Annotated in this window: 55 protein-coding genes, 1 tRNA gene and 1 other RNA gene (1 of these 57 running past the window's edge); 30 read left to right on the top strand and 27 right to left on the bottom strand. The window is 65.4% G+C overall.

Annotation, left to right across the window (positions count from 1 at the left end):
* The 4 genes from sucB to MWU77_RS08475 all read left to right on the top strand — a co-directional run.
* The coding region (sucB, locus tag MWU77_RS08460; protein WP_247273457.1) for a 2-oxoglutarate dehydrogenase, E2 component, dihydrolipoamide succinyltransferase at positions 1-1,212 on the top strand (1,212 nt) is incomplete at its 5' end.
* 109 nt (positions 1,213-1,321) lie between these two features.
* Positions 1,322-2,101, top strand: coding sequence for a lipoyl(octanoyl) transferase LipB (gene lipB / locus MWU77_RS08465; RefSeq protein WP_247273458.1), 780 nt, complete (start codon positions 1,322-1,324; stop codon positions 2,099-2,101).
* A gap of 54 nt (positions 2,102-2,155) precedes the next feature.
* Entirely contained in the window at positions 2,156-3,166 is a 1,011-nt protein-coding gene (gene lipA / locus MWU77_RS08470) for a lipoyl synthase (protein ID WP_169686329.1), read from the top strand.
* A 60-nt stretch (positions 3,167-3,226) separates the two neighbouring features.
* Complete coding sequence (locus tag MWU77_RS08475) at positions 3,227-3,967, top strand: DUF4191 domain-containing protein (RefSeq protein ID WP_169686327.1); 741 nt, start codon at positions 3,227-3,229, stop codon at positions 3,965-3,967.
* 89 nt (positions 3,968-4,056) lie between these two features.
* On the opposite strand, the gene MWU77_RS08480 is transcribed toward MWU77_RS08475, so the two are convergent.
* Positions 4,057-4,533 carry an RDD family protein gene (locus tag MWU77_RS08480; protein ID WP_169686325.1) on the bottom strand — a complete coding sequence of 159 codons (477 nt, stop codon included), beginning with the start codon at positions 4,531-4,533 and terminating at the stop codon, positions 4,057-4,059.
* 213 nt (positions 4,534-4,746) lie between these two features.
* On the opposite strand from MWU77_RS08480, the gene glnA reads away from it, so the two are divergent.
* The 3 genes from glnA to MWU77_RS08495 all read left to right on the top strand — a co-directional run bounded on the left by glnA (position 4,747) and on the right by MWU77_RS08495 (position 8,214).
* Positions 4,747-6,183 carry a type I glutamate--ammonia ligase gene (glnA, locus tag MWU77_RS08485; protein WP_169686323.1) on the top strand — a complete coding sequence of 479 codons (1,437 nt, stop codon included), beginning with the start codon at positions 4,747-4,749 and terminating at the stop codon, positions 6,181-6,183.
* 120 nt (positions 6,184-6,303) lie between these two features.
* Positions 6,304-7,617, top strand: a complete 1,314-nt coding sequence (locus MWU77_RS08490) for a ClC family H(+)/Cl(-) exchange transporter (protein WP_247273459.1) — start codon at positions 6,304-6,306, stop codon at positions 7,615-7,617.
* A 267-nt stretch (positions 7,618-7,884) separates the two neighbouring features.
* On the top strand, positions 7,885-8,214 hold the full coding sequence (locus tag MWU77_RS08495; RefSeq protein ID WP_169686319.1) for a PASTA domain-containing protein: 330 nt from the start codon (positions 7,885-7,887) through the stop codon (positions 8,212-8,214).
* 88 nt (positions 8,215-8,302) lie between these two features.
* Here MWU77_RS08495 and MWU77_RS08500 read toward each other — a convergent pair whose 3' ends face one another.
* The 3 genes from MWU77_RS08500 to MWU77_RS08510 all read right to left on the bottom strand — a co-directional run bounded on the left by MWU77_RS08500 (position 8,303) and on the right by MWU77_RS08510 (position 11,284).
* Positions 8,303-9,412, bottom strand: a complete 1,110-nt coding sequence (locus MWU77_RS08500) for an LLM class flavin-dependent oxidoreductase (RefSeq protein WP_169686317.1) — start codon at positions 9,410-9,412, stop codon at positions 8,303-8,305.
* Positions 9,412-10,266, bottom strand: coding sequence for a hydroxyethylthiazole kinase (gene thiM, locus MWU77_RS08505; RefSeq protein ID WP_247273460.1), 855 nt, complete (start codon positions 10,264-10,266; stop codon positions 9,412-9,414). The genes MWU77_RS08500 and thiM overlap by 1 nt, the downstream gene beginning before the upstream one ends.
* Before the next feature lie 88 nt (positions 10,267-10,354).
* Entirely contained in the window at positions 10,355-11,284 is a 930-nt protein-coding gene (locus MWU77_RS08510) for a sulfurtransferase (protein WP_247273461.1), read from the bottom strand.
* A gap of 97 nt (positions 11,285-11,381) precedes the next feature.
* On the opposite strand from MWU77_RS08510, the gene MWU77_RS08515 reads away from it, so the two are divergent.
* Positions 11,382-12,071, top strand: a complete 690-nt coding sequence (locus tag MWU77_RS08515; RefSeq protein WP_247273462.1) for a GntR family transcriptional regulator — start codon at positions 11,382-11,384, stop codon at positions 12,069-12,071.
* Positions 12,072-12,089: 18 nt separating this feature from the next.
* Here MWU77_RS08515 and MWU77_RS08520 read toward each other — a convergent pair whose 3' ends face one another.
* The 3 genes from MWU77_RS08520 to MWU77_RS08530 all read right to left on the bottom strand — a co-directional run bounded on the left by MWU77_RS08520 (position 12,090) and on the right by MWU77_RS08530 (position 18,097).
* Complete coding sequence (locus MWU77_RS08520; protein ID WP_169686310.1) at positions 12,090-15,119, bottom strand: bifunctional [glutamine synthetase] adenylyltransferase/[glutamine synthetase]-adenylyl-L-tyrosine phosphorylase; 3,030 nt, start codon at positions 15,117-15,119, stop codon at positions 12,090-12,092.
* A gap of 5 nt (positions 15,120-15,124) precedes the next feature.
* Positions 15,125-16,462: a glutamine synthetase family protein gene (locus MWU77_RS08525; RefSeq protein ID WP_169686308.1), complete on the bottom strand. Its 1,338-nt coding sequence runs from the start codon at positions 16,460-16,462 to the stop codon at positions 15,125-15,127.
* Between the two features lie 84 nt (positions 16,463-16,546).
* Complete coding sequence (locus MWU77_RS08530; protein WP_247273463.1) at positions 16,547-18,097, bottom strand: alpha/beta hydrolase; 1,551 nt, start codon at positions 18,095-18,097, stop codon at positions 16,547-16,549.
* A gap of 173 nt (positions 18,098-18,270) precedes the next feature.
* Here MWU77_RS08530 and panB point away from each other — a divergent pair, with 173 nt between their 5' ends.
* The 3 genes from panB to pip all read left to right on the top strand — a co-directional run bounded on the left by panB (position 18,271) and on the right by pip (position 20,725).
* Positions 18,271-19,122, top strand: coding sequence for a 3-methyl-2-oxobutanoate hydroxymethyltransferase (gene panB, locus MWU77_RS08535; protein WP_247273464.1), 852 nt, complete (start codon positions 18,271-18,273; stop codon positions 19,120-19,122).
* 217 nt (positions 19,123-19,339) lie between these two features.
* Positions 19,340-19,759: a hypothetical protein gene (locus tag MWU77_RS08540; RefSeq protein WP_247273465.1), complete on the top strand. Its 420-nt coding sequence runs from the start codon at positions 19,340-19,342 to the stop codon at positions 19,757-19,759.
* A gap of 3 nt (positions 19,760-19,762) precedes the next feature.
* Positions 19,763-20,725: a prolyl aminopeptidase gene (gene pip / locus MWU77_RS08545; protein ID WP_169686300.1), complete on the top strand. Its 963-nt coding sequence runs from the start codon at positions 19,763-19,765 to the stop codon at positions 20,723-20,725.
* A 7-nt stretch (positions 20,726-20,732) separates the two neighbouring features.
* On the opposite strand, the gene MWU77_RS08550 is transcribed toward pip, so the two are convergent.
* The 4 genes from MWU77_RS08550 to rnpB all read right to left on the bottom strand — a co-directional run bounded on the left by MWU77_RS08550 (position 20,733) and on the right by rnpB (position 23,631).
* Positions 20,733-21,290 carry a CHAP domain-containing protein gene (locus tag MWU77_RS08550; protein ID WP_374229851.1) on the bottom strand — a complete coding sequence of 186 codons (558 nt, stop codon included), beginning with the start codon at positions 21,288-21,290 and terminating at the stop codon, positions 20,733-20,735.
* 44 nt (positions 21,291-21,334) lie between these two features.
* A complete protein-coding gene (locus tag MWU77_RS08555) occupies positions 21,335-22,753 on the bottom strand; it encodes an RNB domain-containing ribonuclease (protein ID WP_169686296.1) in 1,419 nt (472 codons plus the stop codon).
* A 46-nt stretch (positions 22,754-22,799) separates the two neighbouring features.
* Positions 22,800-22,979: a hypothetical protein gene (locus tag MWU77_RS08560; RefSeq protein WP_054807486.1), complete on the bottom strand. Its 180-nt coding sequence runs from the start codon at positions 22,977-22,979 to the stop codon at positions 22,800-22,802.
* A gap of 231 nt (positions 22,980-23,210) precedes the next feature.
* An RNA gene (gene rnpB, locus MWU77_RS08565) (RNase P RNA component class A) lies at positions 23,211-23,631 on the bottom strand.
* A 57-nt stretch (positions 23,632-23,688) separates the two neighbouring features.
* Here rnpB and MWU77_RS08570 point away from each other — a divergent pair.
* Positions 23,689-24,210 (top strand): DUF1697 domain-containing protein, encoded by a 522-nt coding sequence (locus tag MWU77_RS08570; protein WP_247273467.1) that lies wholly within the window; start codon positions 23,689-23,691, stop codon positions 24,208-24,210.
* Positions 24,211-24,217: 7 nt separating this feature from the next.
* Here MWU77_RS08570 and MWU77_RS08575 read toward each other — a convergent pair whose 3' ends face one another.
* The 4 genes from MWU77_RS08575 to MWU77_RS08590 all read right to left on the bottom strand — a co-directional run bounded on the left by MWU77_RS08575 (position 24,218) and on the right by MWU77_RS08590 (position 28,037).
* Positions 24,218-24,733 (bottom strand): hypothetical protein, encoded by a 516-nt coding sequence (locus tag MWU77_RS08575; RefSeq protein WP_247273468.1) that lies wholly within the window; start codon positions 24,731-24,733, stop codon positions 24,218-24,220.
* A gap of 257 nt (positions 24,734-24,990) precedes the next feature.
* Positions 24,991-26,109: a bifunctional RNase H/acid phosphatase gene (locus MWU77_RS08580; RefSeq protein WP_206039494.1), complete on the bottom strand. Its 1,119-nt coding sequence runs from the start codon at positions 26,107-26,109 to the stop codon at positions 24,991-24,993.
* Positions 26,067-26,804, bottom strand: coding sequence for a zinc ribbon domain-containing protein (locus MWU77_RS08585; protein WP_169686288.1), 738 nt, complete (start codon positions 26,802-26,804; stop codon positions 26,067-26,069). Before MWU77_RS08585 ends, MWU77_RS08580 begins: the two co-directional genes overlap by 43 nt.
* 93 nt (positions 26,805-26,897) lie before the next feature.
* Positions 26,898-28,037, bottom strand: coding sequence for a Nif3-like dinuclear metal center hexameric protein (locus MWU77_RS08590; RefSeq protein WP_169686286.1), 1,140 nt, complete (start codon positions 28,035-28,037; stop codon positions 26,898-26,900).
* A 93-nt stretch (positions 28,038-28,130) separates the two neighbouring features.
* Between MWU77_RS08590 and MWU77_RS08595 the strand changes: the two genes are divergently transcribed.
* The 3 genes from MWU77_RS08595 (at position 28,131) to MWU77_RS08605 (ending at position 30,310) form a co-directional block, all read left to right on the top strand.
* Positions 28,131-28,829: an HAD hydrolase-like protein gene (locus MWU77_RS08595; protein WP_169686283.1), complete on the top strand. Its 699-nt coding sequence runs from the start codon at positions 28,131-28,133 to the stop codon at positions 28,827-28,829.
* 168 nt (positions 28,830-28,997) lie between these two features.
* Positions 28,998-29,882: an SURF1 family protein gene (locus MWU77_RS08600; protein ID WP_247273469.1), complete on the top strand. Its 885-nt coding sequence runs from the start codon at positions 28,998-29,000 to the stop codon at positions 29,880-29,882.
* A gap of 53 nt (positions 29,883-29,935) precedes the next feature.
* Positions 29,936-30,310, top strand: a complete 375-nt coding sequence (locus MWU77_RS08605; RefSeq protein WP_169686850.1) for a DUF5655 domain-containing protein — start codon at positions 29,936-29,938, stop codon at positions 30,308-30,310.
* Positions 30,311-30,346: 36 nt separating this feature from the next.
* On the opposite strand, the gene MWU77_RS08610 is transcribed toward MWU77_RS08605, so the two are convergent.
* On the bottom strand, positions 30,347-31,081 hold the full coding sequence (locus tag MWU77_RS08610; protein WP_206039492.1) for a TetR/AcrR family transcriptional regulator: 735 nt from the start codon (positions 31,079-31,081) through the stop codon (positions 30,347-30,349).
* A gap of 106 nt (positions 31,082-31,187) precedes the next feature.
* Here MWU77_RS08610 and MWU77_RS08615 point away from each other — a divergent pair, with 106 nt between their 5' ends.
* On the top strand, positions 31,188-32,153 hold the full coding sequence (locus tag MWU77_RS08615; RefSeq protein ID WP_169686277.1) for an ATP-binding cassette domain-containing protein: 966 nt from the start codon (positions 31,188-31,190) through the stop codon (positions 32,151-32,153).
* Entirely contained in the window at positions 32,150-33,010 is an 861-nt protein-coding gene (locus tag MWU77_RS08620; RefSeq protein WP_169686274.1) for an ABC transporter permease, read from the top strand. Before MWU77_RS08615 ends, MWU77_RS08620 begins: the two co-directional genes overlap by 4 nt.
* Before the next feature lie 56 nt (positions 33,011-33,066).
* Here the strand turns inward: MWU77_RS08620 and MWU77_RS08625 are convergent.
* From MWU77_RS08625 to MWU77_RS08635, 3 genes are all read right to left on the bottom strand, one after another.
* Positions 33,067-33,141 (bottom strand) — tRNA-Val (locus MWU77_RS08625).
* A 33-nt stretch (positions 33,142-33,174) separates the two neighbouring features.
* A complete protein-coding gene (locus tag MWU77_RS08630) occupies positions 33,175-33,639 on the bottom strand; it encodes a peroxiredoxin (RefSeq protein ID WP_169686849.1) in 465 nt (154 codons plus the stop codon).
* 35 nt (positions 33,640-33,674) lie between these two features.
* A complete protein-coding gene (locus MWU77_RS08635; RefSeq protein ID WP_169686273.1) occupies positions 33,675-34,097 on the bottom strand; it encodes a DUF3052 domain-containing protein in 423 nt (140 codons plus the stop codon).
* A gap of 335 nt (positions 34,098-34,432) precedes the next feature.
* On the opposite strand from MWU77_RS08635, the gene aceE reads away from it, so the two are divergent.
* The 6 genes from aceE (at position 34,433) to MWU77_RS08665 (ending at position 42,939) form a co-directional block, all read left to right on the top strand.
* Positions 34,433-37,300, top strand: a complete 2,868-nt coding sequence (gene aceE / locus MWU77_RS08640; RefSeq protein WP_169686271.1) for a pyruvate dehydrogenase (acetyl-transferring), homodimeric type — start codon at positions 34,433-34,435, stop codon at positions 37,298-37,300.
* Positions 37,301-37,400: 100 nt separating this feature from the next.
* A complete protein-coding gene (locus tag MWU77_RS08645) occupies positions 37,401-38,684 on the top strand; it encodes a PucR family transcriptional regulator (protein WP_374229852.1) in 1,284 nt (427 codons plus the stop codon).
* A 128-nt stretch (positions 38,685-38,812) separates the two neighbouring features.
* The gene (locus MWU77_RS08650) at positions 38,813-39,730 is read left to right on the top strand and encodes an ACP S-malonyltransferase (RefSeq protein WP_169686269.1); all 918 of its coding nucleotides are present in this window, start codon (positions 38,813-38,815) and stop codon (positions 39,728-39,730) included.
* A 152-nt stretch (positions 39,731-39,882) separates the two neighbouring features.
* Complete coding sequence (acpM, locus tag MWU77_RS08655; protein WP_169686267.1) at positions 39,883-40,161, top strand: meromycolate extension acyl carrier protein AcpM; 279 nt, start codon at positions 39,883-39,885, stop codon at positions 40,159-40,161.
* Positions 40,158-41,411: a KasA/KasB family beta-ketoacyl-ACP synthase gene (locus MWU77_RS08660; RefSeq protein WP_169686265.1), complete on the top strand. Its 1,254-nt coding sequence runs from the start codon at positions 40,158-40,160 to the stop codon at positions 41,409-41,411. Before acpM ends, MWU77_RS08660 begins: the two co-directional genes overlap by 4 nt.
* Before the next feature lie 94 nt (positions 41,412-41,505).
* Positions 41,506-42,939: an acyl-CoA carboxylase subunit beta gene (locus tag MWU77_RS08665; RefSeq protein ID WP_247273470.1), complete on the top strand. Its 1,434-nt coding sequence runs from the start codon at positions 41,506-41,508 to the stop codon at positions 42,937-42,939.
* A 76-nt stretch (positions 42,940-43,015) separates the two neighbouring features.
* Here the strand turns inward: MWU77_RS08665 and MWU77_RS08670 are convergent, their stop codons facing one another.
* The 4 genes from MWU77_RS08670 to MWU77_RS08685 all read right to left on the bottom strand — a co-directional run bounded on the left by MWU77_RS08670 (position 43,016) and on the right by MWU77_RS08685 (position 46,242).
* Complete coding sequence (locus MWU77_RS08670) at positions 43,016-43,522, bottom strand: DUF3145 domain-containing protein (protein WP_169686261.1); 507 nt, start codon at positions 43,520-43,522, stop codon at positions 43,016-43,018.
* Positions 43,523-43,623: 101 nt separating this feature from the next.
* On the bottom strand, positions 43,624-44,454 hold the full coding sequence (locus MWU77_RS08675) for a serine hydrolase domain-containing protein (RefSeq protein WP_169686259.1): 831 nt from the start codon (positions 44,452-44,454) through the stop codon (positions 43,624-43,626).
* A gap of 54 nt (positions 44,455-44,508) precedes the next feature.
* Complete coding sequence (locus MWU77_RS08680; protein WP_247273471.1) at positions 44,509-45,636, bottom strand: NDMA-dependent alcohol dehydrogenase; 1,128 nt, start codon at positions 45,634-45,636, stop codon at positions 44,509-44,511.
* Positions 45,637-45,726: 90 nt separating this feature from the next.
* Entirely contained in the window at positions 45,727-46,242 is a 516-nt protein-coding gene (locus tag MWU77_RS08685) for a DinB family protein (protein WP_247273472.1), read from the bottom strand.
* A 130-nt stretch (positions 46,243-46,372) separates the two neighbouring features.
* On the opposite strand from MWU77_RS08685, the gene MWU77_RS08690 reads away from it, so the two are divergent.
* Together MWU77_RS08690 and MWU77_RS08695 are read left to right on the top strand one after the other, a co-directional pair.
* Positions 46,373-46,792, top strand: coding sequence for a Zn-ribbon domain-containing OB-fold protein (locus tag MWU77_RS08690; RefSeq protein ID WP_169686253.1), 420 nt, complete (start codon positions 46,373-46,375; stop codon positions 46,790-46,792).
* Between the two features lie 34 nt (positions 46,793-46,826).
* Positions 46,827-47,975, top strand: a complete 1,149-nt coding sequence (locus tag MWU77_RS08695) for a thiolase family protein (RefSeq protein ID WP_169686250.1) — start codon at positions 46,827-46,829, stop codon at positions 47,973-47,975.
* A gap of 127 nt (positions 47,976-48,102) precedes the next feature.
* Here MWU77_RS08695 and MWU77_RS08700 read toward each other — a convergent pair whose 3' ends face one another.
* From MWU77_RS08700 to MWU77_RS08710, 3 genes are all read right to left on the bottom strand, one after another.
* Positions 48,103-49,038, bottom strand: a complete 936-nt coding sequence (locus MWU77_RS08700) for a cyclase family protein (RefSeq protein WP_247273473.1) — start codon at positions 49,036-49,038, stop codon at positions 48,103-48,105.
* Between the two features lie 82 nt (positions 49,039-49,120).
* Complete coding sequence (locus tag MWU77_RS08705) at positions 49,121-49,936, bottom strand: alpha/beta hydrolase (RefSeq protein ID WP_247273474.1); 816 nt, start codon at positions 49,934-49,936, stop codon at positions 49,121-49,123.
* Positions 49,937-49,959: 23 nt separating this feature from the next.
* Positions 49,960-50,856, bottom strand: coding sequence for an IclR family transcriptional regulator (locus tag MWU77_RS08710; RefSeq protein ID WP_169686244.1), 897 nt, complete (start codon positions 50,854-50,856; stop codon positions 49,960-49,962).
* Between the two features lie 155 nt (positions 50,857-51,011).
* Between MWU77_RS08710 and MWU77_RS08715 the strand changes: the two genes are divergently transcribed.
* From MWU77_RS08715 to MWU77_RS08735, 5 genes are all read left to right on the top strand, one after another.
* A complete protein-coding gene (locus MWU77_RS08715; protein WP_247273475.1) occupies positions 51,012-52,928 on the top strand; it encodes an NAD(P)/FAD-dependent oxidoreductase in 1,917 nt (638 codons plus the stop codon).
* Between the two features lie 40 nt (positions 52,929-52,968).
* Positions 52,969-53,796 (top strand): SDR family NAD(P)-dependent oxidoreductase, encoded by an 828-nt coding sequence (locus MWU77_RS08720; RefSeq protein ID WP_169686239.1) that lies wholly within the window; start codon positions 52,969-52,971, stop codon positions 53,794-53,796.
* Positions 53,780-54,598, top strand: a complete 819-nt coding sequence (locus tag MWU77_RS08725; RefSeq protein WP_247273476.1) for an SDR family NAD(P)-dependent oxidoreductase — start codon at positions 53,780-53,782, stop codon at positions 54,596-54,598. The genes MWU77_RS08720 and MWU77_RS08725 overlap by 17 nt, the downstream gene beginning before the upstream one ends.
* A gap of 52 nt (positions 54,599-54,650) precedes the next feature.
* Positions 54,651-55,421: an SDR family NAD(P)-dependent oxidoreductase gene (locus tag MWU77_RS08730; protein WP_247273477.1), complete on the top strand. Its 771-nt coding sequence runs from the start codon at positions 54,651-54,653 to the stop codon at positions 55,419-55,421.
* Positions 55,422-55,488: 67 nt separating this feature from the next.
* Positions 55,489-57,069: an ABC transporter substrate-binding protein gene (locus MWU77_RS08735; RefSeq protein ID WP_247273478.1), complete on the top strand. Its 1,581-nt coding sequence runs from the start codon at positions 55,489-55,491 to the stop codon at positions 57,067-57,069.
* A gap of 10 nt (positions 57,070-57,079) precedes the next feature.
* On the opposite strand, the gene MWU77_RS08740 is transcribed toward MWU77_RS08735, so the two are convergent.
* Positions 57,080-57,509, bottom strand: the end of a protein-coding gene (locus tag MWU77_RS08740; protein ID WP_247273479.1) for an endonuclease/exonuclease/phosphatase family protein. It continues 554 nt past the right edge of the window; 430 of the gene's 984 nt are visible here — the last part of the coding sequence; the start codon falls outside the window, past its right edge — the gene reads right to left on this strand; the stop codon is at positions 57,080-57,082.

A 57,509-nucleotide genomic window follows, 5' to 3' on the forward strand; every position in this document is an offset into this window, starting at 1 on the left:
GAGATCCCGTCCCCCGTCGCCGGAATCCTCACCGAGATCTCCGCGCAGGAAGACGACACCGTCGAGGTCGGCGGCCAACTCGCTGTCATCGGCTCCGAGGCCCCCGCGCAGCAGACCGCAGCAGCACCGGCCGCACCGGCCCCCGCTGCCGAGAAGCCCGCAGAGGCCGCTCCCGCCGCGGCCGCAGCACCGGCACCGGCTGCGACGCCTGCACCGAAGGCTGCTCCTGCCGCCGCGACACCGAAGGCCGAGCAGACCGCTGCGCCGTCGGGTGACGCCACGCCGTACGTCACCCCTCTCGTGCGCAAGCTCGCCTCACAGCACAATGTCGACCTGGCGAAGGTGAAGGGCACCGGCGTCGGCGGGCGTATCCGTAAGCAGGATGTGCTCGCAGCCGCCGAGACCGAGAAGGCACCCGCTCCTGCGGCAAAGCCCGCGGCAGCAGCGTCGTCCGGAGTTGCTCCGGGTGTGCGTCCCGAGCTCGCGAAGCTGCGTGGTACCACGCAGAAGGCCAATCGCATCCGCCAGATCACTGCCACGAAGACCCGCGAGTCACTGCAGTCCACCGCGCAGCTCACGCAGACCTTCGAGGTCGACGTCACCCGGATCGCGCAGCTGCGCACCCAGGCGAAGAAGGCGTTCGCTGAGCGCGAGGGTGTCAATCTGACGTACCTGCCGTTCTTCGCCAAGGCCGTTGTCGAGGCGTTGCGGCTGCACCCGAATGTCAACGCGTCGTACGACGAGGCGAACAAGCAGATCACCTACCACGCGGCCGAGCACCTCGGTATCGCAGTGGACACCGAGCATGGCCTGCTCTCCCCGGTGATCCACAACGCCGGCGACATGTCGATGGGTGCTCTCGCCCGCGCGATCGCGGATATCGCCGATCGTTCGCGCAACGGTGGGCTCAAGCCCGACGAACTCTCCGGTGGCACGTTCACGATCACGAACATCGGTAGCCAGGGCGCCTTGTTCGACACGCCCATCCTGGTTCCGCCGCAGGCGGCCATGCTCGGTACGGGTGCGATCGTCAAGCGTCCGGTTGTCGTCGAGGACGAGACCGGCAACGAGTCGATCGGTGTGCGGTCGATGTGCTACCTGCCGCTCACGTACGACCACCGGCTGGTCGACGGCGCCGATGCGGGACGTTTCCTCAAGACGATCAAGCACCGTCTCGAGGAGGGCGCATTCGAGGCCGATCTCGGACTGTGAACCGGTAGTGCAGCGATAGCTGCAGGACCGGCGTGACCGGGCGCGGGGGTGTCGTCTTTCGGCGGCACCCCCGCGTCTTTCGCTGTGTCGAGGCGTAGTGTCGGCACCTATGAGCAAGGCCACATCTTCGGCACGACTCGACTCCACCCCGGTCGTTGTTGCTCGGCTGGGATCGGTCGGCTATCTCGAAGCATGGGAGCGTCAGCGCGAGCTCGCAGCCGACCGTGCAGACGGCCTCGGTTCGGACACATTGCTGCTCCTCGAGCACCCGCCCGTGTACACCGCGGGGAGGCGGACCGAGGATTCCGACCGGCCCTCCGACGGCACTCCGGTCATCGACGTCGACCGTGGCGGGAAGATCACCTGGCACGGACCCGGTCAGTTGGTGGGTTACCCGATCGTCCGGCTCGCCGAGCCGATCGACGTTGTCGGCTACGTCCGGCGGATCGAGCAGGCACTGATCACGGTGTGCACCGACCTGGGGCTGGCGTGTGGACGCGTCGAGGGGCGTTCCGGTGTGTGGTTGCCCGCCGAACTGCGCGACGGGCGGTGGCTCGCCGAACGAAAGGTCGCGGCTATCGGCATTCGTGTGCAACGCGGTGTCACGATGCACGGGTTCGCCCTCAATTGCGACTCGGCGCTCGACGCCTTCGACTCGATCGTCCCGTGCGGCATCCGCGACGCAGGAGTCACCTCTCTCACCGGCGAACTGGGCCGCGATGTGACCGTCCGCGAGGTCGTTCCGGCAGTGACCGACGCTGTCGTCGCTGCGCTCGACGGCCGACTTCCGGTCACCGAGTGCACTATCCAGCGGGTCACTTTCGAGCAGGCCGTATCGACTACGGCACCGAACCGGACGACACCGGAGTTCACTACTCACCGGTTCTGACATGCCCACACCCGGAAGAAGTTTCACCAGGTGCTCGGGCGTACCATCGATGGCGTGACTGTCGCCCCAGAAGGACGCAAGCTGCTGCGGATCGAGACCCGGAACGCGCAGACGCCCATCGAACGTAAGCCCAATTGGATCAAGACCCGAGCCAAGATGGGTCCGGAGTACACCGAGCTGAAAGGCCTCGTGCGGCGTGAAGGCCTGCACACGGTCTGCGAGGAGGCCGGGTGTCCCAACATCTACGAATGCTGGGAAGACCGCGAAGCCACCTTCCTCATCGGTGGTGAGCAGTGCACCCGTCGCTGCGACTTCTGCCAGATCGATACGGGCAAGCCTGCCGCCCTCGACCGTGACGAGCCGCGTCGCGTCGCCGAATCGGTGCAGTCGATGGGATTGCGCTACTCGACGATCACCGGCGTCGCGCGCGACGATCTCCCGGACGGCGGCGCGTGGCTGTACGCGGAGACCGTCCGGAAGATTCACGAGCTCAACCCCGGAACCGGCGTCGAGAATCTGATTCCGGACTTCAACGGCAAGCCCGAACTGCTGCAGGAAGTCTTCGAGTCGCGGCCCGAGGTTCTCGCACACAATGTCGAGACCGTCCCGCGCATCTTCAAGCGGATCCGTCCCGCATTCCGCTACCAACGGTCCCTCGACGTGATCACTGCGGCGCGCGAGTTCGGACTCGTCACCAAGTCCAACCTGATTCTCGGTATGGGTGAGACGCCGGACGAGGTCACCGAAGCCCTGCACGACCTGCACAGCGCAGGCTGCGACATCATCACGATCACGCAGTACCTGCGCCCGTCGCCGCGGCATCATCCTGTCGAGCGCTGGGTCAAGCCCGAGGAGTTCGTTGCTCACTCGGAGACCGCCGAGAGGATCGGCTTCGCCGGCGTGATGGCGGGGCCGCTCGTGCGGTCGTCGTATCGCGCGGGCCGGCTGTATGCCCAGGCGATGGCCCACCACGGCCGCGAACTTCCTGCCGGTCAGGCGCATCTGGCTCAGGAGGGCTCGGCAAGCCAGGAAGCCAGCTCGGTTCTAGCCCGCTTCGGCAGCTAGAAACCGGGACTGTACCCGCGGTGGCAAGCGGTCCATCGCGGGGAAAGTATCCTGGTAGGCATGGCGAAGGGCAGCAAGACCGACAAGGAAGCGAAGGCAGCGGCGAAAGCCGCTCGCAAGCAGGCATCGAAGGAGCGTCGCACACAGCTGTGGCAGGCCTTCCAGATCCAGCGCAAGGAAGACAAGGCGCTTCTGCCGTGGATGATCGGCGCTCTCGTTGCATCGATCGTCGTATTCTTCGTGATCGGGCTGATCTTCGGCATCGAGTGGTTCCTGCTGCCGATCGGCATCCTCGTCGGTGTGCTCGCAGCGTTCATCATCTTCGGCCGTCGCGTTCAGAAGTCCGTTTACAAGAAGGCCGACGGGCAAGCCGGCGCAGCAGCGTGGGCACTCGACAATCTCCAGGGTGCATGGCGTGTCTCACAGGCCGTGGCAGGTACCACCCAGCTCGACGCACTGCATCGAGTGATCGGCCGTCCGGGGGTCATCCTCGTCGGTGAAGGCAACCCGGGCCGGATCAAGCCCCTGATGGCGCAGGAGAAGAAGCGTGTTGCGCGCCTCATCGGCGACACTCCGATCTACGAGTTCACCGTCGGCAACGAAGAAGGCCAGGTTCCGCTTGCACAGCTGCAGAAGCAGTTGAACAAGCTTCCGCGCAACATCGATACCAAACGGATGGATGCAATCGAAGGCCGTTTGTCGGCGCTGAGCACCAAGAAGAGTGGTCCGGCGATGCCGAAGGGTCCGCTGCCTGCGGGCGCGAAGATGCGGAGCGTCCAGCGCACTATGCGCCGCCGCTGAACCACAGTGTCCGAACGGCTGAGGGCCGTCGTCCCGATCGGGACGACGGCCCTCAGCCGTTGCAGGAACCCAGCCGTTGCAGGAAGAGGTCAGCGCGAACGCACGAGCGCGGTGCCGGTCGCGCGGTCCTGCAAGCCTCTGCCGTCGATGTCGTTGACCAGAGCGGGAGCAATGAAGACGAGCAGGACCTGTCGCGCAAGGGCCCGAATCAACCCGACGCGGACGGGCGCATCCACGCGCACCACCTGGAGCCCGGCGATGAACTGCCCCGGCGTGAACGAGAACAACGTCACTGTGACGATGCCGACGCCACACCAGATGAGAAGCGTGTACGCCGACAGCGATGGGCTCTCGAGCGGGTTGTCGCCCACCAGCACCATCGCGATCGCCATCGACGAGAACCAGTCGATGGCCAGCGCGAGGACGCGTCTCGCAGAGGAGACGAGCGAACCCGGACCGTGTTCAGGTAGTCCGAGCCACTCCCCGGGATACTTCTGTTCCCCAGCCTGTCCCGGAGGAAGGGCCGCCGAGGGGCCCGATAGCCAACTACCCGTCATCCGCGCCATGGGTCCAGGATAGTCTGGTACGTGCGGACCAGGGCAGACCCATGCACCCGTCGGTGACCTCTACCACGTTCCAGGGTCCTCACACCAGGGCAACCTGATGTGTAACACCGGCGAAACATAGGTTTGACGACCGGGCAACACCGGGTCAATACGGTCTGATCCGACGCAGGCGCCCAGCACCAAATGGCGCGCACCGACTGAAGGAGCACAAGCGTGGCGTTCACCACGGCCGAAGAGGTCATCAAGTTCATCGCGGACGAAAACGTCGAGTATGTCGATGTCCGCTTCACTGACCTGCCCGGCATCGAACAGCACTTCTCCATTCCGGCGAAGGCATTCAACCAGGATGTTTTCGAAGACGGATTGGCATTCGACGGATCGTCCGTCCGCGGATTTCAGTCGATCCACGAGTCCGACATGTTGCTCCTTCCCGACGTGACCACTGCGCGCCTGGACCCCTTCCGCGCAGCCAAGACGCTGAACATCAGCTTCTTCGTCCACGACCCGTTCACCCGCGAGTCCTACAGCCGCGACCCGCGTAACGTCGCCCGGAAGGCCGAGGAGTACCTGCTCAGCACCGGCATCGCCGACACCGCATTCTTCGGAGCCGAGGCGGAGTTCTACATCTTCGACTCGGTCCGCTACGACTCCGCGATGAACGGCTCGTTCTACGAGGTGGACTCCATCTCGGGTGGCTGGAACACCGGCGCCGAGTACAACGCCGACGGTTCCGCCAACCGCGGCTACAAGGTCCGCGCGAAGGGTGGTTACTTCCCCGTCGCTCCTTACGACCACTACGTCGATCTCCGTGACGCCATCTCCACCAACCTGACCAATGCGGGCTTCGAGCTCGAGCGCGGCCACCACGAGGTCGGCACCGGAGGCCAGGCGGAGATCAACTACAAGTTCAACACGCTGCTGTCGGCTGCCGACGACCTGCAACTGTTCAAGTACATCGTCAAGAACACCGCGTGGCAGCACGGCAAGACCGCGACCTTCATGCCGAAGCCGCTCTTCGGCGACAACGGCTCGGGCATGCACGTGCACCAGTCTCTGTGGAAGGACGGCAAGCCCCTGTTCCACGACGAGGCCGGCTATGCGGGCCTGTCGGATCTCGCGCGCTGGTACATCGGCGGCATCCTGCACCATGCACCGTCGCTGCTCGCGTTCACGAACCCGACGATCAACTCCTACCACCGCCTCGTGCCGGGCTACGAAGCCCCCATCAACCTCGTGTACAGCCAACGCAACCGTTCGGCGGCAGTGCGTATCCCGATCACGGGCAACAACCCGAAGGCCAAGCGTCTCGAGTTCCGGGCCCCCGACTCCTCGGGTAACCCGTACCTGAACTTCGCAGCGCAGATGATGGCCGGCCTGGACGGCATCAAGAACAAGATCGAGCCGCTCGCGCCGGTCGACAAGGATCTCTACGAGCTTCCGCCGGAGGAGGCCAAGAACATCCCGCAGGCTCCGACGTCGCTCCCCGCGGTCATCGACCGTCTCGAGGCGGACCACGAGTACCTCACCGAGGGCGGCGTATTCACCACCGACCTGATCGAGACCTGGATCTCGCTCAAGCGCGAGCAGGAGATCGCTCCGGTCAACCTGCGTCCGCACCCCTACGAGTTCCAGCTGTACTTCGACTGCTGAGTCTCGTCACTGCTCCGAAACCGGTCCGCGCGCCCTCGATTGGGTGAGCGGACCGGTTTCGTTTCGTGGCCTGCCGATTCCGGCTCCACCAACTCGATCGAGCGAGTTGAATGGCACTCGATGGAGAACCCGGAGGCGCGTTCCGCGGCGTGCCGCGAACTGCTCGTGATCTGCGCAGTGGCGACGATCGCCGGCGCGGTGATCGGGTTCGTCGGAGGAGCCTTCCGGTGGTGCCTGCGAGTCGCGGACCGATGGCGGGGCGACGTCCTCGACTGGTCCGCCTCGCTGCCCGGGCCCGATTGGCTGGTTCCCATGGCCGTCACCGCTCTGTGTGCAGCGACCGCCGCGCTCATCGTCAGGCGTGTCCCTCTCGCCTCTGGAAGCGGCATCCAGCACGTGGAGGCAGTGGAACGCGGCGAGGCTACGCCGCCACCGCTTCGGGTGGTGCCCGCCAGATTCGTCGGAGGTGTGCTCTCGATCGGTTCCGGACTCGTTCTCGGCCGAGAAGGCCCGATCGTGCACATGGGTGCGGCGGTCGGTTCCGAGACGGCGCGACGGGCGCGCATGGATGACGATCACATCCGCGCGATGCACAACGCGGTGGCGGGCGCCGGACTGGCAGTCGCTTTCAACGCCCCGGTCGGGGGTGCCTTGTTCGTCTTCGAAGAGGTGACCCGAGTGTTCCGGTTCCGGACGGTCGTCCCCGTCCTGCTGTCGGTCGGCGCCGGAGTCGCGTGCTCGCGTCTGATACTCGGGGATCGACCGGATTTCGATGTCGAGACGCTCGGCACACCGTCGATCACCCTGCTGCCGGTGTTCTTGGTCTTCGGTCTTCTGACCGGGATACTCGGAGCGGCTTACAACCGCGTGGTGGTCGGATCACTCGATCTCGTCGATGCGGTGCAGGCTCTGCCGCCCGCATGGAAGGCCGCACTGATCGGCGCCGGGATAGGGTTGCTCGCCTCACTCGCACCGCTCGCTGCAGGCGGCGGCGATGCGATCTCACAGCACGTGCTGGCCGGCGGCGCCCTCACACTTCCGCTCGTTTGCTGGTACGTCGTGATGCGTTTCTTCGCCGGTCCGCTGTCGTATGCGGCAGGAACCCCGGGCGGACTGTTCGCACCACTGCTCGCACTCGGCGCGCTGTGGGGCTTCCTGTACGCGCGCATCGTGGAAGCGGTTGTCCCCATGATCGATTCATCGATCGCGATTCCGATGGCGATCGTGGGGATGTCGGCACTGTTCAGCGCCTCCGTGCGGGCACCGCTCACCGGAATCGCTCTCGTCGTCGAGATGACCGCTACCACGAGTGTCACCGTCCCCATGCTTATCGCGTCGGCGGCAGCGGTGATCGTTGCGCATCTCGCCGGTGTCGCCCCGATCTACGACAGCTTGCGCGAGCGGATGCTCTCAACCCCTACAACGCCCGGGTAAGAACGCTGCGCGAGAGTCGCACCCGGGCCCGGACTTGCACACGCGCGTACAGTTGGTGATGTACGACACAGTTGGCCGACGTTGCGACACAACTGTCGACGATGCGCTGATCACCCGCCTGCCGCGGACGATGAGTCGGGGCACGAACGTGCCGGGAGGAATGCCGCGCATCCGGTCGACGGGCGCTGAGCCGCCCGCCGTCCGCCGATCACCGGGCATGCCCGGGCAGAGCACTCCATACCGACCTGTCTCCGAAAGGAGGCCGTCATGCGTACGACCATCTCGGCCGCGGCGTGTGCAGCCGCCGGCGCCCTGCTTCTGAGTCCCCTCGCGGCGGGAATTGCAACGGCACAGTCAGCCCCGAACACTGTCGGAATGTCCCAGGACCAAGCGGCTGCCGCGTTGGACGAGGCAGGCGTGCCGTGGCACATCGTCAGCCGGTCCGGCAGCACACTCCAGGAATGCACAGTGACCGAGCAACGCGACCTGGGCTATGACACCGAGACCGAGAGCGAATGGGATTCCGATAAACAAGAGTGGAAGGACGTGACGGTCGACGTCTGGCGCGGTGTCGGACTGATCATCGTGTGCAACTGAGACGAGAACGACCCGAAGTATGCGCTGGAATCCGAGCGCGTCCGGGGGCCGCTGACGAACAACCGACAAGGCTTCGCCCGCAGGGCTCTCAGAGTTCGCGAAACCTCGGAATCAACTGCTCGGCAACCTGCTTCGCCTCGTCGATGAGCGGCCAGCCCGCAAGGATGAGACTGGTCAGTCCGGTCTTGTCACGTAGAGCACCGACGTGTCCGGTGATCTCGTCCGGCGTGCCCACGTAGTAGACCGCCGATGACCCTGTCGCAAAGATGTCGAGTGGGGACCACGCGGTGATACCTGCGTACAGGCCGTCGCCGAGATACAGGTCCTCGGGTTCGGGCAGCTTACCTGCGTTGAGAGTGTCCACCCAGCCCTGACGCTGCGCGTCGCGGGCGGTGAACGTCCTCAGATCCTGTTGTCCGTGTGTACGTCGACGAACCGCGTTGTTCAGCACGTCACTGATCCGGTCGATCCCGGCATCCACGAACAACGATCGGAACCTGTCGAGCGCTTCGGCCCGCGTCGGCCGCACGATGACGCCTGACAGCGCCCCGAAGTCTGTGTATTCACGTCCTTCCGCAGCCGCGGAGTCGCGAGCCGCTGTGAACTTCGCATCGACGAACGCCGTCTCACGCAACATGATCAGGTAGGCGTCGAGAACCTTACCGGCGTTCTCGAGCCCGGCCTGCGAATCACCGGTCCCCCACAGCGGTACCGTATGCCCACCGGCGGGCGGGTCGATGCGCAACGGCGTGTTGGGAAAGTTGGATTCTGTCCCTTCCGCGTAGAAACGGCGGAAGTCGGCCCAGTACTGCTCGCCGAGTTCGTAGCGCCGATCGTGCTCCACGAGCATGTCGTACTTCGTCAGAATGTTCTCGCGACCGTTCACGGAGTTGATCATCAAACGGCCACCGCTGAATGCGTCGAAGGTGAGCGCCTTCTCGGCGAGCAACCGAGCGGGTGTCATGTTGGCGTACACGGCGACGAGAAATTTCATTCGGCTGGTGTGCGCGGCCGCCCAGGTTGCCGAGATGAACGGGTCGTTCGGCCACGTCGCGACGAGCGCCCCGTCGAAGCCGCCGTCGTCGATGGTCCTGGCGAGCTCGATCTGGCGCTGCCCGTCGACGGGAAACAATCCGCCGGGACTCCACGGATAATCGCCGTCGGCCTGGGTGAGGTACCAGAATGTCTTGATGCCCATCAGTTCTCGTCCTTCTTCGGCAGTTCGAATGGCTCGATACGGGCGCATCGGCGCAATGTGTCGGCGTCGACGGTGTAGAGCGCGTCGAGGTAGGCCACCGCGAACGAACCAGGACCACTCGAATTCTGCTCGGCGATCTCGGCTGCGACGGCAACGTGCGCGTGCGCCGCGGCCAGACCGATCAGCGAAGTAGGAGCGATCGCGAGGTAGGCGGCGACGAGTCCACCGAGCGAGCATCCGGTGGACGTCACGCGCGGCAGCATGGCACTTCCGCCTGCGACACGCAGTCCGGTGGCAGCACCGTCACTGCCGCGACCCACCAGGTAGTCGACAGGTCCCGACGCGGACACCGCGTCGGAGTAGTCGAGCAGGGCGAGCGCGGCCGGGATCGCTGTCGCAGTTTCGTCTGCGCTGTCGACACCACGAGTGTCGCCGCCGAGGCCTGCGAGCGCGATGATCTCGGAGGCGTTGCCACGGATCGCGGTGGGTCGGTAGGTGAGCAGATCCGCGGCGAGTCCGGTACGCCATGGCAACCCTCCGACACCGACCGGGTCGAGCACCCACGGGGTCCCCGCGTCGTGCGCCGCCTCGGCAGCGGCGGTGAACGCAACGGCGGTTCCGTCATCGGGTGTGCCGAGGTTGACCAGTACTCCGCCCGCGATCCGCGCGAAGCCACCTGCCTCGTGGACGTTGTCGATGTGCGCGTTGCTGGCACCCGCCGCGAGCAGAACATTGGTCAGGAAGTTCGCGGACACGATGTTGGTCAACGACTGCACCAGCGGGGTTCGTGCACGTAACGCATCGAGGGCATCAGCGAGGTCGTCGAGTGTCGGCGCGTTCGTCGTGGAGCTCATGAGGTTCCTGTCACAGAGGTGTCGGGGAGGGCCGGATGTTCGAGTGGGCACGCACGCTGGGCGGGACATCGCGAGTCGAGATATCGCATCAGGTGTTTCCTTCCTCATCCGAGATCATCGGCAGCGCCGGATCGGCAGTCCACTCGGCGAGAGAGCCGTCGTACACCGCGACGTCGTCGCGACCTGCCTGCACCAGAGCGAGCGCCACCAGGCACGCAGACACACCACCGCCGCAGTAGACGATCAGGGGGCTATCCGACTCGGCCGACACAGTCTCCGACAGGACTGCCAGTTCCGCGCGAGGGCGCAGCACTCCCCCGCCGAGGAGGCTCTTGGCAGGAAGGTTCCGACTGCCGGGAATCCGTCCGCGTCGCGCATAACGGGTCGTTGCGGTGCCCGCGAAGTGCTCGGGATCGAGTGCGCAGAGCAACGTTCCCGCCGCCCGGCCCGCACTGACTTCGAGAACGTCGTCTCGGTCCCGCCACAGGCCGTGGTCGGTGATGTTCACCGGGTTCACCGCCGCAGGCGGCGCCGACAGATCCGAGGAGAGCGGAAGTCCGAGATCGGTCCAGCGTGCGAGCCCGCCGTCGAGGACTCGCGCGGGAACACCGATGTTGCGCAGCATCCACCACACCCGTGACGCCCAGGTCATCTCACCGGCGTCGTACACCACGATGTCGGTGCCGGCACCGACACCGATGCGGGCGAGTGCGGCAGCCAGATGCTCGGGTTCCGGTCGCGTGAAGTGCAGCGGAGCCCCCGATGCACTGAACTCGCCGAGTAGATCGATGTGCACGGAGTTCGGGATGTGCGCATCCGCCCAGGTGGCGTACCCGGATTCGGGGCGGTAGTCGCCGTCGAACCGCGGTTTCGGAAACGACACGGTGGCATCGAGCACCACGACAGCCGCGAGGTCGCGCGCAAGGTCCTCGGCGGCGACCACTGCATTGTCGCCCCAGGAATCATTGTCGCCCCGGGAATCGCGGCCCCGTATCACCCCCGGCTTCTCCTCGATCATGTCAGCGACGCTAAACGACGAATAACGTATACGCAAGTATTCGCTCGTTGACGATGGCATAATCTCCGAAGACACCGAACCCGAGGACAGGAGTGCGATGCCCGACCGGGACACCACAACCGACCTGATCGGCTCATTGCTCGGCGAGCTTCCCACCGGACGCGACGATCAGACGTCGAAGCAGTACCTACGGCTGCGCGCCGACATCCTCGCGGGCAAATTTCCGAGCGGCGCCGCACTGCACGAAACCCAGCTCAGTGAGACCTACGGCGCCTCGCGCACCCCGATTCGGGAAGCCCTGAACTGGCTCGCCCACGACGGGTTGCTCGAGCGCGCCACCCGCGGGTTCCGGGTTCGGTCGGGTACCCCCGAGGACGTCATAGAGATCTACGCCGCCCGCGTAGCCCTCGAATCCGAAGCTGCGGGAGCAGCAGCAACCCGGCACACCGAGCTCGACCTCGCGCGGCTCGAACAGCTCCACGCATTCTGTTGCTCAGCCTCCGACGACACCGACGTCCGAGCCGGTAACTTCCGATTCCACGAAGCTCTGTGGCAGGCCGCGCACAATGCCACCATCACTGCGCTTCTCATCCGGCTGACCACTCAACTGCGGATCTACGATTCGGGCCCACCCTCGACCTACGGCGAACCCGACGTACTCAACCACGAGCACGACCTCATCCTGACCGCGCTGCGAGCGCGCGACGAGGCGGCCGCCCGCGAGCACATGCGCGCACACCTCGAACGCAGCCGAGAGCTTCGCATCAGGATGTTCGCCGGCGGGTGAAGACGAAGAACGAAAGAGTCAGTGCCCGTTCGTTTCCCCGCCGAACACCCGCTCGACGACGCCACGCGCACGACGCGTGACCCGTAGGTAGTTGTCGAGGAACTCTGACGCGTCATCGCTGTGTTCGCCCGCAGCGCTCGCCACGGCCGCAAGCTGGCGCCCCGGGCCAGGAAGCTGATCGCTCGGCTTTCCCCGCACCAGGACGAGAGCATTGCGGGCGCGGGTCGCGGTGATCCACGCGTCCCGGAGCAGATCGACGTCAGCTGCGCTGATGAGTTCGGCCGCACCGATCGCATCGAGCGTCTCGAGTGTCGACGTGTTGCGCAACGAACCGATCTCGTGCGCATGCTGGAGCTGCAACAACTGCACGGTCCATTCGACGTCGGACAGTCCGCCGCGACCCAGTTTCGTATGGGTCGCAGGGTCGGCGCCGCGCGGAAGCCGCTCGGAATCCATCCGAGCCTTGATCCGGCGGATCTCCCGCACCGCCTCCTGAGTGACCCCGCCTTCGGGGTAGCGGACGCGGTCGATCATGTGGAGGAATCGCAGCCCGAGATCGGGATCGCCCGCGACCGTGTGGGCACGCAGCAACGCTTGAACCTCCCACGCTTCTGCCCACTGCGCGTAATAGGCCTCGTACGACTTGAGCGTGCGCACCAGCGCGCCGCTACGCCCCTCCGGACGCAGGTCCAGATCGACTTCGAGTGGCGGGTCGGTGCTCGGCGCCCCCAGAAGTTTGCGAACCTGCTCGGCGATGGAGACCGCCCATTTCACTGCGACGGTCTCGTCGGCATCGGGCAGCGGTTCACAGACGAACAGCACGTCGGCATCGGATCCATAGCCGAGTTCCGCACCGCCGAGCCGGCCCATACCGATCACCGCGATGCGTGCCGGCGCCGGTCCCTTCGTGCGCACGGATCCTCGGATCACCGCGGCCAGTGCCGCCTCCAGGACTGCCGACCAGACGGACGAGAGCGCTTCGCACACCTCGGGAACCGAGAGCATCCCGAGGAGATCGGCGCTCGCGATCCGCGCGAGCTCCGCCCGACGCAAGGAACGTGCCGCCGCGATCGCCCGCGCCGGATCGTCGTATCGCGACGACGACGTCACGATCGCTCGCTTCACCTCGGCGGGTTTGGCCTCGAGAAGGCGCGGCCCCGTGGAGGCGTCGGCGTAGAGGCGGATGACGTCCGGTGACTTGATGAGCAGCTCGGGTACATACGCCGACGTACCCAGCACCTTCATCAGACGTTCCGCGACCGACGGCTCGTCTCTCAGCACCCGCAGGAACCACACTGTGTCGTACAACGCGTCGGACAGGCGCCGGTAGGCGAGCAGACCGCCATCCGGATCGACTGTCTCACCGAGAGATTCGAGCAGTTGAGGAAGCAGGAGGGCTTGGATCCTCGCCTTGCGTGAAGCCCCGCCGGACAGCGCGGTGAGGTGTTCGAGGGCGTGCTCCGGTGCCGTGTAGCCCAGGGCCGCGAGCTGCCGCACAGCCGCATCCGGCGACAACCGCACCGCGTCCTTGTCGAGCCGGGTCACCGACTCGAGCAGCGGGCGATAGAACAATCGTGCATGGAGCCTGCGGATCCGTGCGGAGTTGCGTTTGATCTCGGATTGGAGGACGCCGAGCGAATCGTTCCGTCCGTCCGGCCGCATGTGCGCCGCCCGCGCGAGCCAGCGCAGGTTCTCACGGTCATCGGGAGGGGGCAGCGTGTGAGTGCGCTTGAGTCGCTGCAGCTGAAGGCGGTGCTCGAGCAATCGGAGGAACTCGTAGGACGCGCGCAGATTCGCGGCGTCATCACGCCCGACGTATCCGCCGTCGGCGAGGGCGGACAATGCCTCCACGGTGTTGGGCACGCGCAACGATTCGTCGGTGCGTCCGTGGACCATCTGCAGCAGTTGGACGGCGAATTCGACGTCGCGCAGGCTGCCCTTCCCGAGTTTGAGTTCGCGCTCCCGCAGATCCGCGGGGACGAGCGCCTCGACCCGCCTGCGCATGGCCTGCACCTCCGGCACGAAGTCGTCGCGCTCCGATGCCGTCCATACCAATGGGCTCAAGGCTTCGACGTAACGGCGGCCCAGGTCGAGGTCGCCGGTCATCGGCCGTGCTTTGAGGAGCGCCTGGAACTCCCATGTCTTGGCCCACCTGTTGTAGTAGGCCACATGGGATTCGAGGGTGCGCACCAATTCGCCGCGTTTACCCTCCGGCCGCAGCGCAGCATCGACTTCGAAGAACGCCGACGTTCCGATACGCATCATCTCGCCTGCGATACGGCTGGCTCGCGCGTCGGCAGGCTCGGCGACGAAGATCACGTCGACGTCGCTGACGTAATTGAGTTCGCGCGCACCGCATTTGCCCATCGCGATGACCGCGATGTCATTGGGGCACGGTCCGTCCGGGACGACAGTGGCGAACGCCACCGCGAGTGCGGCCGTCAATGCGGCGTCGGCGAGGTCGGCGAGCCTCTCCCCCACCTCGAGATACGGCACGACAGGTTCGTTCTCGACCGTCGCAGCGAGATCCGCTGCGGCGATGAGCATCAGCTGATCGCGATACGTCGTCCGCAGTGCAGCAACCGCGTCCGGGCCTGTGATTCCCGCTCGGTGGACGAGCCGGTTGGCGCGCCCCCCGGTCTCGGGGACCGACTCGACACAGTCGAGCATGCGGACCGTGAAGGTGTGCCGGTCCGGCAGCTCGAGCGGACCGGCAAGCATCCGCCACCGATCAGGATGCGCGACCACGTGGTCGCCGAAGGCCGCCGAGGACCCGAAAAGGGCGAGCAGTCGACCCCGCAGGCTCTTGTCCGTGCGCAACGTCGCGTCGAGTTCGGCCCATCCCTGAGGTCCGAGCACGTCGGCGAGACGGCTCATCGTCCGCAACGCGAGGTCGGCGTTGGGCGCCCGGGACAACGCCCACATCAATTCGATGCTCTCGACGTCCGTCCATCCCAGTTGCGCCAGCTCGTCGGCAGCGGTGGGTTCGACGAGACCGAGTCGACCGGGACCGGGTACGGCAGAGCGCGCAGGGGGCGGCTTCACCATGGCGCCTACAACCCCAGGTACTGCTCGAGTTCGAACGGGGTCACCTGACTCCGGTAGTTCTCCCATTCCCGCCACTTGTTGCGCAGGAAGTAGTCGAACACGTGCTCACCGAGGGTCTCGGCCACCAGCTCCGAATTCTCCATCTCGCGCAACGCGATGTCGAGATCGGTCGGCAGTTCCTTGTATCCCATGGCGCGGCGTTCGGCACCGGTCAAGGCCCACACGTCGTCCTCGGCCTCGGGAGCGAGCGTGTAGCCCTTCTCGATACCACGCAGACCTGCCGCGACGAGCACGGCGAACGCAAGGTACGGATTGCAGGCCGAGTCGGGAGTGCGGATCTCGACTCGGCGCGATGACGCCTTGTTCGGGGTGTACATCGGAACACGGACGAGCGCCGACCGGTTGGATGGCCCCCAGCATGCCGCGGTGGGCGCTTCACCGCCGTGCACGATGCGCTTGTAGGAGTTGACCCACTGATTGGTCACCGCGCTGATCTCGGGAGCATGCTCGAGAATACCCGCGATGAACGCCTTGCCCGTCGCCGAGAGCTGCAACGGGTCGTCGGGATCGTGGAACGCATTGGTCTCGCCCTCGAACAGCGACATGTGGGTGTGCATGGCCGATCCCGCGTGCTGTTGGAAAGGCTTGGGCATGAACGTTGCTCGCACGCCTTCCGCCATGGCGATCTCCTTGACCACATAGCGGAAAGTCATCACGTTGTCGGCCATCGACAGCGCGTCGGCGTACCGCAGGTCGATCTCCTGTTGCCCGGGCGCGGTCTCGTGATGACTGAACTCGACGGAGATTCCCATCGACTCGAGGGCGTCGATGGCATGGCGGCGGAAATGCGGCGCGGAACGGTGCACCGACTGGTCGAAGTAGCCGCCGTCGTCGGCCGGAACGGGCGGGGCGCCCGGTTCGCCGTTCTCGACGAGGAAGAACTCGATCTCGGGATGCACGTAGCAGCTGAAACCCAGATCTCCGGCCTTGTTGAGCTGACGACGCAGCACGTGGCGCGGGTCGGCCCAGCTCGGCGTGCCACCCGGCATGGTGATGTCGCAGAACATGCGAGCCGAGTACTGGTGTCCCCGGTCGTCGGTCCAGGGCAGCACCTGGAAGGTCGTGGCATCGGGGCGCGCGACCATGTCCGCCTCGGAAATGCGGGAGAAACCCTCGATGGCCGAACCGTCGAAGCCGATGCCCTCTTCGAAGGCACCCTCGAGTTCGGCCGGGGCGATCGCCACGGATTTGAGGGTCCCGACGACGTCGGTGAACCACAGGCGCACGAACCGAATGTCGCGCTCTTCGAGGGTGCGGAGCACGAACTCCTTCTGGCGATCCATATCGGCGAGCGTAGGCATGATCCGTTAATTCCGTGTTACATCCGCCGTTCCCATCTGTGGCGTGTCGATCACACCGGCGTCGAGTCAACAATGAGGATCGGTCTCGGGCACCTCGAGATCGATGAAGTACCTGGTCACAGCGTCGTCGACACAGGGATTTCCGTCCAGCACAACAGTGTGCTGGTTTCCGTCGAAGGTCACCAGCGCACCCCCGAGCTGACGCGCCAGGTCCGCCCCCGCCTGGTACGGCGTGGCGGGATCACCGGTCGTCGACACCACGAGGACCGGCGGGAGCCCCGGCACAACCGGGGTGTGCGGTTCCCCAGTGGCGGGGACAGGCCAGAACGCGCACACGTCGAGGGGCGCCTCACCGGTTCCGCGGCCATCGTCGAGGAACGGTGCCGCCAGCCGGAATCGCGTATCGAGTTCACCGGCGACCGCGCGTTCGGTGATCGGCTGGTCATCGACGCATCGGACGGCGTTGAACGCGTCGTTGATGTTGCTGTAGGTGCCGTCCTCCTCCCGCCCCTCGTACAGGTCGGCAAGGCGAAGCAGGGTGTCCCCGTTGCCGTCGGCGAGGGAGGCCAGGCCACCGCGCAGCGACCCCCACAGCGCGGACGAATACAGGCCCTGCTGCACTCCGGTGATCGCGTCGCGGTAGCTCAGGCCGCGCGGATCGGTGGTCTGGGCGGGCGTCTCGATCAAGGGGGTGACGAGCCCGCGGAACCGGGTCGATGCCTGCGCGGGATCGTTGCCCAGCGGACAGTCGCTGCGGGTCGCGCAGTCGGCCGCGAACTCGTCGAACGCCTTCTGGAACCCCTCGGCCTGCAGCACTATCTCCTCGACCGGGTCCTGTTCGGGGTCGATGGCGCCGTCCAGGACCATCGCGCGCACCCGGTCCGGGAAGGTTTCCGCATAGACGGTGCCGAGCCTGGTTCCGTACGAATATCCGAGGAAGTTCAGGGCGTCGTCGCCGAGCACCCCTCGAAGGACATCCATGTCACGCACCACGTCGGCGGTGCCGACATGGGCGAGCAGATCCTCTCCGGTGCGTTCGGCACACAGCTGCGCGTACTCGCGGTTGCGCTTCTCGGATGCCTCGATTCCTTCCGGACTTCGATCTCCATCGTCGATGGCGCGATCGGCGTCGGTCTCCGCGGCGGTGAAGCACCGGACCTGCGGATCGGACGAACCGATGCCGCGCGGATCGAATCCCACGATGTCGAACCGTCCGGCCAGTTCGGTCCCTGCCGCGGCGAGCACGGTGGACAGCCCCGAGGCGCCGGGCCCGCCGGGATTGACCAGAAGCGATCCGATCCGGTCGCCGTCCGCCTCGATCCGCGACACCGCCAGGGTCACCGTCTGTCCGTCCGGGGCGTCGTAGTCGAGCGGGACCGAGACCCGGCCGCATTGCGCACCGCTGCGAGCCAGAAGCGGACCGTCGATGCCGTAGCCACCGCAGTCGCCCCAGTCGACGCCCTGTCGATAGAACTGCGTCAGTTCCTCGGGCACCGCGACGGTCGACGGCTCGCGCTCGTCTGTCGCGGTGTCGGCACATCCTGCCAGCACCAGAGCGCTCACAGCGAGAAGGGCAGCGAACAGACGACGGGAGCGCACACGCGCGGAAACCGGCACCTGTGGATCGTGCCATGCCCGCTATCCGGCCTCGTGGGGTGATCACGTGGGTCCTCATGTGACCAACCCCACCGCCGCCGAGGGTTAGCTGTGGCCGAGCCCGGTGGCACACTGAGACTGTCATCACCCGCCCGGGGACCCTCAGAAGGGCCTCGAGGAAGAAAGAGACAACGATGTCGGAAAATATGACGTCCGTGTACGGAGGCGGCTCCGCCCCGGCAGACACTCCGAAGCGTAAGACGCGGGTCCACCATCTGCAGGCGATGAAGGCCGAAGGTGTCCGCTGGGCAGAGCTGACCGCGTACGACTACTCCACTGCCCGCATCTTCGAAGAAGCCGGGATCCCGGTGCTCCTGGTCGGCGATTCTGCGGCCAACGTCGTCTACGGCTACGACACCACGGTGCCGGTCACCGTCGACGAGTTGCTTCCGCTGGTCCGCGGCGTCGTTCGCGGGGCTCCGCACGCACTCGTGATCGCCGACCTCCCGTTCGGTACCTATGAGGCATCTCCCGAGCAGGCTCTCGCCACCGCCATCCGGTTCATGAAGGAGGGGGGCGCACACGCCGTCAAACTCGAAGGCGGCGAACGCATTGCACCCCAGATCGCTGCGCTCACCGCGGCAGGCATTCCCGTGCAGGCCCACATCGGCTTCACCCCGCAATCCGTCAACACCCTCGGCGGATTCCGAGTACAGGGACGCGGCGACGGCGCCGAGCAACTCATCGCCGATGCCATCGCCGTCCAGGAAGCAGGCGCGTTCTCCGTCGTGATGGAGATGGTTCCCGCAGAACTCGCCGGCCAGGTCACTCGTAAGCTGACCATTCCCACCGTCGGCATCGGCGCCGGAAACGAATGCGATGCGCAGGTCCTCGTCTGGCAGGACATGGCCGGGTACACGAGCGGCAAGACCGCGAAGTTCGTGAAGCAGTTCGGGGCTGTCGGCGACGAATTGCGCAATGCCGCAGCACAATACGCCTCCGAGGTAGCCGGCGGGAGCTTCCCCGGCCCCGAGCACTCCTTCTGAGGTTCCTCCATCACCCGCGGCAGCGCAGGCTTCGACGATGCCGCGGTCGAATGCAGGTGACGAACACGTCGTGACAGACCCTCGGGTCGGGTGGACCCCCACCCGACCCGAGGCGTCCGCCCGCATCTCAGGTCCGAGAAAGGGCACTCGTCGGCGTTTCACGATTCGATGGCACACTCGACGGCGACCACGACCACCGAACCGCGAGGTGCCCCCTATGACCCGATTCCGACGCGTCCCCGTCGCTGCTACCGCAGCTGCAGCCATGATCGGCCTGCTCGGCGCGTGCGCCTCCGGAACCACCTCGGATCCGACGCCGTCGAACACCGCGGCGCCCTCCGTAGCGGAATCCACACAGGCACCGGGGGGCGTCACCGAAGCCCAGGCCGCCGACCTGTGCACCCGCATCGAGGGCCAGTTGCAGAGTTGGCGCACCTACACGCCTTCGGTCGGGAAGGGCGGCCTGAACATCCTCGTCGGTGAATGGGGCGCAGCGAACGGAATCGATCTGATTGCGCTTGCAGGCGATCGCGCACGCGTCGACACCATCACCACCGAGCAGTGCTCATCCGTGCGCGACGAGACGTTGACGGCCCTGCAGATTCCCGATCTTGCATCGGCCCTGGTCGGGTTCTAGGTAATGGCAAACCTACGCGAGCTCTACCCTCCGATCGCGCCGTACGACCACGGCTTTCTCGCCGTCGGCGACGACCAGGAGGTGTACTGGGAGGTCAGCGGAAATCCGGACGGTAAACCCGTCGTGTTCCTGCACGGCGGTCCGGGCGGCGGCACATCACCGCAGCAACGTCGATTCTTCGACCCTTCCGCCTACCGGATCGTGATGTTCGACCAGCGGGGCTGCGGCCGGTCGCGGCCGCACGTCGCCGATGGGGCCGACCTGTCCGTCAACACGACCGACCATCTGCTCGCCGACATCGAACGTCTACGCACATTCCTGTCCATCGAACGATGGATGGTCTTCGGTGGATCGTGGGGATCGACGCTCGCCCTGGCTTACGCACAGCGTCATCGCGACCGCGTGACCGAATTGGTGTTGCGCGGGATCTTCCTGCTGCGCCGCAGCGAGATCGACTGGTATTACAACGGTGGTGCCGGGGCGCTGTTCCCCGACCTGTGGGAAGCCTTCCTCGCACCCCTGGCAAGCAGCGAACCGGGGGCACACCCGGTCGACACCTATCACCGGCTGCTGCACTCCCCCGACCCGGACGTCGCGTTGCGCGCAGCGGTCGCGTGGTCGACATGGGAGGGCGGAACCAGTTCACTGCTACCGCAGCCCGACCACGTCGCAAACACCGCGGAACCCCGCTTCGCGCTCGCCTTCGCACGGATCGAGAACCACTACTTCTATCATCGCGGATTCCTCACCGAAGGACAGCTGCTGCGGGACGCGCATCTCCTGCACGGCATTCCGGGCGTGATCGTGCAGGGACGTTACGACGTGGTGTGCCCCGCGACGAGTGCATGGGACCTCCATCGCTCCTGGCCCGACTCGACGCTGCACATTGTCGACGACGCCGGACACTCCGCGTACGAACCCGGCATCACCCATCATCTTGTGGAAGCGACCGATCTGTTCCGATGAAACCCCGTCATTTCGGGAGCCGGCCGAATCCGACCACTGCCAAGTCGTCCGACCACTCGAGGGTGTGGACACGGATTCGGCCGAACTCGTTTCCGCCCACGGTGATCGCCTCGTCACCATCGACCGCGACGACGATGTTGGTGTGCTGCCCGAAGCCGGCGGTGTTCTCATACAGGACGACGTCGCCCACCTCGGGCCGATAGCCCGACTCCACTGGTTCGAAGCGATCCTGCTGTTCGTAGTACTCCTGCAGCGTGTACACACCGGGGATCCGCCAGTGTCCCGAGTGCGGATTCGACAGCGGCATACCGGCTTCCCGCATGATCCAGCTGACGAAGTCTGCACACCACTCCTCTTCGACACCTTCCGAGAAGAAGGTGCCGGGCCGCTGTGTCCGGTGCTCGACTTCGAGCAGATCCACGACCGCCACCTGTTCCGTCGACAACGAGGCGGTGTCGGTTGCGGGGAACGACGCGGTATCCCAGGGCAGATACCTGCTCGGTGCCCACCACCACACAACTGCCACGAACAACAGCACGACCGAGGCGACCACGGCAGCGATCATTCTCGTCGCTCGCCTGCCCCTACCCGCACTCCGGGTCTCGGTACTCATGTTCGGCCGGAATCGTAGGCGAACTTCACTTCGCGAGCGGCAGTGTCTGCCCGGATGAGACGGACCGTGATGCGTTCCCCTTCGCGTGGCCGCCCTTCACACGGCGCAATGACGGTTTCGGAAGCCACGAATACCTCGGCGTCGCGCCGGTCGGTGGCGCCTTCGAGCACGGTCGCCTCGAACTGCTCGCCCACCCGGGGTGAGAGCACGACGGCCTCGGTCAGGTCGATGCAGGCGCGCCCGATCTTCCCCGACAGGGAGTCCGACGCCGACATGATCTTCGGCAGCGCAGGAAGGGTATCGCGGACGTGCGACGGCACCGGTGTGCCTGCCGACACCGCCAGACACACCTCGGTCGTGTACCTGTCGGAGAGACGACGCAGCGGAGCGGTCACATGCGCATACGGCGCACCGATCGCACCGTGCAGACTCGACTCCGGCAGCGCACCGTCGAACGCCGTATACGACGCACCGCGCAACAGGGTCGGAGCCTCGCTCATGAGTACGAGCGTCGAGGGTTCGTTCGCGTCGAGGCTTGCGAGGAATGCGCCGACCGGCACATCATCGGGCCACGGCACCCCCAACGCGGATGCTTTTCTCCGAAGCGCCTCGACAACCTCCGCGTCCGCAGGCGGCAGCGTACGGAGCAGGCCGACCTTCGCGTCGAGCATGAGTTCGGCCGCGCACATTCCGGTCAGCAGCGACACCTGAGAGTTCCAGTCGTCGGCCTCTGTCCGAGGCTGCACCGTCAGCGTCCACCCGTCGCCGTGGGGAGCCACGTCCTGTTCGGGCAGGCGCAGTTCGATAGCTCCCCTGTCGAGTGCCGCCGCCGCGCGCAAACGCCCGAACTCGGGCAGCGCTGCGATGGACGGATGCAGTGTCCCGGCATCGAAGTCGCGTTGCACGCCTGCGTAGTCGAGTCGCGCGACGGATCGGACCGATGCACGGCGCACCGTGACTGCCACGGGCTCAGCGCGTTCGTCCGTCTCGATCCGCCACAGCACGGCGGGACGAACGGTGTCGGGGAGGAGGCTGGCCGTGCCCTCCGATAGTTCCCGCGGATGCAGCGGAACGGACCTGTCCGGTAGGTAGAACGTCTGGCCTCGGCGATGGGTTTCCGCTTCGAGCGCACCGCCGAGTTCGACGACGGCGTACACGTCGGCGATCGCATAGTGCAGGACGAAGCCCTCGGTCGTGCGTTCCAGGTGGAGCGCTTGATCCAAGTCCATCGACCCCGGTGGGTCGATGGTCACCAGAGGCAGATCGGTGCGGTCCTCACGATCGCCCCCGTACCGGTCCGTGCCGGCGCGGGCCTCCGCGAGCGCATCCACCGGATATCCGTCGTCGAGTCCGAATTCGGAACGTACTGAAGCGAAGTCGATCGCGGGTGCAACGACGAAGGGTGCTCTCACCACTGTTGTACTTCTCCTGCGCGCCGTAGCAGTCGTGCGTGCCGCTGAATCAGTTGTTCCATTCGTCGTCGGCCTTGTCGGCCGCTTTGGTTCGCTCGGCGGCAATCTGCAGAGCGCGCTCGGCGGTGTCCTTGTCCGGGTACGGACCCATGCGGTTGAGGGCACCCGGATCCTTGCCCTGGCTGACCTTGCCTGTGCTCACGTCGTAGTACCAGCCCTCATCGCTCATGGTTCAAGTGTGCCCGAACAGGGTCGACTTTTTGCCGCTACACGCGGTCCGGCGTGGCTGGTACGGTCGGCCCGACATCACAGACCGTCATCCATGAGGAGCCGCAGCACATGTCGTACATTCTCTTCGACACCCTTCTTCCGTACATCGGGCCGGAAGCTGCCTCGTACTGGGCACATCTGCTGGTCGTCGGCCCCTTGTGAGCGACAGATCACCATACGTGGGGCTGTGCGGACGAGTCGGCCTGTAAGCCGGATCCTGTCCCCCGTCGAAACAGGGTGACGACCATCCATCTGGACACACCGTTGCCGGGTGCCTCGAGCGGTCCACCCGCAGGCTCGGGCGAGCAGCCCTCGAACACCTGCGCAGCCGCACCGGTTCCCCGAGGGGTTCGGTGCGGCCTTCGACCTTGCTCCGGGCGGGGTTTACCTAGCCACCCCGGTCGCCCGGGGTGCTGGTGCGCTCTTACCGCACCGTTTCACCCTCACCTACCCCGGAGGGCAGGCAGTCTGTTCTCTGTGGCACTGTCCCGCGAGTCACCTCGGGTTGCCGTTAGCAACCGCCCTGCTCTGTGGAGTCCGGACTTTCCTCGATTCAGGGCCTGGCACCGTTCGGTGCCGGTTCCCTGCTCCGCGGTCGCCCGGCCGACTCATCCGCGCGAACAGAATAGCCCGCCGAACACCGCCGACGCGAACTACGGTCGGAAAGCATGACTCGATTTGTGGCGCTGCTGCGCGGGATCAATGTCGGTGGGGTCAGGATCAAGATGGCCGACCTGGGCGCGTTGTTCACCGACCTCGGTTTCGACAATGTCCGGACAGTCCTCGCTTCGGGAAATGTCCTGTTCGACGCGGACGGCACCGCTCCCGACCTGAAAGCGCGGATCGAACGTGCGCTCTCCGACACCTTCGCGTACGACGCGTACGTGTTCGTCCATCCTCAGTCGTACCTGGCCGCTGTTGTCGATGCGTACCCGTTCGACGAGAACGTCGATGGCCGGCACGCGTATGCCGTGTTCGTAGCCGACGATTCGGTGCTCGACGAACTGGCGGGGATCGGCGCCACCTTGGATCCTGCGGTCGAACAGATCGCTGTCGGTGACGGCGTCGTCTATTGGGAAGTCGTGAAGGGTGAGACGATCGGTAGCGCCTTCGGAAAGAAGGTCGGCGCGTCACGATTCAAGACGGTGACCACCAACCGCAACCTTCGGACCGTGCGCAAACTGTTGTGACGTCGAGTCAGCGTGAGTTGTTGCTCCAGTGGTGGTATCGACGGTACTGCCCGTGATGGGCATGAGCGGACCACGGTTGCATACGCGGCGCGTACGGCTGCTGCTGAGGGTAGGGCGCAACCCAGGGCTGTTGGGCAGCGGGACGATAATACGGAATCGGCTCCGGCACGGGCGCAGGTTCGGCGGGGAATCCGTAGATGCCCCGAGGATCACCGCTGAGGTACGCCTGATGCTGCGCATCAGCGCGAGCGACAATGGCCGCTTCCTCCCTGCGACGCTCATCTCGGGAACGACGACGGACTCCCGCGCCGATCACGGCCAGTACGAGAACGAGCAGCACCGTAGCCACCGCGGGTTCCTCCTGCGCGAACCCGACGAGCCACAGCACCCCCAAGGTGGTGAGAATCGGGTGGCGCCTCCACCAGGGCCGCCGATCTACGAAGAATTCCGGGGCAGGCGCGGCAGCGAACGGCACCGCAGCAGCAGGATGCGGCCCATATGCGTCGATCCGGTATCCGCTCATCGCTGTTCCTCCCGGGGCTCGCGTGATGAACACATTTTTGCAGAATTCGTCCGCTTCCTGCCACAACGACGTCGTCACACCCCGGCCCGAGGACCGACGACAAAGATTCTCGGAAAAGTGTGTAACAAGTCGAGCGGGTTCCCGATAGACCTCATGAGTGGCCGCGCAGGCACACCCCCGACATGCCTGCGCGGCCACTTTTCGGCTCTCGGGTGGGCCGGCCCTGGAGAACCCCGGCTTTCAGGCCCGGCGCGACGTCACAGGTACGACGTGTCGTTGACCAAGCGCACCGACGATCCACCGTCCGGATAGAACTCCGCGATGCTCAACGACGCCAGATCCAGATGTAGGCGGTACAACAGCGACGGACCGGAATCCAGTGCGAACTGCAGCAGCGTCTTGATCGGTGTCACGTGCGAGACCACGAGCACGGTCGAGCCCGGATGCTCTGCCGTCAGGTCTGCCCGGACGCCCGCGATGCGTATGCGCACGTCATCGAAGCTCTCACCCCCCGGCGGCCGTACCGAGGTGTCGGAGAGCCACTTCTCATGCACATCGACGTCGCGCTCGGCTGCTTCCGCGAAGGTGAGCCCCTCCCACTCGCCGAAGTCCGTCTCGATCAGGCCGTCGTGCACGGTCACCGGGAGATTCAACGCGGCGGCGGCAGCAGCAGCTGTCTCGCGTGCCCGTCCGAGCGGCGACGACACCACTGCGGAGATGTCACCACGGCCCGCGAGCATGCGCGCGGCCGCCGACGCCTGGCCGCGACCCAGTTCAGTGAGCTCAGGATTCCCGCGCCCCGAGTAGCGGCGTTCCACCGACAGCGGGGTCTGGCCGTGGCGTAGAAGCAGCATCCGGGTCGGAGCGCCGGTCGCACCGGTCCATCCGGGCGCCTTCGGCACCTCGACCTTGTCCGTACCCGTGTCCGGGATCGCGGCGGCGTCCATGGCTTCGTTCGCGAGCCGGTCGGCGTAACCGTTCTCCGCGCGGGGTATCCAGGTGTAGTTCACATGCGAGAACTTCGACGCCAAGGCCTGCACCTGCGCCGCAAGCGGGATCATGTCGGGATGCTTGACCTTCCAGCGACCCGACATCTGTTCGACGACCAGCTTCGAATCCATCCGCACATCGACTTCGTCGGCACCGAGCTCGGCCGCTGCGGTCAGCCCCGCGATCAATCCTCGGTACTCCGCGACGTTGTTGGTGGCGCGTCCGATGCTCGCCTTGCGTTCGGCCAGCACGGTCCGGTGCTCGGAGTCGAAGACGACGGCACCGTAGCCTGCCGGTCCAGGATTTCCGCGCGAACCGCCGTCGGCCTCGACAACGACCCGACTCACAGACCCGATTCCTTGGTACGCACCATGATCGCGTTGCATTCCGGGCAGTGGACGACCGCGTCGGCCGGTGCGGCAGTGATGCGGGCGATCTCGCCGCGGTCCAGTTCGATTCGGCACGCGCCGCACCGGCGGGCCTGCAGCAGTGCCGCGCCGATTCCCGACCGCTCACGCTGCTTCTCGTAGACGGCAACCAACTCCGCGGGCAACGAGCCGACCAGCGTGTCGCGATCATTTCGGCACCGGTCTTCGGCAACCTCGATGTCGGCGAGAGCCTCGTCCCGAGCGCGCGTCGCGTCGCCGAGCTGCTCGTCGATCTGCGACACCTGCGCGCCGGCGTGATCATGATCGGCCTTCGACGCCTCGCGCCGTTCCATGATCTCGAGCTGGTCGTCCTCGAGTGCGGCCTGGCGGCGTTCGAGGCTACCGAGCTCGTGCTGCAGCTCGGTCAGCTGCTTCGAGCCGATGGTGCCGCCTTCGAGCAGGTTGCGGTCGCGCTGCGCGCGCTGGCGTACGGCCTCGATCTCGCCTTCGACCTTGCGGATGTCGCGGTCGAGGTCGTCGATCACGATCTCGACGGCAACGGCCGCGTCCTTCCGGGACGCCCGCTCGGCCTGGAGCCGATCCACTTCCTGCTGTTCCGGCAGGGTGCGGCGACGGTGCGCGAGACGGTTGAGCTCGTTGTCCACTGAGGCGATGGAAAGGAGCCTTGCCTGCACTGCGGGTTCGACGTTCACTCGGGTGGTTCCTGCTTTCGGGTTCTCGACTCGGGAGTTGGCCGTACGACGGCACTGGTCGCGGCCGGACCGCGACGACGGTCTCGTAGCTGATTACCGTACCGCGCGGGCTGCTGTCGTCCAGGGGTCGGTGCGCAGGTCGGTGACTCGGGAGTGCCACCCGTCGCGATCACCGAATGCTTCGTCGAGGATCGCGCTCGCTTGCGCACACCACGGCTGTTCGCTGGCCCAGTGCGCGACGTCGACGAGAGCGGGACCACCGGTTCGCAAGTGCTCGTCCGCGGGGTGATGTCTCAGGTCGGCCGTCACATATGCATCGACGCCGAGTGCAGAAACCCGACCGAGGAACGAGTCGCCGGACCCGCCGCACACTGCCACCGTCCGGATCGGACGCTCGGGATCGCCCGCGCCGCGTACACCCCACTCGGTGGGTGGGAGCGCCGCGGCGACCGTCTCGGTGAACTCGCGCAGTGTCTGAGTCCGAGGCAACTCCCCCACCCGGCCAAGACCACGGTTGCTCGGCAGTTCGGCGAGCTCGAACACGTCGAACGCGGGCTCCTCATAGGGGTGGGCGCTGCGAAGCGCCGCCAGCACCGCGGTGCGGGCTCGACGAGGGGCGATCACCTCGATGCGGTCCTCGGTGACCTGCTCGAGTTCACCGACCGCTCCGATCGCCGGATCGGCACCGTCGACAGGACGGAATTGGCCGGTCCCCGACGTCGTCCAGCAGCATTGCCGGTAGTTGCCCAGGGCGCCGGCACCGGCCTCGAACAACGCGTCACGCACGGTGGCGGATGCCTCGGCGGGCACCATCACCACCCACTTGTCGCTGGCCGGTTCCGGCTTGGGCTCGATCGGCCTCAAATCGGTCAGTCCGAGCGCGTTCGCCAACGCGTCGGATACGCCCGGGTCTGCGCGGTCAGCGTTGGTGTGCGCGGTGAACAGTGCGCAGCCGCCCCGTATCAACCGGTGGATGAGCGCTCCCTTGGATGTGTGCACCCCGACGGTGTCGACACCGCGGAGCAACAGCGGATGGTGCACAAGCAGCAGGTCGGCACCCCATTCGAGAGCTTGGTCGACGACGGCGGCGGTAGCGTCGACGGCGAGTAACACCTTGCTGACCGGGTCGTCGGGATCACCCGCGACCAGACCCACGGAGTCCCACGACTCCGCCAACGACGGCGGATACGCCGTGTCGAGCACCTTGATCACCTCACGAAGCGTGGCCGTCACGAATCCTCCTGCACTCGGTCGCGCTACTCACAGTTCCGATCTCCGCCGACGACCCTACGCTGAGGTTCTCCGGCGACCGGGGACAATGTCGGGGTGACTCTTCTCGTCGATCCGCACCCGCTGACGCTGCCTGCCCCGGTCGTCCTGTTCGATCTCGACGGCACCCTGACCGATTCCGCGACGGGCGTGATCAACGGCTTCCTCCATGCAGCCGCGGTCGTCGGTTTCGGGGTGCCCGACGGCAACCTCGAGTGGCTCCTCGGCCCTCCGATGCGCGACACGTTGCGCTCCTTCGGCCTCGGCGACGACGAGGTCGAGCGTGGGTTGACGGCATACCGCGAGTACTACACGGACACAGGTTGGTCCGAAAACGCCCTGTTCGACGGCGTCGGCACGATGCTCGCCGCCGTCCGCGATACCGGAACTCGCCTCGCCGTGGCGACATCGAAGAACGAGTCCGCCGCTGTGCGGATTCTCGAGCATTTCGGGATCGCGGATCATTTCGAGTTCATCGGAGGAGCGAGCGAAGACGGTGTCCGGCGCGCGAAGGCCGACGTTGTCGCGCACAGCCTCGCCGCGCTCGGCATCGAAGCCGTCGACGCCGCGCACGGCGGTACGTCCGATGTCGTGATGGTCGGCGACCGCGAACACGACATCCACGGAGCCGGCCGGTTCGGTATTCCCACCCTCTTCGTCGAGTGGGGCTACGGCACCGGGTCCGAAGGTGCCGTAGCAGCGAAGACCGTCGCCACCGTGGACGAACTCCAGCGCCTCCTGACCGGCGGGCGATGATCCAGCGGAAGCGAGCGTCGGCTCCGACGGCACTCGGCTGCCCGACCCGTAGTACGGACGGATCGGACGCATTCGAGCAGGTACGGGATGAGATCGAAGTGTGTGTACCGGGCCTGCTCGAACGGGTGCGACAGCAGTGAGATACGCATCACGGTCTACCGTGGACGTGTGCGCCGACTGTCGTTTCTCCTCCGCCCGAGCTGGCTGGTCCTCGCTCTGGTAGTGGTTGGTTTCGCCTATGCATGCTTCACTGTGCTGGCGCCGTGGCAGCTCGGCAAGAACACGAGCACCGAGGCGCGCAACGACCGCATCGCGGAGTCGGTGTCGCAGGACCCGCTCCCCGTGGACGACCTGTTCGGCAACGGCGGAGCAACGACCGACACCGAATGGCGACGAGTGATCGCCGACGGCAGCTATCTTCCGGATTCGGATGTCCTGGTGCGGCTGCGGAGCACCGAGTCGAAGCCCGCCTACGAGGTGCTCACCCCGTTCGTACTCGACGACGGGAACACCATCCTCGTCGACCGGGGCTATGTGCGTCCGGTCGAGGGCACTGCAGTGCCCGAGATTCTCGCTGCTCCGACCGGGCCGGTCACTCTCGAAGCCAGAATCCGCATGTCGGAGGGCACGGTCGAAGGTAAGGACCCGTTCACCGACGCCGGTTACTTGCAGGTCTACTTCATCGACTCCGGCCAGATCGCCGAGGCTTCCGGACTCGATCTCGCGGACGGCTACCTTCAGCTCGATCCGGAGCAGCCCGGTGTCCTCGAGGCGAAGGCACTGCCTCAGCTCGATGCCGGCCCATACCTGTCCTACGGATTGCAGTGGCTCGCATTCGGCATCATGGCGCCCCTCGGGCTCGCATACTTCGTCTGGGCAGAGATTCGGGAACGCCGCAAGGCCAAGGCGCGCAACTCCGATGAGGTCATCTCGTCGGAGCCGAAGCCCACCTCGAACAAGGCCACGATCGTGCGTTCCGGTTCGGTACGTTCCACCTCGACAGCTCGTACCACCAGCGACAGGCTGGCCGACCGCTATGGCGGACGCAGGTGACCACGCACTACGACATGTCTCTGCCCGGTGTTTCACCGAACGAGGAGTTCCCGATGTACTCGACCGTCGACGACTACCTGGCCGACAAGGACCCTGTGGCCGTCGATGCGTTCCGCAAGTTCCGCGCCCTCGTCCTCGCACTCGGCGACGACGTCGAGGAGACGGTGCACACCTCTGAGATCTCGTGGGCTCGGGCGTCCTCGTCGAAGCCGAGGGGGTTCGCTGCCGCATTCCTGTACGCAACCCGTCTCGAGGTGGCCCTGGATCTCTCCCGGCGCGTCCACCACCCGACGTTGCGTGAGGCGTACCCCACGACGGGCAGGGTCACCACTCATCGCTTGAGTCTCGCGTCGGCGGACGACCTGGACGACGCATTCTGCGCCCTGCTGGCCGAGGCATACAACGCCGCCACGACGACCGCCGGCTAGTTTCGGACGGTCCGGTGCGCCGGGCATCCTCCGCTGTTACGGTCGCCTCAGCCGCGTCTCGAGTCCGTTCAGGATCAACTCGAGCCCGAATTCGAAGTTCTCCTCCCAGGTGGAATCGAACGTGTCGTCGGACAGGTCTGCCATTTCGGGGAATCGCCCAGAACTCATCACTCGATTCAAAGTGGGCAGCTGGTAGGTCCAGAACTCGTCGTCCGACATTCCCGACTCCGACGAGGCGTTGAGCCACAGGAGTTCCTGCCGCACGGCGCCGGTGACGTAGGAGTCGATCGCTGTCGCAAGGTTCATCCTCTCCTGGTCACTCAAGGACAAGTTCTTCACTCCGGCGAAGAAGAGATTCAGGTCCGCGACACTGTTGGGTCCCAATACCGGCCGGCTCCAGTTCGCTTGCAGCGCCCACGGGTGAGTGAGGTAGAGCTTCCGTGCCTCGCGGGCGGTTGTGACCAAGAACTCCCGCCACCCCCGCTCAGCGGCAGCCCTCCTGGCTTGCGAAGGACCGACCACTGCATCGAGCATCAGGTCCAGCAGTTCCGCCTTCGCGGGCACGTAGCGGTACAGCGACATGGTGCCCACGCCGAGCTTCTGCGCCAGGTTCCGCATCGACAACGCGTCGATCCCGTCGGCGTCCGCGAGTTCGATACCTGCGGTGACGATCTGCCCCAGCGTGAGCCTGGACTTCGGACCCTTCGCCCGCTCAGGAAGGCCTTGCCACAGCAGTTGAAGGCTCCTGGCCAGCGGATTCCGATCGGTCACGAACACTCCTCGCGTTGAACCCTTGCTTACTGCGCACACCGTACGCTACCGTGCTGCGTGCATCGTATGGCGTACTCCGTACGCAACAACGAGGGGAGATGCAGAGATGAGTTCAGGACCGGCCGTCGAGGCCACCGGCCTGATCAAGCGGTACAAAGACAAGGTCGCGCTCGACGGAGTCGACCTCCTCGTACCCCGCGGAACCGTCCACGGTCTACTCGGACCCAATGGCGCGGGAAAGACCACAGCGGTGCGAATCCTGGCCACGTTGACCGACCCCGACGGCGGTACCGCCAGCGTGGCGGGATTCGACGTCGCGAACCAGCCCCGTGAAGTCCGCCGCAGAATCGGGTTGACAGGCCAGCAGACCGCCGTGGACGACCTGATGACGGCGCGCCAGAACCTCACCATGTTCGGCAGACTCTTCCGGCTCGGAAAGACGGACGCTCAGCGCCGCGCCGACGAACTGCTGGAGGTCTTCGGCCTCAGCGACGCCGCCGGCCGATCCCCCAAGAAGTTCTCCGGTGGCATGCGCCGCCGACTCGACCTCGCAGCCTCGATGATCCTGGCCCCCCAGGTCCTGTTCCTCGACGAACCGACCACCGGCCTCGACCCCGCGGGACGCCGGGAGGTGTGGGAGGCAGTGCGGAACCTGGCGGACGCGGGCACGACCGTGCTGCTGACCACCCACTATCTGGATGAGGCCGACAAGCTGTGCGACCGGATCAGTGTGATCGACCGGGGTCGAAACTTCATCGAGGACACCCCCGCCGGGCTGAAACGGCAGATCGGGGACGAAAGGCTGGAACTGGTCGCCCACGACCCCATCGAACTGGCCAGAGCCGCCACGGTCGTCGTCCGCGTCCTCGACGCCGAGCCGGACGTGGAAGAGGCCGAGGCGCGCCTGAGCATCCCCGTGCCGGACGGCGTGGCAGCGCTGACATCAGTGGCTGCCGCCATCCGAGCCGAAGACATCGACATCGCCGACATCGGACTGCGCCGCCCGACTCTCGACGAGGCATTCCTGTACCTGACCTCCGCCGCGAAGAACACTCTCGAGGAGACGCGATGACCACAACGACACACTCGCTCGCCGAAACCTCAGCTGCGGAGACCATCGGTTCACGGCTGATCTGGGCCGCACGCGACTGCTGGACCATTGTGCTCCAAGAATTCACGCACCTGATCCGTCAGCCCAGCACGTTTGCCTGGCAAATCGGCTTCCCGGTGGTGATGGTGCTGATGTTCGTCTACGTTTTCGGGTCGGCGATGGACGTCACCGGCGAGGGCGCCGGTGAAGGCTATGTGGATTTCGCCATGCCCGGAATGTTTGCCATGACGATGGCTCTGGGGTTCATGGACACCGCGTATGCGGTGACCCACAACAAGGAGAAGGGCTTCATGGATCGATTCCGGTCGATGCCGATGTCCCCTTCCGCGCCGGTGACCGGGCGTGCAGTGTCCGATGTCATCCGAGCGGCCCTGGACCTGGTGATCATCGCCGGGGTGGCTTTGCTGATCGGCTGGCGATCGGGCGGCAGTCTCGGGGCAACGCTGCTGGCCTTCGTGCTGCTGCTCTGGTTGAGACTGGCATTGATACTCGTGGGCATCTACCTGGGGCTATGCATCACCAATACCGAAACCGCTGGAATGCTCTTCGCAGTGGCGTTTCCCTTGGGATTCATCTCGTCGGTCTTCACGCCTCCGGAAATGATGCCCGGCTGGCTGGGCGCGATCGCGGCGTGGAATCCCGTGTCGTCGACGGCGACGGCAATCCGTGAACTGTTCCAGACCCCGGGGATCGACTACCTGGACCCGGCTTACTGGATCGACGGCCACGCTCTGCCTGCGGCCTTCATCTGGCCTGTGGTGATCATGTTGATCTTCGGGCCGTTGGCGGTCCGCCAGTTCAAGGCACTGAGCAGGTAGATCACCGAAAAAGGGCGCCTCACGGTTTCCCGGAAGCGCCCCTCCCCCGCACTGACTGGTGGGCGCGGAGGGTTTCGAACCCCCGACCGCTGGTGTGTAAAACCAGAGCTCTACCACTGAGCTACACGCCCGAAAATCGGCAACCGGAGGCTGCCGATTTCACATCAGGACTTTAGCGCGGCGAGCGCCCGGACCCAAGCCTGCTGGTCACGGGGCTCTCCGGGGCCGTTCTCCTCCGCGAATTGCACGATTCCGGCCTTGTCGATCACGAACGTTCCACGGTTCGCGAAGCCGAGCTTGTCGTTGAACACGCCGTACGCCTGGGCCACCTCACCGTGCGGCCAGAAATCCGACAGCAGCGGGAAGGTGTAACCCTGCTCCGCCGACCAGATCTTGTGGGTCGGAGACGCACCCACCGACACAGCGAGGATCGCGGTGTCGTCGTTCTCGAACGTCGGCAGGTCGTCGCGCACCGCGCACAGTTCGCCCTGGCACACGCCGGTGAACGCGAGCGGGTAGAACACCAGCAGTACGTTCTTGACGCCCCGGAAGCTCGACAGCGTCACTTCCTGGTTGTTCTGGTCCTTGAGTGTGAAATCGGGCGCCTCGGCGCCCACGGCGATCGCCATGGGGATGGTGTCCTTCATTCGGAGGTAGTGGCGGCTCAGCGGCGCGGACGGCCGGTCTTCGGCTGCACCAGCCGACTACCGATCCAATCGCCGAGATTGGTCGCCGAGGTCTGAGTCAGGCCTGCGGTAGTCGCCGACTCGGCGATCTCACTGGGCTCGACATGATCGGGACGACCCGTCTTCGGGGTCAGAACCCACACGACACCGTCCTCGGCGAGAGGGCTCACGACGTCCATGAGAGCGTCCACGAGATCACCGTCGCTTTCCCGCCACCACAACAGCACGGTGTCGACGACCTCGTCGGAGTCCTCGTCGAGCAGCTCCGTGCCGGTGACCTCTTCGATCGCTGCACGCAACTCGTCGTCGGTATCCTCGTCCCAGCCAAGTTCTTGCACCACGTGGTCGTGCTTGATACCGAGCTTCGAAACGTAGTTCTTGGCATCCGCCGCGGCGACCACGGTGGTTCCTCCTCAAGGTTGTGGTCGCGGAGGTTTCCGCAGACCGATGTGACGTGCGATTGATCAAAGCGAACATGGTCGGGCGCCTGAACGCAACCCGAAACGCTGCGATTTTCGAGAGAATCTTCGAGAACGACGCTACGCGCACTCTTCCGAATGCATACATCCAGCCGCAATCCTGGCCCGATCTGCCGGGCCGCATCGTGCCCGACCCGGCACGATGGGGGAAGATGAGGGGTGCATCATGTTCAGATGTCGATGAGTCGGCCCCCACAAGGGCCGGCCTACGGAGTGGGCGCTACACCTGCGCGCCCCACCACGATGAGGAGCTGACGTTGACAGACCTGATCCACGGACCCGATTCCCGTGCGAACGCCACACCAGACGTTTCGGGTACGGGCCCCTCGACCGACACCCCAGCCCCCACCACGGGCAACCGGGTTCGGGTCATCCGCGAGGGCGTGGCTTCCTACCTGCCGGATATCGATCCGGCGGAAACCGCCGAGTGGCTCGAGTCGTTCGACGGCATGCTCGAAGCGGCCGGGCCCTCCCGAGCCCGCTACCTGATGTTGCGCATGCTCGAGCGCGCCGGTGAGCGCCACGTGTCGATTCCGGCGTTGACCTCGACCGACTATGTCAACACCATTCCCACCGAGAGCGAACCGTGGTTCCCCGGTGACGAAGAGGTCGAGCGCCGATTCCGCGCCTACATCCGCTGGAACGCCGCGATCATGGTGACCCGCGCGCAGCGGCCCGGGATCGGGGTCGGTGGCCATATCTCCACCTACGCCTCGTCCGCTGCCCTGTACGAGGTCGGGTTCAACCACTTCTTCCGCGGTAAGGATCACCCCGGTGGTGGCGACCAGATCTTCATCCAGGGCCACGCCTCACCCGGCATCTACGCTCGCGCCTTCCTCGAGGGTCGCATACCCGCGGAGCAGATGGACGGATTCCGTCAGGAACACAGCCACCTGGCCAAGGGCGGCGCACTGCCGTCGTATCCGCACCCGCGACTTCTCCCCGACTTCTGGGAGTTCCCGACGGTGTCGATGGGCCTCGGCCCGATGAACGCCATCTACCAGGCACGTTTCAACCATTACCTGGAAGATCGCGGCATCAAGGACACCTCGCAGCAACACGTGTGGGCGTTCCTCGGCGACGGCGAGATGGACGAACCCGAATCGCGCGGCCTCGCACATGTCGCCGCCACCGAGGGCCTCGACAACCTGACCTTCGTCATCAACTGCAACCTGCAGCGTCTCGACGGTCCGGTCCGCGGCAACGGCAAGATCATCCAGGAACTGGAATCGTTCTTCCGCGGCGCCGGCTGGAATGTCATCAAGGTGGTGTGGGGTCGCGAGTGGGACGCGTTGCTGCACGCCGACAAGGACGGCGCGCTCGTCAATCTGATGAACGTCACCCCGGACGGCGACTACCAGACCTACAAGGCCAACGACGGCGCGTTCGTCCGCGAGCACTTCTTCGGACGCGACCCTCGCACCAAGGAACTGGTCAAGCATCTCACCGACCAGCAGATCTGGAACCTCAAGCGCGGCGGGCACGATTACCGCAAGATCCACGCTGCGTACAAGGCCGCGATGGAGCACAAGGGCCAGCCGACGGTCATCCTTGCCCACACGATCAAGGGGTACACGCTCGGTAAGCACTTCGAGGGTCGTAATGCGACCCACCAGATGAAGAAGCTCACTCTCGAAGACCTCAAGTACTTCCGCGACGTCCAGCGGATTCCGATCTCCGACGCGGAGCTCGAGAAGGATCCGAAGGCGCCGCCGTACTACCACCCCGGTTTCGACGCACCCGAGATCCAGTACATGCTCGAGCGTCGCCGGAATCTCGGCGGCTTCCTTCCCGAGCGCCGCACGAAGGCAGCGCCGCTGAAGCTGCCCGAGGAGAAGACGTACGACGTGGTCCGGAAGGGCTCGGGCAAGCAAGAGGTCGCCACCACCATGGCGGTCGTGCGCGTGCTCAAGGAGCTGCTCCGCGACAAGGAGATCGGCAAGCGCATCGTGCCGATCATCCCGGACGAGGCCCGCACGTTCGGCATGGACTCGTGGTTCCCCTCGCTGAAGATCTACAACCGCAACGGCCAGCTGTACACCTCGGTCGACGCGGAACTGATGCTCGCCTACAAGGAGAGCGAGGTCGGTCAGATCCTTCATGAGGGCATCAACGAGGCCGGTTCGACGGCGTCGTTCACCGCGGTCGGTACTTCGTACGCAACGCACGGCGAGCCGATGATCCCCGTGTACATCTTCTATTCGATGTTCGGCTTCCAGCGCACCGGCGACGGCCTGTGGGCAGCAGCCGACCAGATGGCACGCGGTTTCGTGCTCGGTGCCACCGCAGGACGCACCACCTTGACCGGTGAAGGCCTCCAGCACGCAGACGGGCACTCTCTGCTGCTCGCCTCCACCAATCCGGCGGCTGTCACGTACGACCCGGCGTTCTCCTACGAGATCGCCCACATCGTGCGCGATGGTCTGCGTCGCATGTACGGCGGCACGAAGGCCGCGGATGGAACGCTCGAGCCGGGCTTCGGCGGCGAGAACATCTTCTACTACATCACCATCTACAACGAGCCGTACACACAGCCGGCAGAGCCCGAGAACCTCGACGTCGAGGGCCTGCTCAAAGGCATCTACCTGTACCAGCGTGGTGCAGCGTCGGGTCCGAAGGCGCAGATCCTGACCTCCGGCGTGATCATGCCCGAGGCGCTGCGCGCCCAGCAGATGCTCGCCGAGGAGTGGGGCGTCTCGGCCGACGTGTGGTCGGTGACGTCGTGGGGTGAGCTTCGCCGCGAAGGTATCGAGTGCGACCGTCAGGCCCTGCTCGAACCCGGTAAGGATCCTGCCGTCCCGTACGTGCAGCGGGTCCTCAACGACGCGGCAGGCCCGTTCGTGGCGGTGTCCGACTGGATGCGTGCAGTCCCGGACCAGATCCGTCAGTGGGTACCGGGCGACTACACCGTGCTCGGGGCCGACGGGTTCGGCTTCTCCGATACCCGCCCGGCAGCGCGCCGAGTGTTCAACATCGACGCGGAGTCGACGGTCGTCGCGGTACTCGCAGCGCTCGGCCGCGAGGGTGCAATCGATCCGGCTCGGGCGGTCGAGGCAGCGGCAAAGTACGGGATCGACGATGTCGCAGCCGCTCCCACCCCGACGTCGGATCCGGGCGTCGCCTGACGCTCACGCGGTTGCGCTAGTCTCGCGCATCGGTGAACCTGCCCGGGCCCCGTCCGGGTAGGTTCTTCGCATGGTCGACGAGCCGGAACCGCGCCGAACGATGCGCGCATCGGGTGTCCCCGCGGGACGCCCGATGCCGCCGGAGCGCCCCGAGCGCGCTCCGCTGCCCGATGCTCTGTTGCGGCGCGTCAAGCAGTTTTCGGGGCGGATGTCCACCGAGGCCGTGCACGTCATGCAGGAACAGTTGCCGTTCTTCGCGGACCTCGATGCTTCGCAACGTTCGAACGTTCAGCTGATCATCCAGACATCGGTCGTGGATTTCCTCGAATGGGTGCGCGACCCCGAGAGCGACATCTCGTTCAGTCTCGACGCATTCCAGGCAATTCCGCAGGATCTGGCGCGCAGGCTCACCTTCCGTCAGACCGTCGACATGGTTCGCGCGGCGATGGAGTTCTTCGAGCAGTGGCTGCCCGCCTTGGCCCGGAACGAAGAACAGCTGATCGCGTTGACCGAGGCGATCCTCCGATACGGCCGTGAACTCGGATTCGCGGCCGCGTCGGTGTACGCGAGCGCTGCCGAGTCGCGGGGAGCCTGGGACACCCGCCTCGAGGCGCTCGTGGTGGACGCAGTCGTTCGTGGCGACACGGGATCCGACATGCAGTCCCGTGCCGCCACGCTCAACTGGGACGCAACCGCGCCCGCGACCGTGCTCATCGGTTCACCCCCGCCCGAAGAGGGGGTGTCCGCTGTAACCACGGTGCACACGATCGCGCGCGCACACGGCCGCGCGGCATTGGCAGTAGTCCAGGGCGAACATCTGGTGATGGTGGTCAGCGGGGAGCTACACGGCAGCCCCGAGGCCGTCGCATTCCGGGACGAGCTCATGTACAGCTTCTCCGGCGATCCCGTCGTCATCGGCCCGACAACACCGTCGCTCGCGTCGGCGCACGCGTCGGCGGTCGAGGCGATGGCGGGGATGGAGGCGGTCGTCGGCTGGCCTGGTGCTCCGCGTCCGGTGCACGCAACCGAGTTGCTACCCGAACGCGCGCTCCTGGGCGACCCGGGAGCAATCACGGCGCTCGAAGACGAAGTCGTCGCACCGCTCGCGGCCGCCGGTTCGGCCCTCTCCGACACCTTGGACGCATACCTCGACAGCGGCGGTGCTGTCGAGTCCTGCTCCCGAAAGCTGTTTGTTCATCCAAATACCGTCCGGTACAGGTTGAGGCGAATCACCGAAGTAACGGGTCGGGACCCGACAAATCCGCGTGATGCATACGTGCTCCGAATCGCGGCAACCGTTGGTCGTCTGGCACAAAGCCATAACGAACTCCGATCCCCCACACCACCAGTCACTCGATTCACAATTCGCGAACAGGACACGTAACGGTTACGGGCAAGCTACCGATGGAGAACGCCGACGTGGGAATTTGTAGGAACCCTACAAATCCTGCTTCCACCTTTCATTCCCACCGACATCTCGGAAGAGCGCCTTCAGGGTGTTCTCTGATCATCGTGATTTCGCTGCTTTCCCCCGGTCAGGGGTCTCAGACACCAGGAATGCTTGCTCCGTGGTTGGAGCAGGCCGGTGCTCGCGATCGAATCGAGCTCTGGTCGAAGGCATCGGGGCTCGACCTCGAGCGTCTCGGCACCACCGCTACCGCCGAGGAGATCACAGACACCGCCGTCACCCAGCCACTGGTCGTCGCGACAGCACTGCTCGCGTTCGAGGCCTTGGAGGCACGCGGCGCGATCGCCGCAGACACCATCTCTGCCGGCCACTCGGTCGGTGAGCTCGCAGCAGCTGCCGTCGCAGGCGTCATCACGGCCGACGAAGCCGTCTCCCTCGCCGCGATCCGCGGCGCGGAAATGGCCAAGGCATGCGCGCTCGAGCCGACGGGGATGTCTGCAGTCCTCGGCGGCGCCGAGGACGAAGTGCTCGCCCGACTCGAAGAACTCGACCTGACACCCGCCAACATGAATGCGGCAGGACAGATCGTCGCTGCAGGACGCCTCGACGCGCTCGAGGAACTCGCAGCGAACCCGCCCGCGAAGGCGCGTATTCGGTCACTCCCCGTGGCCGGTGCCTTCCACACCCGTTTCATGGCTCCCGCGCAGGATGCAGTCACCGCGGCAGCAGCGAAGATCACACCGAGCGATCCGGTACGTCCGCTGTTGTCGAACTTCGACGGAGCTCTCGCCACCTCGGGATCCGATGCCCTCGAGCGAATTGCCGCGCAGGTCACCCGCCCGGTCCGCTGGGATCTGTGCACCGCGTACTTGAAGTCCGCTCAGGTCTCCGCGGTGGTGGAATTGCCGCCGGCCGGGACGTTGGTGGGCATCGCCAAACGCGAGATGCGTGGCACTCCCAACACCGCACTGAAGACCCCCGCCGACATCGACACGTTGGCCGAAACGCTGGTTCTCGGTTAGGTTGCTGCGCGCGCTGTGCACGCAACAAGGCAGCGCGCGCAACACCGCAGTACCAGCACTCGAAGACTCCCGGTACAACCCGGGCACCGGGCGGACGCCGTCCCCCCGGTTTCACACGACACAGTCGACAAACCCAAGAAGGGAGCCACGAAGTGGCCGCCACCCAGGAAGAAATCATCACCGGTCTCGCGGAGATCATCGAAGAGGTCACCGGTATTGAGCCCTCCGAGGTGACCATCGAGAAGTCCTTCGTCGACGATCTCGACATCGATTCGCTCTCCATGGTCGAGATCGCCGTCCAGACCGAGGACAAGTACGGCGTGAAGATCCCCGACGAGGACCTCGCAAGCCTGCGCACCGTCGGTGACGCTGTCTCGTACATCCAGAAGCTCGAGGCCGAGGGCGTTCAGGCCACCAACGACGGCGAATGAGCACAGCCGTGACCTCCCCTTCTCCTCGGACGCTACGAAACGTCGTCGTCACGGCTCTCGCGACCACGACGTCGATCGCAGGTGATGTGGATGCCACATGGAAGGGCCTCCTCGCCGGCGAGAGCGGGATCGGCACGCTCAGCGGGTTCGTCGACGACTTCGACCTTCCCGTCCGCATCGGCGGCACGCTGAAGGTCGACCCCGACGATTCACTGTCGCGGGTCGAGATCCGGCGGATGAGTTTCGTCGAACGGCTCGCGCTGACTCTGTCCCGCACGGTCTGGTCGAACGCCGGTAGCCCGGAGGTCGACCAGGACCGTCTCGGTGTCGTCATCGGCACCGGCCTCGGTGGCGGCGACGCACTCATCGACGCCGTCGACAAGCTCCGCGACGGCGGATACCGCAAGGTGTCCCCGTTCGTGGTGCAGATGGTCATGCCCAATGGCCCGTCGGCCACCGTGGGCCTCGAGCTCGGTGCGCGTGCGGGAGTCCTGACCCCCGTCTCGGCATGCTCCTCGGGATCCGAGGCCATCGCGAACGCCCACCGGATGATCGCCATGGGCGACGCCGATATCGTCGTCACCGGCGGTGTCGAGGGACGACTCGATGCGGTAGCCACCGCCAGCTTCGCCATGATGCGCGCGCTGAGCACCCGCAACGACGACCCCCAGGGCGCCTCGCGGCCCTTCGACAAGGACCGCGACGGATTCGTCTTCGGCGAAGCCGGCGCACTGATGGTCCTCGAGTCGGAGGAGCACGCCAAGGCACGTGGCGCGACCATTCACGCTCGCGTCCTCGGCTCCGGAATCACGTCGGACGGGTTCCACATCGTGGCACCCGATCCGGAAGGTACGGGCGCAGCCCGTGCGATGACCCGTGCAATCGAGACCGCCGGGTTGTCCAAGTCCGACATCGGGCACGTCAACGCTCATGCGACGTCCACCCCGATCGGAGACATCGCCGAGGCCAAGGCCATCGGCGCTGCGGTGGGAAATCAAGCCGCAATCTACGCACCGAAGTCCGCACTCGGTCACTCGATCGGCGCTGTCGGTGCACTCGAGGCAGTACTCACGGTCCTGGCTCTGCGTGACGGAGTCATTCCTCCCACGCTGAATCTCGAAAACCAGGATCCAGATATCGACCTGGACGTAGTGCACGGTGAACCGCGCTACGGACAGATCGATTTCGCGCTGAACAACTCGTTCGGTTTCGGTGGGCACAACGTCGCTATCGCGTTCGGTCGGGCCTGACCCGACCGGCACAACGCCGCACATGCGGTGGAGGTTCCGTTTCGGAGCCTCCACCGCACCCACCCCTCACCGCGTTTCGCCCGAGGAGCACCCGATGACAATTCTGGATCCAGTCAACCAGCGCGACAGCGCAGTGGACCCCCGCGATCCGCTGGCCCGCCTCGAGAAGCTGTTCGATCCGGGATCGGTGGAACTGCTCCACCCGCGCGACAACTCCGGCGTCCTCGCTGCGATCGGTCGCATCGACGGTGTGCGCACCGTCGCCTACTGTTCGGACGCGACCGTGATGGGCGGTGCGATGGGCGTCGAAGGATGCCGGCACATCGTCCACGCGATCGACACTGCGATCGACAACGAACATCCCGTCGTCGGACTGTTCCATTCCGGCGGTGCCCGTCTCGCCGAGGGCGTCGAGGCCCTCCACGCGGTCGGCCTCGTCTTCGAAGCAATGGTCCGCGCCTCGGGCCACATCCCCCAGATCTCTGTCGTTCTCGGCTTCGCCGCGGGCGGCGCTGCCTACGGTCCGGCCCTCACCGACATCGTCATCATGGCGCCCGAGGGCCGTGTCTTCGTCACCGGCCCCGACGTCGTGAAGAGCGTCACCGGGGAGCAGGTCGACATGGAGGCCCTCGGCGGCCCCGACACCCACACCAAGAAATCCGGCGTGGCCCACATCGCGGCCCACGACCAGGAGGACGCGCTTCATCGCGCCCGCCGCCTCGTGTCGATGCTCGCAGAGCAAGGTCGATTCGATGTTGCAGCCGCCGAACGCGGCGACACCGATCTCCGTGCCTTGATGCCCGAGTCCGCGCGTCGCGCATACGACGTGCGGCCGATCGTCCACGAACTGCTCGACAACGTCGATGGAGAATCGAGCTTCGAAGAGCTTCAGGGCAATTGGGCACGCAGCATCGTCACAGGGTTCGGGCGTCTCGGCGGTCGTACCGTCGGAGTCATCGCGAACAACCCCTTGCGTCTCGGTGGCTGCCTCAATTCCGAGAGTGCCGAGAAATCTGCCCGATTCGTCCGTATGTGCAATGCCTTCGGCGTGCCCCTCGTCGTCGTGGTCGATGTTCCCGGCTACCTGCCCGGCGTGAGCCAGGAATGGGAGGGCGTCGTGCGGCGCGGAGCCAAGCTTCTACATGCCTTCGCTGAAGCCACCGTGCCGCGCGTGACGCTCGTGACCCGCAAGATCTACGGCGGTGCCTACATCGCCATGAACTCGCGTGCGCTCGGCGCAACTGCAGTGTTCGCATGGCCGGAGTCGGAGGTCGCCGTCATGGGAGCGAAGGCTGCGGTAGGAATTCTGCACAAGAAGGCGCTCGCCGCAGCACCCGACGACGAGCGCGAGGCATTGCACGACCGTCTCGCAGCCGAGCACGAGGCGCTGGCAGGTGGGGTCGGCCGGGCGATGTCGATCGGGGTGGTCGACGAGATGATCGAGCCGTCGAAGACCCGCAGCACACTTGCGGCAGCGCTCGCCGCAGCACCGGCACGCCGCGGCAGGCACAAGAACATTCCGCTGTAGCTCCGCGTATGAGTCGGGGCCTGTCATCTGTGGATGACAGGCCCCGACTCATACGCGTGTCGCTGGTGGATCTCGATCAGCCGACGTCGCGGCGAAGCCACGTGACTTCGGCGCCGTCGTCGCCGCTTCGGAAGGGTTCGAGTTCATCGTCCCATGCGGTGCCCAGGCAACGGTGGATCTCGCCCTCGACGTCCGAGGAGGCCAGGATCGCCCGCAGGCGCATCTCGCCGATCACGACATCGCCGTTCGCACTGGTATTGCCGCGCCACAGTCCCAGATGCGGTACGTGGCTGTACCGCTCACCGTCGACTCCCTCGCTCGGGTTCTCGGTGATCTCGAACCTGAGCATGGGCCATACCCTCAACGCTTCGACCAACCTGGCTGCAGTGCCGACCGGCCCGGTCCAATCCACTGAAGTGCGCAGCAGCCCCTCCCCCGCGGGCTGGCCTGTCCACGTCAAATCGGGGCGGCTGTCCAACGTGGACGCCAATGCCCATTCGATGTGTGGACACACCGCAGCAGGCGACGAATGGACATAGACCACCCCGGTCGTCGCATCCGCGAACTGGTTCGATGCGCGCATACATTCACCTCCGATCAGACGAGGACGTCTTCCCCAACGACCTCTTCCTGAAGGCGATGCAATGCAGCTATCGACAGTGTGCCGGTGTTGCGCCTGTTTCGCTAGCGAACGGCAGAGGTTTTTGTGATCTCGCCCAGTACGGCGTCGTTGAACTCGGCCCACAGCGGCTTCGCCCACTCACCGAACGCCCGGTTTGTGAGTATTACGCACGCTGTGTCGATTTCGGGGTCAACCCAGAGAAACGTTCCCGACTGACCGAAATGACCGAAAGTGCGCGGCGAATGCGCAGTGCCGGTCCAATGCGGAGTCTTCTCCCCTCGCAGTTCGAACCCGAGACCCCAGTCGTTCGGCTTGAACATCCCGTATCCCGGCACGATTCCGTTCAGTCCGGGAAACTGCACCCGAGTCGCCTCGCCGAGGGTCCGGGGGGACACGAGAACAGGATTCAACAGCTCCGCGGCGAATCGAACCAGGTCATCCACCGACGAACTGGCACCATGCCCCGCCGACCCCGACAACGTCGACGACCGCATGCCGAGTGGCTCGAACACGGCCTGGTGAAGATAGTCGGCGAACCCGATCTCGGTCTCACTCTCGACGAGATCCGCGAGGACCTCGAATCCGGCACTCGAGTAGATGCGTTTACGTTCCGGCTCGGCCTGGACGGTCCGGTCACCGAAGGCGAGCCCCGAGGCATGCGAGAGCAGGTGCCGCACCGTGGACCCCGGCGGGCCTGCGGGCTGATCAAGCTCGATCGCGCCCTCTTCGACGGCCACGAGAAGCGCGTACGCGACCAGCGGCTTGGTCACCGACGCGAGGGCGTACACCTCGGCCGGATCACCCACGGACCCGACAACGCCGCCGTCGCGAGTGAGAACCGCGCCGGCGGCGTGATCGACGGGCCAGTCGGGGATCAGAGAGAGGCTGCGCACCAGAACAGACTACGGGGGCACCCGATCAACCTGCGAGATCACCCGTATGCCTCGTCACCAGTCGGCTTCGGTGTACCGGATGACGCCGCGGATGTTCTTGCCGTCGAGCATGTCCTTGTAGCCTTCGTTGATCTGCTCGAGGCTGTACGTACGTGTGACCATGTCGGCCAGGTTGAGCTGACCGGAGCGATACAGATCCAAAAGATTCGGGATGTCGACCCGCGCGTTGCAGCCGCCGAAAATGTTGCCCTTGAGGTCCTTCTGCAGCATCGAGAACAAGAACGAGTTCAACTTGACGTCCATGTCTGCCATGTAGCCCATCGCGGTGACGACACACTTGCCGCCTTTCGCGGTAAGGGTCAGCGAGGGATCGACGAGATCGCCGGTCATTTCACCGACGGTGATGATGGTCTTGTGGCACATCCTGCCCCACGTGATCTCCATGATCGGCACGATCGCCTCTTCGATGGATGCGTATGCGTGAGTAGCGCCGAACTTCAGAGCCTGTTCGCGCTTCCACGGCACCGGATCGATCGCGAACACGTGGCGCGCACCGGAAGCCACAGCCCCCTGCAGGGCGCTCATACCCACACCACCGATGCCGATCACTGCGACGGAGTCTCCCGCCTTCACGTCGGCGATGTGCGTCGCCGAGCCCCAGCCGGTGGGAACGCCGCAACCCACGAGTGCGGCAAGTTCGAAGGGGATGTCCTCGCCGATCTTCACGACCTGGGTCTGATTGACCGTCATATACGGCGAGAATGTGCCGAGGAGGCACATCGGGATGACGTTCTCGCCGCGCGCCTGCATGCGGTAGCTGCCGTCGGAGATCGCCTGGCCGCTGAGGAGTCCCGCTCCCAGATCGCAGAGGTTCGATTGCCCGACCGCACACGACGGACACTGTCCGCACGCCGGGATGAACGACAGGACGACATGGTCTCCCACCTCGAGCCCGACGACGCCGTCACCGACCTTGGTGATGACACCGGACCCCTCATGACCACCCATCACCGGATAGGACGGCATCGGAGTCGCGCCGGTGACGATGTGGTGATCCGAGTGGCACATGCCTGCGGCTTCCATGCGGATCTGCACTTCCCCCGCAACCGGATCACCGAGCTCGATCTCCTCGACCGACCACGGCTCGTTGAGCCCCCACAGCAGTGCACCCTTGGTCTTCATCTGGCTACGCCCTCCATCACATTGCAGCTTGTGCACGTGACACTAACCACAAAACGCCAGAATTGGAACAGGTTCTACCGGAATTCTTTCTTACCGCACATCCCACAGATGATGGACGTGCTCGTGGGCGAAATACAGCGCCAGAGTGCCGACGGTGAACCTCGCCCCGTCACCTCGTCGTCCGCTCCGCGAACGTAGTGCCACCGGCACCCCCGCGAAGGCCTGCGCCGCTCGGCCGCTCACTTCCGTCAACTCGCGAGCGACGGTCGCGGGGTCCTGATCTCCGTACGCGTCGTCGACCGCGGCGGCATCCTGATCCCAGTCCTCGAACGGCGGATCGTCCTGGGCAAGCATCGATTCGAGTCGGGCCTGAAACACCCGGGCAACATCACGCAAGTGCGCTGCATACTCGAGCGCCGACCACGAGGCGTCATTCGGCCGCAGTGCGGCATCGTCACGCGACAAGACTGCAGGCCACCGCTCAGAACTGCTGCGCACAAGGCCGGGGATGTGGTCGTAGGGCATCGCACCCGGGTCGAACCCACAGTCGGCGCACGCGCGCTCGACCACCCAGGTCCAGTCCTTGCCGTCCGGTCGGATCACCATGCTCCGATCGTAGAGACCGATAGGAACAGCACACTCTCATTGTAGAGAATGGCATTTCCGTCTAACGTGAACATCATGCCGGTATGCGGCAAGAAGCGACGCGACGGCATCGGACAACGGAGGACGACATATGACGACGAAGGCGCTCGCGCCCGACGTATCCACATGGCCGGCGGCAGACCCGCAGCTGATCGGCAGTCGCTGCGACGACTGCGCAGCGACGATGTGGCCGGCACAGCCCCGGTGTGCCCGCTGCAGCGGCGCCAACATCTCCGAGCTGCTGCTCCCACGCCGCGGAACTCTCGTGGCATGGACCACTCAGGGATTCGTCCCCAAGCAGCCCTATGCCGGCAGTGAGACTGCTGAGAATTTCGAACCGTTCGCGTTCGGTCTCATCGAGCTCGGCGACGTGGTCCGCGTCGAGGCACGTCTCACCGAGAACGATCCGGCGAAGCTGAAGCCCGGCATGGAACTCGAACTCACCTTCGTGCCCTTCTACACGGACGCCGAGGGAACCGACATCGTCACTTGGGCGTTCGCGCCGATCTGATCTACCTACACCCGATCGAGGAGTCCAAAGAACTATGAACGACGTTGCCATCATCGGTGTGGGCCTTCACCCGTTCGGCAGATTCGGCGCCAAGTCGGCCATCGAGATGGCCGCTGACGCGATCCAGCTCGCGCTCGAAGATTCGGGCGTGGCGTGGAGAGACATCCAGTTCGGCATCGGCGGCAGCTACGAAGTCGACAACACCGATGCCGTCACCCGCCTGGTGGGCCTGACCGGAATCCCCTTCACCAACGTGTTCAACGCGTGCGCCACATCGGCCAGCGCCATCGAGCAGACCGCCGACGGCATCCGCTCCGGCAAGTACGACATCGGTATCGCCGTCGGCACCGACAAGCATCCCCGCGGCGCCTTCACCGCCGATCCCGCGATGCTCGGCCTTCCGGCCTGGTACGCCGAGAACGGCCAGTTCGTCACCACCAAGTTCTTCGGCATGAAGGCCAACCGGTACGTCATCGACCACAACATCTCGCACGAGACCTTGGCCCGAGTCGCCGCGAAGAACTACCGCAACGGGGGCAAGAACCCGAAGGCGTTCCGCCGCACCGAGTTCAGCCTCGACGAGATCCTCTCGTCGCCGATGCTGAACTACCCGCTGACCGCCAAGATGTTCTGCGCCCCCGACGAGGGCGCTGCCGCAGTCATCATGTGCCGCGGGGATCTCGCGGCGAAGTTCTCGTCGAACAAGCCCGTATACCTGCGGTCGACGGCGATCCGCACCCGCACATACGGGGCCTACGAAGTACACGCGACGTGGGCCGCCACCGAAGAGGATGTCTCCCCCACCGTGTACGCAGCGAAGGCAGCGTACGAGGCCGCGGGAATCGGTCCCGAGGACGTCGATGTCGCACAGCTGCAGGACACCGACGCGGGTGCCGAGGTCATCCACATGGCCGAGACGGGTCTGTGCGCCGATGGCGACCAGGAGAAGCTCATTGCCGAGGGCGCCACCGAGATCGGTGGATCGCTGCCTGTGAATACCGATGGCGGTCTCATCGCCAACGGCGAGCCCATCGGCGCCTCGGGCATTCGCCAGGTACATGAGCTCGTCCACCAGCTCCGCGGCACCGCAGGCGAACGTCAGGTTCCCGGCAACCCGCGCGTCGGACTCGCACAGGTCTACGGCGCGCCCGGTACCGCGGCCGCGTCGATCCTGTCGCTCTGAACACCAGCACCGACCGGTAGCGGGAGGGCCACCCACGAGTGTTCCGTGGGCGGCCCTCCCGCCCAGCTCGTTTCGGAGTCGGCCGATAGGGCACGTCACAGCGGGCCCGGCCGTGAGCAGCGCGCCGCTACTTGACTGCGATGGGGTTGAGCGGGGAGCCGACACCGCCCGGGATGTTGAGCGGGCAGGCAACGAACATGCACTCGTACACGCCGTCGGCGGCACAGTCCTCGGCAAGGGCTTCGAAGTCGAACATCTCACCCAAGAGCAGGCCCATGTCGCGGAGCGCGACCATGTGGAACGGAATCATCGGCCCACCCGAGTTCACGCCGAGCGCCTCCACTGCGAGGTTGTCCGCACACACGGCCGCAATGCCACGGTCACGAACCCACCGGGCGCATTCCCACGTGAGGCCCGGCGATCCGCTGAGTCCGACGTCGGCTCCGCGCCGATGCTGCGGATACGTGCCGGTACGCAACAACAGGATGTCGCCCTCGGACACGGTGATTCGTGCGTCGTCCAGTACGGCGTCGAGGGTCTCCGGCGTGACCCGGGTCCCCGGCTCGAGATAGTCGACACCGAGGTGACGTGGTACGTCGACGAGGATTCCGCGGGACACGACCCCTGCCACCAGATTCTGAATGGAGAGACGCTCTGCACCCCATGCGGTGACGGTGTCGTGATGGAAGCCGTTGTAGAGCAGATCGTCGTACCAGACGTGTGCCAGAGCATCGAAATGCGTCGTCGAATGGGTTCCGAGAATCAGCATGTCCTCGGACGAACACACCTCGAGGACTTGACCTTTCGGCATATCACCGCGATATCGCGTCATGGTGTGGATCGGATTGAAGCGTCCGCCGGTCCGGATGTCGTGAGGACCGTGCTCATCGGCGGGCATCGACAACGAGAACGACGTCCCACGCCGGACCGTCGCGGCGGCCGCCTGGACCTTTGCCGGCGTGAGCAGGTTGAGTGTGCCGCGCTGATCTTCGGTACCCCAACGACCCCAGTTGCTCAGCTCGCGCCCGAGCTCGCGGATCCCGTCCATGTCGATCGTCGCCAACCCGGCCTCCCCGTCGTCGCACACCAGAATTCAGATCCGGCACCAGGAGAACATAATTCTCTCGGTGGTCGTGGGCAACCCTTCAGCGCCGAGCATTCGATCCGAACAACTCGTCGAGCTGTTCCACCATGTACGAAATCGCCGCCTCTGACGCAGTCGTCGCGGGGTAGGACAGATTCCAGATGTGCGGCACACCCTCGTGCACCTTCACGCGCACATCGACTCCGGCGTCCTCCGCCGTGCGCGCCAACAACAATGTGTCATCCCGCAGAACCTCCGAATCACTGCACTGCACGATGAGGCGCGGCTGACCTTTCCAGTCACCGAGCACCGGCGATACCATCGGATCCACCGCAGGATGACCGGCCAGGTACGCGGCCGCCGCCTCCGTTGCCTGCTCCAGCGAGAACCGCTCATCAGTGTGCTGGTTCTCCAGGAAACTACTCGCGGTGTTGCGCAGATCGGCCCACGGCGAGAAGAGAAATGCGCAGGCAGGTAGTGGGATCTCGAGCTGCCGAAGACGCAGCGACAACGCCGCCGCGAGCCCACCTCCCGCAGAATCGCCCCACAGCGCGAGACGTTCGCCCGGTACCGATCCAGCCACCCACCGGTACGCCGTGACCGCGTCGTCCAGGGCTGCTGGGAACGCACATTCGCCGGAGAGCCGGTACCCGACCGCGAACACCTGCGTCTCGCACCGCGCCGCAATCCGGGCGATACTGTCGGCAAAGATCTGCGGCGAGCCCTTCCGATAGCCGCCGCCGTGGAAATGCAGCAGCGCTGCATCCGGTCGAGCGTCGACGGGCCGCACCCGCAGTATCGGCACCGGCGCGGAATCGAGCGCCTCGATTTCGACGCCCAGGCGCCCACTCGTCGACGCGGGTTCTGTGTCGGTCATAACCATCCTCGTTTGTCACATCGTCAGAGCGGCTCGCCCCAATCATGGTTCGGCGCACGGCCGCCGATCTGCCGGGTCAGGAGCTGAGCCGACGCAATCACCGGTTGCGCGGCAGCGGGAATCGACCTGCCGTCCATCTCACCGAGGTGAAGAAGCGTGAGGCAGAACGCAACGCGCCCATCGGGATCGAACACGGGAACCGCAATGTTTCCTATGTTGTACACGGCGTCCGGCTCGAACTCCAGCACCGCGTAGTCGGGCAGCTGCTCGAAGAACTGCTCCAGCAGGGATTCTCGCAGATCGCGATCGTTCGGACGCTCCGCCAGCTTCTGCGACACCGAGGGCCGACCGGGACGCAGGTCGTCGAGTCCGATCGAATAACCCCGCTGCCGAACCACCGAACCGTATGCTCGGAGATACTCGGCGACGCGTTCCTGCAGTTCCTCGGGTAGTTCCGCGATCCATTCGCGCCCTTCCGCCGGCGGCATCCACGCCAGGAACGGCTGCCCGATCGGTGGCTGAAGCGGAATGCGCTGCCCCGGCGCAAGCTCGACCGATCGCCCTGTCGGCTTTCCCTCCACCGCAATGCAGAGCACGTCACGTCCCACTTGGACCGTGCCGGAGCATTCGAGACCCGTGGCCTCGGCCAGGTTGACCATCTCGATACGAGCGAGGTCGATGACGGGGAGGGCGTCGGCTGCCGCATGGCCGACCGCCGCCGCGGCAGGACCGAGTGTGTACGTCTTGTGACGCGGATGCCGCGAGACGTATCCCTCATCGTTCATCACCTTGAGCACCGCGAACATCGATCCGGGGCTCACATCCAGCGCCCGGGAGAGCTCGCTCAGCGTGAACGTGCCCCGCTGATTCGCGGTGAGGAAGTCGAGCACTTGAAGTGCGCGACGCGCCGAGAGAGCCATCCACATCCTTTTCTCGAAAATCGTTGACGTCGATACCAGCTGACGCTAGCGTATTCCACCAAGTCCTGAAACACTTTTCGATATACTGAAAAGAGACTCCGGTGGAAGAAAATACATTCATTCGACGCGCTCTGGCCGGTTCTAATCTCCACGCCTTGCGGTTGGCGTTGCTTCACGCCACCGGCGACCCGGCCCTCGCCGCGATGAAACTCGAACTCGTCCCGATTCGCAGCGGCGCCGCATTCGAGATGACCATCGCGGAGGAACACCGCGAAGAACTACTCCGACGGGCCGAGAAGTTCGTGGCAACGGAAGCTGCCGACTATGTCCCCGAGCAATTGGACGAGAACCGGGTACGCACGATGATGGAACTCGCACTCGGGCAGGAACTCACGGACGAGGAGTTCTTCGTCGCACGGACGATGCCTGCCCTCGAGGAGTTTCCGGTCTTCTCGCAATGGAGCCGTGAGCGTCCCCGACGCGCGGACGACTTCAGCGCCGTCATCGTCGGAGCCGGACTCTGCGGCATTGCGATGGGCGTACAACTCGAACAACTCGGGATCTCGTACGTGATCTACGAGCGACGCCCGGATGTCGGAGGAACCTGGGCAATCAACACCTACCCGGATGCGCGCGTCGACACTGCCAGTACCACCTACGAATACAGCTTCGTGAAGAACTATCCCTGGTCGGAGCAGTACGCGCGGCAACCCGAAGTGCGCCGCTACATCGAGACGGTCGCAAAGACCTACGGCGTATACGACCGCATTCGCTTCGAACATGAAGTTCTGTCGGCCGACTTCGACCAGGAGACCGCCACGTGGTCTCTACTCGTGACCGACGCGACCGGCAAGACCGAAACCGTGACCTGCAATTTCACCGTCACGGCCACCGGACTGTTCTCCACCCCGAAAAAGCTGGACACGGACGGTATCGACGACTTCACGGGCGAGATTCTCCACACGACCGAGTGGACCGAAGGGCACACCGTCGAAGGCAAGACCGCCGCGATCATCGGCAACGGCTCCACCGGCGTCCAACTACTGGCCCGGATCGCCGAGGGCGCCGACCAGGTCTATGTGTTCCAGCGAACTCCGCAGTGGATCGCACCACGCGAAGGCTACGGCGAACCGGTGACCGAGGAAATGCGGTGGGTGCTCGACAATATTCCGCACTACTGGAACTGGGCCCGCACCACCGCCCTCAAGCCCGCCGACCCCCGCGGCACAATCACGCCCGATCCCGAATGGCGCGCCGCCGGAGGTCAGTTCAGCGAGAGCAACGACAAACTCCGGGCGAACCTGACCCAGTACATCCGAACTCAGGTCGACGATCGATCGGATCTCGTCGAGCGCCTCATCCCCGACTACACGCCGGCAGCACGTCGTCCGGTCGTGGACAACAAGTGGTACCGGTCCCTGACCCGCGACAACGTCGAACTGGTGACGGACGGCATCGTGAAGTTCACCGACACCGGCATCGTCACCTCCGACGGCACCGTCCGCGAGGTCGATCTCGTTCTGACCGCCGTCGGATTCGAAGTCACGAAGTGGCTCTGGCCCATCGATTTCCGCGGCCGCGACGGTGTACACATCGAGGATCGATGGAACCTGGACGGAGGCCCCCGCGCTTTCCAGGGGCTGGCCATCCCGGAGTTCCCGAACATGTTCGTGCTCTACGGCCCCAACGCGCAGCCGGCGACGGGCGGTGGAATAGGACTCGGCGGCCTTCCCGCGTGGATGGAGTCGTGGGTCGGGTACATCGCCCGGGTCATGATTGCGGTCATCGAGGACGGCCATCATTGCGCCGAGGTGACCGATGCCGCGTTCTGGGAGTACAACAACGCGGTCGACGACGAAGCGAGCAGGCTCATCTGGCTCGATCCCGCCGCGAACCCGGAGAAGAACTACTACGTCAACGAACACGGCAGGCTCAGCACGAGCACCCCCCTGCCGGGCCTCGACCTCGCGACACGCTTCCTCGGCTTCTCTCGTGACGACTTCGTGTTCACCCGAATCCATTCCGGCACGAACACCGAAGAAGAACAGCCATCGTTCGTCACGGTGTCCTGATCCGGCACACCCACTCCACCGACAAGAGAGTTGCACCCACATGATCGATCTAGGTTTGGACGGCGCCCGGGCCATCGTCATCGGCGCCGGGTTCGTGCCGATGCGTGCCGGACACGGCCGCGGCTCGGCACTGCAATTGGCCCGCGCCGGCGCCACCGTGGCGTGTGTCGACAAGAACGCTGAACGGGCCGAGCGGATCGTCCGTGAGATCAACGACGAAGGCGGCAAGGCATTTGCGATCGTCGCCGACGTGCTCGACTCCGATCGAGCTCGTCGCGCGGTCGACGAGGCCACCTCCCGGATGGGCGGCCTCGATGTGTGCGTCGACATAGTCGGTCAGGCCATGTGGAGCAAGGCCGCCGAGTTCTCCGACGACGAGTGGAACGCGCAGCTCCTGGTCAACCTCACGCAGGTCTTCTACGTCTTCAAAGCGGCCGTCCCACATCTCGCAGCCAACGAACGAGGCGGATCGCTCATAGCGCTGACCTCGGTCGACGGGATCGGCTCGTCGCGGTTCCACGCTGCATACGGCGCCGCCAAAGCCGGCGTCATGTCGCTCGTGAAGACATTCGCGGACGAGTACGGCAAGGACGGCGTGCGGGTCAACTCGGTCGCACCGGGCAACGTCGGAGGCGGAAACTGGGATCTTCCCGAGGTTGCCTTCGGTGAGGATGTCGTCAATGCTCTCGCGCCGCCACGGGGCCGCGACATCGCCGACGCCGTGCTGTTTCTCGCATCGCGACTGTCCGCGAAGGTCACCGGCCAAACCCTCGTCGTCGACGGAGGTGCACTGGCATTGAGCCCGTGGGGCATGAAGGAAGAACACATCGGCCGGAACATTGCCTTCTCCAATGCCACGCAGGACTGAGGACGGCATGCCCTCGATCACCGACGCATTCCTCGTCACCGGGAAGGTCGCGCTCGTCACCGGCGGCGGTAGCGGCATAGGCCGGGAGGCTGCGCTCGTCCTTGCGGCAGCGGGCGCGCACGTCGTCGCGACCGACGTGAACGAGGCCGGTCTCGCGGAGACACGCGCACACGGCGAAGAGCAGCAATCCCCGATCGCCACACAGCGCCTGGACGTGTCCGACCCCGTAGCGGTAGCGCGCGTCGTCGACGAAACCGTCGCGGAATACGGGCACCTCGACATCCTCGTCAACGCCGCGGGGATCATGGTCATGCGAAATGCGCTCGACGTGACTCCCGATGAGCTCGACCGCGTCCTCCGGATCAATGTCGGCGGCACTTTCTACGCATGCCAGGCTGCGGGCCGGGTCATGAATTCCGGCGGGAGCATCATCAACCTCGCCTCGAGCATCATCGACCGCACCAGCCCCGGACGAATCACGTATGCGATGTCCAAGGGCGCGATCGTCCAAGCCACCCGCACCTTCGCCTTGGAACTCGCGCCCGCAGGTATCCGAGTCAACTCCATCGCACCCGGATGGGTCGAAACGGGTATGACCAACCAGCACTGGACCGACACCGACGGCACCGTCGACGACGAGAAGCGGGCTGCGTATGTGCAGATGATGGCCGCGGCGTCGCCGCTCGGGGTCGTCGGCACTACCCGCGACATAGCGTTGACCGTTCTTCAACTTGCTTCGGGGGCAGGCTCGTTCGTCACCGGCCAGGTAGTGCGGATCAACGGCGGATCGTTCATGGCGTGAGCGTCGAGCAGATCCGAGTATCCGTAGGTCCCACAGACGAGGAGAGCCTCGCATGAGCGGAAGACTTCAAGGCAAGGTTGCAGTGGTCACGGGCGGCGCCAGCGGCATCGGCGAGGCCTCCGTGCGGCGGTTCATCGGTGAGGGAGCGCTTGTCGTCATCGCCGATGTCGACGATCAACGGGGGAAGACCGTCGCCGACGAATTGGGCTCGGCTGCGCTGTTCGTCCACGCGGACGTCACCGACCAAGGCGATTGGAACCATCTGCTGGCGACGACGAGCGCGCATTTCGCGCCACTCGATGTGCTTGTCAACAATGCAGGAGGCGGACGCGGTGTCGGCAAGATCGTCGACGAAGTCTACGAGGGGCACCGCGCGATCCTCGATCTCAATCTCTCGTCGGTGTGGATGGGTACCCGCGCCGCACTGCCGGTCATGGGAGCGCATGGTGGCGGGTCCATCGTCAACATCTCGTCGATCGACGGACTCGTCGGTGTCGAAGGGATGACGTCGTATGCCGCATCGAAGTTCGCGGTCACAGGCCTGACCAGAACGGTGGCCTTCGAAGGCGGCCCCCACAACGTGCGCATCAACTCGGTCCACCCGGGATTCATCCGGACGCCGATGACGGCCAAGCACACCGGGGCGGTGAAAGCCCGGCTCGAATCGGCGATCCAGAAGCAACCGATCACCCGATTCGGTACGCCGGAGGACATCGCGAACGCCGTCCTGTTCTTCGCATCGGACGAGAGCTCGTACTGCACAGGCACATCCCTCGTCGTCGACGGTGGCCAGCTCGCCGGTCCGCACCGGGATCCGATGTGACCCGGGCATCGCAGGGAGCACGCACCCCCACCACGTTCATTGCATCCCGCCCTACGAGAGGTAACCGATGATCAGACGCAAGCGTCTCATCTCCGCGGCGGTCGCCGCCTTGTGCTCAGCTACGTTGGCGCTCACCTCCTGCAGTGCTCCCGAGAGCGGAAACGGTTCCGGTGGCAGCGATGCTCCGGTGGGCGATCCGGTCGCCGGCGGCACACTGCAGGCGATCCAGGGCAGAGAGCCGATCAGCCTCGATCCGTCGGACATCTCCAACGTCTGGACACACTCCCCGCTGCTGGGCAATGCCCTGTACGGCACGTTGATCACCAACAATGTCGAGACGCAGGAAATCGAGTATTCGATGGCCACCGATTTCTCGACCGACGATGGCGGGCAGACGTTCACCCTGAAACTACGCCCTGGACTGATGTTCACCGACGGGACTCCGCTCGATGCTGCCGCAGTCGAGTACAACTGGGATCGGCTACGCGACCCGAGCCGGGGTTCGGCGTCGTTCCGTCAGGCCGAACAGATCGCCGACGTGCAGGCCGTGGACGCAGAGACGTTGACCGTGACGCTGGTGTCGCCGAACCCGAACTTCCCGGATTCCCTGCTCGTGTCCGCCCTCAACTGGATCGCATCGCCGACCGCCCTCGAACAGGGCAGGGAGGCGTTCGACAAGAATCCGGTCGGCGCAGGTCCGTTCACTCTCACCGAATGGGCCCGTCAGGACGTCATCCAGCTGGTCGAGAACCCCGGATACTGGGACGCACCCCGACCCTATCTGGATGGAATCACGCTGCGCACGGTTCCTGCCGCCGATCAACGCCTCAACACACTGTCCACCGGGGGCACGGATCTCGCGTCGGAATCGAATTGGCTGAACCTGTCCAGAGCGGACGACCTCGGCCTCGACACGGAGATCGTTCCGATGGGTGGCGGCCAGTACTTCGCCATGAACACCCGCCGCGCTCCGTTCGACGACGAACGCGCCCGACGAGCCGTGAACCTGGCCGCCGACATGGAAAACGTCAACCTTGTCGCTTTCGAAGGCACCGGCGTCGTCCCGCAGACCCTCTTCCCCGAGGGATCACCCTTTTACGAGGACATCTCGCTCCAGCAGAGCGATGCCGAAGAGGCACAACGCTTGTTCGACGAGCTCGCCGCAGAAGGCAAGCCGCTGTCCTTCACCTTCACGACCTACTCCCTGGTCGAATCCAGAGCGGCGGCAGAAGCACTGCAGGCGCAGCTGCGCGCGTTCGACAACGTCGAGGTCGCGGTGGAAACCCTCGACTTCGCCGCAGCGCAAACACGAGTCAACTCGCGAGACTTCGACATGACCATCTCGTCCGCCAACATCCAGGATCCGGATGGCCCCCTCTGGTCCGCCTTCCACAGCAGTTCGCAGGGAAACACCACAGGTATCGACGACGATCAGCTCGATGCCGCCCTGGAGGCAGGTCGAGTCGGCACCACAACAGAGGAGCGAAAGGCCGCGTACGACGCTGCCCAGAAGCGGCTGACCGAACTCGTCCCCGGGGTCTGGTTCATCCAGTCCCCTCCCGCCACGATCTCCGGCACCGACATTCACGGAGTCCGTCTCTACGGCATGGGATCACCACTACCCGACGGCATGTGGATCTCGGAGTGATCCGACGCCGTCATCGCGGCGGCCGGTCGAGCCGAATCTGCGCGACCACCGCCCGGTGATCCGACCCTGGCAGCGTCACTGTCTCCACGGACGTCGCACGTCCCCCAGCAACAAGGATGTGGTCGATGCCGACCAACGGCGGAATCCGCTTGTCGGTCGGGTAGGTGAACAGAAAACCTGCGCCCACCTGTTCTGCAGTGTCCCGGAGGCGGCCGCTGAGCATCGCCCGGTACTGCGTGTGGTCATAGGTCGCGTTGAAGTCCGCTCCTACGACCACCGGGACCGCCGGTGGCGCAGATTCGAGTATCCCTTGCAGGCGTGACAATTCATCTGCCCAGACGTGGGTGTCGTAGACCGGCGGCACCGGATGGAACGCGTAGACAGCGACGGGGCCGCCCCCTGGCACGGCTGCCGTCGCCGAAACCTGGTTCATGACGAAG

The organism is Rhodococcus sp. F64268, from assembly GCF_023015605.1.
Classification (GTDB): domain Bacteria; phylum Actinomycetota; class Actinomycetes; order Mycobacteriales; family Mycobacteriaceae; genus Rhodococcus.

Coding starts and splice junctions, on each gene's coding strand:
- MWU77_RS08495 (WP_169686319.1), top strand. CDS start 7,885: ATGCGTACGACCATCTCGGCCGCGGCGTGTGCAGCCGCCGGCGCCCTG.
- MWU77_RS08525 (WP_169686308.1), bottom strand. CDS start 16,462: ATGGATCGCCAGAAGGAGTTCGTGCTCCGCACCCTCGAAGAGCGCGAC.
- MWU77_RS08580 (WP_206039494.1), bottom strand. CDS start 26,109: ATGCAACGCGATCATGGTGCGTACCAAGGAATCGGGTCTGTGAGTCGG.
- MWU77_RS08515 (WP_247273462.1), top strand. CDS start 11,382: ATGCCCGACCGGGACACCACAACCGACCTGATCGGCTCATTGCTCGGC.
- MWU77_RS08540 (WP_247273465.1), top strand. CDS start 19,340: ATGACCCGATTCCGACGCGTCCCCGTCGCTGCTACCGCAGCTGCAGCC.
- MWU77_RS08695 (WP_169686250.1), top strand. CDS start 46,827: ATGAACGACGTTGCCATCATCGGTGTGGGCCTTCACCCGTTCGGCAGA.
- MWU77_RS08725 (WP_247273476.1), top strand. CDS start 53,780: ATGCCACGCAGGACTGAGGACGGCATGCCCTCGATCACCGACGCATTC.
- MWU77_RS08475 (WP_169686327.1), top strand. CDS start 3,227: ATGGCGAAGGGCAGCAAGACCGACAAGGAAGCGAAGGCAGCGGCGAAA.
- MWU77_RS08550 (WP_374229851.1), bottom strand. CDS start 21,290: ATGATCGCTGCCGTGGTCGCCTCGGTCGTGCTGTTGTTCGTGGCAGTT.
- MWU77_RS08510 (WP_247273461.1), bottom strand. CDS start 11,284: ATGATCGAGGAGAAGCCGGGGGTGATACGGGGCCGCGATTCCCGGGGC.
- MWU77_RS08720 (WP_169686239.1), top strand. CDS start 52,969: ATGATCGATCTAGGTTTGGACGGCGCCCGGGCCATCGTCATCGGCGCC.
- MWU77_RS08500 (WP_169686317.1), bottom strand. CDS start 9,412: ATGGGCATCAAGACATTCTGGTACCTCACCCAGGCCGACGGCGATTAT.
- MWU77_RS08490 (WP_247273459.1), top strand. CDS start 6,304: ATGGAGAACCCGGAGGCGCGTTCCGCGGCGTGCCGCGAACTGCTCGTG.
- panB (WP_247273464.1), top strand. CDS start 18,271: ATGTCGGAAAATATGACGTCCGTGTACGGAGGCGGCTCCGCCCCGGCA.
- MWU77_RS08730 (WP_247273477.1), top strand. CDS start 54,651: ATGAGCGGAAGACTTCAAGGCAAGGTTGCAGTGGTCACGGGCGGCGCC.
- MWU77_RS08705 (WP_247273474.1), bottom strand. CDS start 49,936: ATGACCGACACAGAACCCGCGTCGACGAGTGGGCGCCTGGGCGTCGAA.
- MWU77_RS08480 (WP_169686325.1), bottom strand. CDS start 4,533: ATGGCGCGGATGACGGGTAGTTGGCTATCGGGCCCCTCGGCGGCCCTT.
- MWU77_RS08710 (WP_169686244.1), bottom strand. CDS start 50,856: ATGGCTCTCTCGGCGCGTCGCGCACTTCAAGTGCTCGACTTCCTCACC.
- MWU77_RS08630 (WP_169686849.1), bottom strand. CDS start 33,639: ATGGCGATCGCCGTGGGCGCCGAGGCGCCCGATTTCACACTCAAGGAC.
- MWU77_RS08735 (WP_247273478.1), top strand. CDS start 55,489: ATGATCAGACGCAAGCGTCTCATCTCCGCGGCGGTCGCCGCCTTGTGC.
- pip (WP_169686300.1), top strand. CDS start 19,763: ATGGCAAACCTACGCGAGCTCTACCCTCCGATCGCGCCGTACGACCAC.
- MWU77_RS08575 (WP_247273468.1), bottom strand. CDS start 24,733: ATGAGCGGATACCGGATCGACGCATATGGGCCGCATCCTGCTGCTGCG.
- thiM (WP_247273460.1), bottom strand. CDS start 10,266: ATGAGCTCCACGACGAACGCGCCGACACTCGACGACCTCGCTGATGCC.
- lipB (WP_247273458.1), top strand. CDS start 1,322: ATGAGCAAGGCCACATCTTCGGCACGACTCGACTCCACCCCGGTCGTT.
- MWU77_RS08690 (WP_169686253.1), top strand. CDS start 46,373: ATGACGACGAAGGCGCTCGCGCCCGACGTATCCACATGGCCGGCGGCA.
- MWU77_RS08645 (WP_374229852.1), top strand. CDS start 37,401: ATGCGCGCATCGGGTGTCCCCGCGGGACGCCCGATGCCGCCGGAGCGC.
- MWU77_RS08620 (WP_169686274.1), top strand. CDS start 32,150: ATGACCACAACGACACACTCGCTCGCCGAAACCTCAGCTGCGGAGACC.
- MWU77_RS08520 (WP_169686310.1), bottom strand. CDS start 15,119: ATGGTGAAGCCGCCCCCTGCGCGCTCTGCCGTACCCGGTCCCGGTCGA.
- MWU77_RS08570 (WP_247273467.1), top strand. CDS start 23,689: ATGACTCGATTTGTGGCGCTGCTGCGCGGGATCAATGTCGGTGGGGTC.
- MWU77_RS08665 (WP_247273470.1), top strand. CDS start 41,506: ATGACAATTCTGGATCCAGTCAACCAGCGCGACAGCGCAGTGGACCCC.
- MWU77_RS08615 (WP_169686277.1), top strand. CDS start 31,188: ATGAGTTCAGGACCGGCCGTCGAGGCCACCGGCCTGATCAAGCGGTAC.
- MWU77_RS08560 (WP_054807486.1), bottom strand. CDS start 22,979: ATGAGCGATGAGGGCTGGTACTACGACGTGAGCACAGGCAAGGTCAGC.
- MWU77_RS08605 (WP_169686850.1), top strand. CDS start 29,936: ATGTACTCGACCGTCGACGACTACCTGGCCGACAAGGACCCTGTGGCC.
- MWU77_RS08685 (WP_247273472.1), bottom strand. CDS start 46,242: ATGGTGATCCGACCGGACGGCAAGGACTGGACCTGGGTGGTCGAGCGC.
- MWU77_RS08670 (WP_169686261.1), bottom strand. CDS start 43,522: ATGCGCGCATCGAACCAGTTCGCGGATGCGACGACCGGGGTGGTCTAT.
- MWU77_RS08680 (WP_247273471.1), bottom strand. CDS start 45,636: ATGAAGACCAAGGGTGCACTGCTGTGGGGGCTCAACGAGCCGTGGTCG.
- MWU77_RS08660 (WP_169686265.1), top strand. CDS start 40,158: ATGAGCACAGCCGTGACCTCCCCTTCTCCTCGGACGCTACGAAACGTC.